Origin of the sequence: Prosthecodimorpha hirschii (assembly GCF_001305515.1) — a bacterium.
GTDB classification, from domain to species: domain Bacteria; phylum Pseudomonadota; class Alphaproteobacteria; order Rhizobiales; family Ancalomicrobiaceae; genus Prosthecodimorpha; species Prosthecodimorpha hirschii.
The window spans coordinates 5470208-5526764 of sequence record NZ_LJYW01000001.1 but is presented as its reverse complement, the minus strand read 5'-3'; the positions used below and the strand labels follow the sequence as shown (position 1 = coordinate 5526764).

The window sequence follows — 56557 nt, the reverse complement described above, 5'->3', positions numbered from 1 at the left end:
CGGCAGGCCGAGCAGGTAGCCGATGACCACGAAGATCACCACGCCGACGGCGCCGATCGTGATGTACTGCCGCTTCAGGTAGGCCTGCGCGCCTTCAGCGATCGCTCCGGCGATCTCCTGCATGCGCGCCGATCCGGCGTCGGAGGCGATCACCGATTTGATCGCCCAGACGCCATAGGCGATCGAGAGCAGGCCGCAGAGTATGACAAGTAGAATTGACATGACGCCTCCAGTAGGACCACCGCGGGGCGACGATCTGCGCGATCGCCCGGGGCACGCGGCAACGGTTCCGATTCCTCGCTCGGATGTCGTTCTTCGTTCTTGCTGTCAGAGGAAGGGCGCCCCACCGCCGCCCCCCAAAAAAGCGCCCTACGGTAGCTTCGCGCCACGGCGCGTCAAGGTGTCGTATGGCCTGAAAAATATGCGCGAAAATCGCTACGCACGGTCCCGGATGGCGGCGGTCCGCAACACGGGAGAAGGGGCGAAAACGGGCATGGCGTCGCGGGTTGGGCGGCGAGGCCTCCGGGCCCGGCCGGCATGCGGCGGGCGGCGTCACTGCGCGAGGCGGCCGATTTCAACGGACCGGGCTACCCGGCCGCTTCCCAGAGGGCGGCCCGGGCGGCGCGTGATTCGGACCGGCGGCCGCGCGATCGGCCGTGGCCGGCATCGCGGACCGTCGGCGCCGGACTGTCCGTCTCCCCTGTCCGGCGTGCCTGTCACGGTGACAGGTGCACACAGGCGCACCGATGGCATCATCGCGAGAGCGCCGAAGCCACCGGATATCTGATCAAGAACGCTATCGTCACGCCGGCGGGCGCAGCAACTTCGAGCAGACCTCTTCGCCCTGCGGGCCGGCATTCTCCATCACGGTGCCGAATTCGATCAGCCCCCGGCCCGAAACCTTGATGTTGACGACGCAGGAGGTGCGCGACGAGGTGTCGATCTGCGACAGCAGGCCGGACGCCTTCTGGAAGCCGAACAGCTTGGCGGCCTGGCCGAGATCGACGCCGGCCTGCTCCTTCTTGAAGGTGAAGACCATCATGCGCGCGCCGCCGCTCAGCGGCTGGATGCTGGTCGGCGCGCCCCAGAACACGATCAGATCGTCGCCCTTGCGCCCCTTCCATGCGGCGAGAGCGCGTTCTGCCGGCCCGAGCGCGACGGTGCTGACCGCCGGGGCCGGCTTCGGCGCAGGGTTGACCGGCTTCGGCGCGGCAAGCCCGGTTGCGGCCGGCTTGGGCGGCGGTGGCGGCGCGACCTGCGAATCCGGCTTCAGGCCGGACTGGGCTGCAGCGAACGTGGGCACCAAGGCAAGACCGAGAACCGCGAGAAGGCTCGAACCGAGACGGCGAGGCATGGACGTCATGATTGCGTCTCCAAAGGATACACGCAATCCAGAATAGGCTGTCGTATCGGCAGGTCAATCAAATCATGTAGCAACAATTATATACAACTAGAAGTGTCTATACCCTTCCGCCCCGATGGAGATCGGGCGATCGTCCAGGCCGACGATCGTGACGGTCTCTGCCTCCTGCACGGCTCCGCACGCGCCCGCGTCCTGCGATCCGGTGGGCGGCGTCCCGACGTTCCCGATCGCCGTTACGGCCACCGCGCCTGCGGCCGCCGCATGTTCGAAGGCGGTCGCGGCCTCGGGCGGGACGGCCGCCAGGATCTCGTAGTCGTCGCCGCCGGCCAGGATGCTGCGGAGCAGTTCGGGAGCGCGATTAAGCGCGCGGCGCGCAGCCGGCGACAGCGGAACCGCCTCGGCGTCGATCCGGATCGAAACGCCGGAGCTGCGGCCCATGCGGCCGGCATCGATGACGAGACCGTCGGAGAGGTCCATCGCACCGCCGGCATGGGCGAGGATGGCCGGCGCCAGCGCCACCCGCGGCTCGGGCAGAAGGTAGCGGGCGAGGAGATGGTCGCGCTCGTCCGCCGTCAGCCCCCAGGCGGCGGCGCGATCGGGATCGAGCCGGAGCATCAGGCCGAGCGCTGCATCGCCGAGCGTTCCGGAGACGTAGAGCCGGTCGCCGGGCCGGGCGCCGCCGCGCCGGACCATCCGGCCCTGCGGCACGGCGCCGATCGCCGTGATCGAGATCACCAGCCCGTCGGGCGACCGGATGGTATCCCCGCCCCACAGCGCGACGCCGAAGCGGGCCTGGTCGGCGCCGAGGCCGGCCGCGAAGGCCTCCATCTGCTCGACCCGCCAGTCGGACGGCAGCGCCAGCGACAGGAGATAGCCGAGCGGCCGCGCGCCCTTGGCGGCGAGGTCGGAGAGATTGACGCGCAACGCCTTGGCGGCGACCGCGTCCCAGGGATCGTCGGCAAAGAAATGGATGCCGGCGGCGACCGCATCGGTCTTCAGGACCAGATCGGCGCCCGGCGGCGGCGTCAGGCTGGCGCAGTCGTCACCGAGCCGGAAGCTCGCCGGATCGGTCGCGAGCGGCCGGAACCAGCGGGCGATCAACGCGTCCTCGGACGGGCGCACCGGTTCGGCCATGTCCCCTCCCCGGGCTGACGCCGCGCTCCGCGTCAGGCGAACTCGGCCGGACGCAGGTCGCGCGCGAGCTTGTCGAGCACGCCGTTGACGAGGCGCGGCTCGTCCTCGACGAAGAAGGCCTTGGCCACGTCGAGATATTCGGAAATGATCACCTTGGCGGGCACGTCCTTGCGGGCGATCAGTTCGAAGGTGCCGGCGCGCAGGATGGCGCGCAGCGTCACGTCGATGCGCTTCAGCGGCCACCCCTCGACCAGCGCCTTGTGGACGAGCGGGTCGATGTCGCGCTGCACCCGGACGACCCCGGTGACGATGTCGCGGAAATAGGCCGGATCGGCCTCGCGGAAGGTCAGCCCGTCGATTTCCTTGCCGAGCCGGAACGCCTCGAACTCGGCGAGCACATCCCCCAGTTCGACCCCGGCGATGTCCATCTGGTAGAGCGCCTGCACGGCGGCGAGCCGGGCCGCACCGCGCTTGTTGGCCGGGCGGACGGGCGCCTGCGCGTCCTTGTCTGCGTTCACAGTCCGAATCTCCGTTTGAGCGCGATCATCGCCAGACAGGCCGTGGCGGCGCCGCCGCCCTTGTCCAGCCGATCCGCCTTGGCCCGTTCCCAGGCCTGCGCTTCGTTTTCAACCGTCAGAATGCCGTTGCCGAGAGCGATCGACCGCGCCGTGGTCAGGTCCATCAGGGCGCGGGCCGATTCGTTCGACACGATCTCGTAGTGGGTGGTCTCGCCGCGGATGACCGTGCCGAGCGCGACGAAGCCGTCGAACGGCCCCGTGTCCGGCGCGGTCGCCCCGCGCGCCGCCGCCTCGACGGCATAGGCGATCACGGCGGGGATCTCCAGCGCGCCCGGGACCGTGATGGTCTCATGGGCGACGCCGGCAGCGTCGAGCGCGGCGCGCGCGCCTTCCAGGAGGGCGTCGGCGAGATCGTCGTAGAAGCGCGCCTCCACGATCAGGACGCGGGCGCCCTTCACGGCGGCCGGATCATAGGCGGCGGTATGACTCTTGGTGCTCATCGGCGATCCTTCGGACGGCGGCGGAACGGCGTCAAGCCCGCGCCGCGACCGTGGGGAAAGAAGTGCGGGCGGTGGCCGCATCGGCCTCGGCGAGCCGGGCGACGTAGCGGGCCATCAGATCGACCTCGATATTGACGTGGTCGCCGGCCTGGCGGGTACCCCAGGTGGTGACCGCGATGGTGTGGGGGATCAGCATGACGGAGAAGCGGTCGCCCTCGACCGCGTTGACGGTGAGCGAGGTGCCGTCGAGCGCGACCGAGCCCTTGCGGGCGACGAAGCGGGCGAGTTCGGCCGGCACCTTGAAGGTGAACACGGCCATGTCGCCCTCCGCCTGCCGCTCGACGATCTCGGCCAGGCCGTCGACATGGCCGGTGACCATGTGGCCGCCCATCTCCTGGCCGAGCGTCAGCGAGCGTTCGAGATTGATCCGGGTGCCGACCGTCCAGTCGGCCATGGTGGTGACCGCCAGGGTCTCGGACGAAGCGTCGACATCGAACCAAGCCCCTGCCCCGTCGCGGCCCCGTTCGACCACGGTCAGGCAGATGCCCGAACAGGCGATCGAGGCGCCGAGATCGATGCCGTCCGGCGCATAGCCGGTGCCGATGCGCAACCGCACGCCGGCCTCGAGCGGATCGCGCTGCCGGACGGTGCCGATATCGGTGACGATGCCGGTGAACATGGCTTCTCCTTCAGCGGCCGAGGCGGCGATAGGTGACGAGGCGATCCTCGCCGATGCGGCGTCGATCGATCGGCTGATAGCGGCCGTCGCGGCCGGATTCGACCCCGTCCAGGGAAGCCGGCGCGGCGACGCCGCCCGCCCCGATCACCGCGCGCGAGCGGAACAGCGCGACCTCGTCGACGAGATCGGCGCTCAGCAAGGCCTCGGCCAGATCCGAACCGCCTTCGACCAGCACGGACGGGATGCCCTTCCAGGACAGGCTGGTCAGTCCCTTGACGAGATCGACATGCCCGTCGGGCGCCATCGGCACCATGACGATGTCGACGCCGGCCGCACGCAGCGCCTCGATGCGGCTGCGCGGCGCCTTCTCGGTGGTCAGCAGATGCACCGGCACCCGGCCGGCGGATCGAACCAGCCGGCTGTCGAGCGGCAGCCGCGCATGGCTGTCGACCACGATCCGGGCCGGCGAGGCGCCCTCCATGCCGGGCAGCCGGACGGTCAGATCCGGATCGTCGACCAGCGCGGTGCCGATCCCGACCATGACGGCATCGACCTCCGAGCGCAGCACCTGCGCATAGGCGCGCGACGCGTCGCCCGATACCGGCACCTTGGCGACCCCGCGCCGGCCGATCATGCCGTCGGCGGAAACCGCGAGCTTGAGGATCATGCGCGGCCGGCCGCGCCGCATGCGCGTGAAATGATTGGCGAGGCCGCGCTCGGCCTCGGCCGCGCCGACGCCGACCACCACCTCGACCCCGGCGGCACGCAACATGGCATGGCCACGGCCGGCGACCCGGCTGTCGGGATCCTCCTGGGCGGTAACCACGCGGGCGATGCCGGCCTCCAGGATCGCCTCGGCGCAGCCCGGGGTCGGCTTGCCGTGCTGCGAACAGGGTTCGAGCGTGACGTAGAGGGTGGCGCCGCGCGCCCGTTCGCCGGCCTCTGCCAGCGCGATCCGTTCGGCATGCGGCCGCCCACCATGGGCGGTGGTGCCGCGGCCGACCACCTCCGGCCCATCCGGCCCGGTGCGCACCACCACGGCGCCGACCGAGGGGTTCGGTCGGGTCAGCCCGAGATGGCGACGCCCCATGCGCACGGCGGCATCCATGAAGCGGCGGTCGAGGTCTGAGACCCGTCCCGCGGACATGTGGTCGGTCTGGCTCAATCCGGCACCGGTGGCGCGCTCGACGGCGTGAACCCGACCGGACCGATCACTTGTCGCGATCGGTCTCGTCCTGGCTCAGCTCGCCGAGTACGGTTTCGAAATCCTTGGCCTCGCGGAAGTCCCTGTAGACCGAGGCGAAGCGGACATAAGCGACGTCATCCAGGCTTTTCAAGCCTTCCATGAGCAACTCTCCGATCTGCTGGGAGGGTATCTCGGGTTCGCCGAGGCTCTCCAGCTGACGGACGATGCCGTTGACCATGCGTTCGATCCGCTCCGGATCGACCGGCCGCTTGCGCAGCGCGACCTGCACCGAGCGCATCAGCTTGTCGCGATCGAAGGGAACGCGGCGGCCGGACTTCTTGACGATGATCAGTTCGCGCAGTTGCACCCGCTCGAAGGTGGTGAAGCGGCCGCCGCAGGACGAGCAGACCCGCCGGCGCCGGATCGCAGCCCCGTCCTCGGTCGGGCGCGAGTCCTTCACCTGGGTATCCTCGCCTCCGCAATAGGGGCAGCGCATCGCTCGGCTCCGGTTCGATTCGGGTGTCGTCCCGGCGCGAGGTGTACGCGGATTCGCGGGGCAGCGGAAATCCCGCACCGGACGAGGCTCATTTCCGGACGAAGGTCACCAGGCGGGTGGTCGTGCCGACATTGTTGGTGGTGTTGGTGAAGGTCAGCGTCGCCTTGTAGGTGCCGTTGTTGAGCTTCGCGGCGACGGCCTCGTTGACCGAGATCGTGATCGCGGCTGCCGGGTCGGTCGCGGTGCCGGCGGTCGCGCTGACCTTCAGCCATTTCGGGATTCCGGCGCCGCCGGCCGTGATCGTGTAGCCGACATCGCCGTTGGCCCCGAGCACCGTGTAGCTCTTCGCCGTCATCGAATAGTCGGCGCTGGTCAGGCGGGTGACGGTCCATCCGTCGGTCGGCGAGACGACCAGCGTGGCCGGATCGGTGACGGGCGGAATGGTCGCCGCCGGGGAGACCGTGGTCAGGATGGTCTTCGCGGAATCGATCCGGATGCGCGGCGCGGTGACGCCCGATGCGGTGATGGCGCGGCCGGAATTCTCCAGCGCGGCTTCGATGGCATCGACCGTGGCGCCCGGCACGGCGCTGCGCAAGGCCGCGAAGGCGCCGGCGACATGCGGCGCGGCCATCGAGGTGCCCGACGCCTTGCCGTATCCGGAGAGGATCGAGGACTGGATGTCGACCCCGGTCGCATAGAGATCGACCATGTCGCCGACATTGCTGAAGCTCGCCAGCCCGTCCTTCTTGGTCGTGGCGCCGACGGTGATCGCGGTCGAAATGCAACCCGGCGCGCTGACGCCGGTTGTGAAGCCGTTGTTGCCGGCCGCGATCACGGTCGCGATGCCGTTGGCGCGGAGCGTATCGATCGCCGTCTTCACGGCGGGCAGATCGCTGTCGCAATTCGCATGTGCGACGCTGTCGCCGATGCTCATGTTGACGGCGGCGATCTTCACCGTGTCGTAGCCGTCGCGCACGTTGTTGACCCAGTCGAGGGCGGCGACGATGTCGCTGAACCAGGCGCCGAGCGAATTGCCGGACCGGCTGAAGACCTGGACCGGGACCAGCCGGGCGAAATGGGCGACGCCGTCGCGCGAGCCGGTCTTGCCGCCGAGCCCGACCGCAATGCCGGAGACGTGGGTGCCGTGGAAGCAGGCCGAACTGACCGAAGCCGCGCAGGTCTCCGCCGCGCCGATCCCGGTCTGCGTGTACTGGCCATTGGGGCACAGCGTGGTCGCCACGCCGCCGCCGCCGGAGAAGCAGGCCTGGTCGATGATCTTCGGGGCGAAGAACGGATGGCTGGTCTTCACCCCGGTGTCGAGAACGGCGACAGCCTGGTTGGAGCCCGTCGCGCCGAGCGTCCAGGCCGCGCGCGCGCCGGTCAGCTGGGTCGAGGTGTCGAGCAGCGGCTGGACGGCCTCGTCCGGCTGGATGGCCGCGACGGTCGCGTCGGCCGCGAGGCGTTCGAGTTCGGCCGGGTTGGCTTCGAGCGCGACCAGCGGCAGCGTCGCGTAGCGGCGCACCTTTCGGGTCGGTTCGTCGGCGCTGCGCAGACCGAGGATTCCGGCAAGCACGCGGTTCTGGCCGTCCGCGATGCGGGTCTTGCGATCGCGCCGGTCGGCCGCGTCGGGGGCAGGATCGGTCAGAACGACGATGTAGCGCAGGCGTGTCGCGGGCGCGGCCGCGTCGAGCGAGAAGGTGCCGATGCCCTTGCCGAACTTCGCCTTCAGCCGGGCCGACGGCTGATGGGCTTCGGCGGCAACCGATCCGGCCAGGACGAGCCCGCAGACGGCAAGGATGCGCAATAGAGGCCCGGACTGCATGGCTGGCTCCAACACGGTCGACACGACATATGGCAAACGTAAGCGGCAGCCGTTAACCGTCGGTTTGCCGTCGACGATAGTCATGTCGCGACCGGGCCGCGAAATGTTAGTTTGAGGCGAAAGGGTTCGGCGCCGGCCGGGTGCGAATCGGATGGCGCGGGCGGATCGACCGCGATCGACCGTGGCATCCGACGGATGGTTCCGCGGGATCGGATGCGGGCCAGGCTCGGCGCCCCGGCCCGATGACCTCCGACGCTCAGCGGCGGACGGCAAGATGGGGATGACGGAGGCGCATGGCCGAGATCGGGCTGAGATTGATCGGTGTGTTCTATCTGGCGGCGGCCCTCTATGTCGGACGGACCCTGATCAACGGCCGCATCCTGACGGCGATGCTCGAAGCCCTCGCCCAGGGACCTGCGGCCCGGGCAACACGGTGGCGCGACCATTGGCTCGCCGCCGGAACCATCCCGGTCGGGCTCGGCGGCATGATGCTCGCCGTTCTCTCCTGGCTGGCGCTGCCGCTGTTTCTGATCGGTCTCGCCCAGCAGGTGCTCTATCTGGGTCTCGTCGCGCCGCGCTGGCTCGACCCGCATGACGAGCCCGCACCGGCCGAACGGGCGGCCACGCGCAATGCCGCCGTCGTCTATTCGGTCGCGACCGCCCTGGTGGCCATGGCCGCCGCGGATGGCCGGCTCCTGCCCCTCGGCGCCTTCGATCCCGGGCTCGTCGCCGCGATCGCGACGCTCGCCGCCGCCCTGGTCGCGGGGTTCGCGTTCCTCTATCTGCGCGCAGGCCGACTGACCGGCGACGGCGGCGCCGACGACGACATCGAGCTGCCGGATGAGCCGGCCGGGTCCGCACGGGTCTATGCGCCGTCCGCGCCGGACATGCCGCCCTCCTATAGCGTGATGGCGGATTTCGGCTGCCATCCGGTCTGGTCGATTCGCCCGCCTGACTACGGCTCCGTCGACCCCGCCGATCTCGATATCTCGCGGCAGTTGGAGGCCGATCTCGCCCGCTGGGCGGACGAGTTCGAGCAGTCGCTCGATCCGGACATCCCCGACGAATCGCGCTGGACGGCCGAGGCCCATGCCGAGCACGAGGCGCGGGGGCGGGATCTTGCCGAGCGCCTCGCCGCCGAGTTCGCCGCCTCGGGTCGCGCCGGCTGGCAGGTCTTCGCCTTCTCGACCACCGCCGGCCATGTCCGGGTCGCGCCCTCGGGCGAGGCCCGGCCCCACGACACCCTGCCGTAAAGGGCATCGGGCGCGACCGGCATCGCCTCCGACCGGCCCCTTCCCAGACCCCAAAATGGAAACGGGGGCCGCAAGGCCCCCGTCCCGAAACGTCACATCGGCGTTTCGATCAGCGATAGATCGGGAAACGACGGCAGAGCGCGGTCGCCTGCTCCTTGACGCGGTTCTCGATCTGCGCGTCGCCGGCCTCGCCGTTCTTCTGCAGGCCGTCGATGACCGCGGCGATCATCTTGCCGACCTCGCGGAACTCGGCCGGGCCGAAGCCGCGGGTGGTGCCGGCCGGGGTGCCGAGACGCACGCCGGAGGTGACCATCGGCTTGGCCGGATCGAACGGAATGCCGTTCTTGTTGCAGGTGATGTGGGCGCGCTTCAGAGCCTTCTCGGTGACGTTGCCGAAGGTGTTCTTCGGCCTGAGGTCGACCAGCATCAGATGCGTGTCGGTGCCGCCGGAGACGAGCGCGAGGCCCTCCTCGACCAGGCTCGCCGCGAGCGCCTTGGCGTTCTCGACCACCTGGCCCGCATAGGCCTTGAATTCCGGACGCAGCGCCTCGCCGAAGGCGACCGCCTTGGCGGCGATGACATGCATCAGCGGACCGCCCTGCAGGCCCGGGAAGACGGCCGAGTTGAACTTCTTGCCGAGTTCCGCGTCGCGGCTGAGGATCATGCCGCCGCGCGGACCGCGCAGGGTCTTGTGCGTGGTGGTGGTCACCACATGGGCGTGGTCGAGCGGGTTGGGATGCACGCCGCCGGCGACGAGACCGGCGAAATGGGCCATGTCGACCATCAAGATCGCGCCGACTTCATCGGCGATCTCGCGGAAGGTCTTGAAGTCGATGATGCGCGGATAGCCCGAGCCGCCGGCAATGATCAGCTTCGGCCGATGGGTCCGGGCGAGATCGCGGACCTCGTCCATGTCGATGCGCTGGTCGTCCTGGCGGACCTTGTAGCCGATCGGCTTGAACCACTTGCCCGACTGGTTGACCGGCGAGCCGTGCGTCAGGTGACCGCCGCAGGCGAGATCCAAGCCCATATAGGTGTCGCCGGGCTGCAGCAGGGCGAAGAACACCGCCTGGTTGGCATTGGCGCCCGAATGCGGCTGCACGTTGGCATATTCGGCGCCGAAGATCTTCTTGGCGCGGTCGATCGCCAGCTGCTCGGCCACGTCGACGAACTCGCAGCCGCCGTAGTAGCGCTTGCCCGGATAGCCCTCGGCATATTTGTTGGTCATGACCGAACCCTGGGCCTCGAGCACCGCCTTGGAGACGATGTTCTCGGAGGCGATCAGTTCGATCTCGTCGGCCTGGCGGCCGAGCTCGTCCTGGATCGACTGGAAGATTTCGGGATCGGAAGTGGCCAGGCTCTCCGTGAAGAATCCCGGGTAGAGCGGCTTCGTCTGGGCAACGTCGGACATCGACATGGGGGCCTCTCGGAGCGTGTCCCTTTGTTCCGGCGCCGGGCTTTCCTGACGCCGAGCGCGCGACAGCCGGGGCTGCGGCGCTGCGTTCTCATCCGGCGATGCGGCGGCCGGAGCCGTGCCTCGCCTGCGGATCGATCGCGCCGATGGCCGGACGGAATCCCGTCCGAACCGGCCCTGAACGCGCCGCGATGGATCTCCGGCTAACCTACCGGAGCAGGCCCGGAATCCCATCCGCCGCGTCGTGCGGCGCTTGGACGCTCCGACCGCACCGGGACTTATCGGGCTATGACGGCAGCGAATAGCACGCCGGTTTTCCAGGCGGAAGCGGCGCCGTCGCGATTCCCGCGGCCATCTGCCCTCATTTGCGTCACGGGTCTTTTTCCAAACGCTTCATCAATTTGCGCAAAGCCACCCGCTCGAGGTCATGGCGCGGCACGCCGACCGCCCCGACGATCGAGACCTCGACCCCGCTCGCCGCGTCGATGGCGGCCACGCGCACCTGAGCGCCGATCACGGTGAACTCGAAATAGACGGTGTTGCGGCCGCCACCCCTGTCGGTCATCCGTGCAACCTCGCCGTGCGGCAGCGGTCCAAAAGCAAAGAGCCGGCCCGCGTCGCCGCGGCCGGCCCTTCGGCATCTCGTCGGGACCCGTGCCCGTTACTGCATGATGCCCGGCACATAGGCGAGTTCGCCGATGCCGTCGCGGGCATAGATGTCGTCGCGGAAATGCACGACGCCCTCGCGGGTCGCCCAGGCGGTGACGTAGTTGGTGTAGACCTGCACGGCGCCCTTGACCTTGGCGTCGATGCGCTGGCCGGTGCGGATCGCGTCGTCGATCTGCTGCGGCCCCCAGTTCGGCGTGTCGCGCAGGATCCAGGCGACCAGTTCGCGGACGTTCTGGATGCGCATGCAGCCGGACGAGTAGAACCGGTTGTTGTCGCCGAACAGATCCTTGAAGGGCGTGTCGTGCATGTACACGTCATGGCTGTTCGGGAAGGAGATCTTCACCGTCGCCATGGCGTTGATGTCGCCCGGATCCTGGCGGAAGGCCAGGTTGGCGGCCTGATCGGTATCCCAGTTGATCGCTTCCGGCGGAATCTCGCGACCCTTGTTGTCGTAGATGCGGATCCGGTTCTTGGTCAGATACTCGGGATCGGCGCGCATCTTCGGGATCAGATCCTTGCGGATGATCGACACCGGGACGTGCCAGAACGGATTGAAGTTGATCTCGCTGACCTTCGAGGTCAGCACCGGGGTCTGACGATCGACCTTACCGACGACCGCATTGTGGCGGGCGACGACGCGGCCGCTCTCGACGGCTTCCAGTTCGGCCGCCGGGATGTTCACGAAGATGAAGCGGTCGCCGAGATTGCCCGACATCGAGCGGACGCGCACCAGATTGGTCTCGAGCTGGCGCAGGCGGATGTCGGCCGGCACGTTCATCACGTCGAAGACCGGCTTGTCGACCAAGCCGTTCGGCTTCAGGCCGTGGCGGACCTGGAAGCGGCGCACGGCGGCGTCGACGTAGGAATCGAAGGTGTCGCCGTAGCCGAACTGGCTCGGGGCCAGATCGCCGGTCACCGCGAGGCGCTGGCGCAGCACCATGACGGCTTCCGACCGGGTACCGATGCGCAGGCGCTGCTGGTCCGGAACGCGCGGCCAGCCGCCATTGCCGGCGATCGCCTGATACTGCGGCAGCGCGGCCTCGATATTGGCGGCCGTCTCCGGCGACAGGAGCGGAACGTCGGATTTCAGCTGCGCCACCGGCGTGGAGGCGCCGGCGTCGAACTTGTCCTGCCATTCGCGCACGGTCTGGGCGCGCATCAGCACGTCGATCGGCGACTCGCCGGCGCTCTCGGCGAGCGCGGGCACGGCACGCAGACCGGCAAGAGCGGCGATGCCGGTCAGCAGGCCGCGTCGGGTGAGCCGCAATCCGTGATCGGGCTTCGGACGTACAAGCACTTCGAACGCTCCATCGGGTTCAGCCAAATCGGCCGGTCGCCATCGGTCGTCATACGACATCAGGATACGGACAAAGATCCGTTAATCGGGCCTTTCCGCCTATGACAGCAAACCAACGGAAAAGCGAGGGCGAGGATGCATCACGGCCAAGCGTTCGGATGGGACTCCGTGCTGATCGCGACGCTGCTCCTCGGCCTCGTGATTTTCAGTGTTTTGTGGCTGATTCATGGTCCCCGGCGCGATGCCGGCATCGTCGACTGGTGGTGGGCGGGCGGCTTTGCGGCGACGGCCTGGCTGGAATGGGTCGCGAGCGGGCGCGCCGGCGGCCTACAATTGTTCGTGACCGTCGCCGTCACCATCTGGGCGGTCCGGCTGACCGTCCATCTGGTGGTCCGTCATCGCCGGCGCGGCGGGATCGAGGATCCGCGCTATGCAGCCATGCGCGCCCGGGGCGGGCCGAACTGGCCGCGCACGAATCTGATCACCGTCTTCTGGCTGCAGGCGGTCGTGCAATGGGCGCTCGCCGCGCCGATCCATGCCGCGCTGTTGCACCCGGAGCCGGACCCTCTGTCGCCGGCCGCGCTATGGCTGGCCTCGGCGGGCTGCGCCCTGTTCGTCATCGGCTTCGTGATCGAATGGGTCGCCGATGCGCAGTTGAGCGCCGACAAGGCGGACCCGGCACGACGCAGCCGGCTGGTCACCACGGGGCTCTGGGCCTGGAGCCGGCATCCGAACTATTTCGGCGAGGCGGTGCTGTGGTGGGGGCTCGGCCTGGTCGGAGCGGCGGCCTCGGGGCTCTGGTGGGTGCTCGTGGCGCCGGCCGCCCTGACGGTGCTGCTCTTGAAGGTGTCGGGCATCCCGCCGCTCGAGGCCGTCCTGGCCACCCGTCCCGGCTGGACCGACTACGCGGCCCGCACCAGCGCCTTCCTGCCGCGCCCGCCACGCCCGGTGAGACCCGGTTGAGCCCGGCTCGTGCGGACCGGGAACGCCCCGGCCGACAGGGTTGCGACGAAAAAACGGCTCCGCGCGGGGGGCCGCGCGAAGCCAGTCTGGGTGCCTCGGACATGTCGGGTCGATCGACCCGATCAACGGCGCGGGGGTGTGCACCGTAGCGTCATCCGGCAAGCCGGACGGCGCCTCCTCGGTGCAGGGACAACGCCACAAGGACGCTCGGGTTCCGGATCAAGTCGGCTGTTGCCGACTTTGGAGTCCTCCGGAGGGAGCGCTTCCGCTCAGAGCCGGTGGAGAATCCGGTCGGTCCAGAAGCGCGGCCCAAGTCGGCTGTTGCCGACTTGGGAATCTCTCGGAGGGAGCGCTTCCTCTCAGAGCCGGTAGAGAATCTGGTCGGTCCAGAAGCGCGGCCCAAGTCGGCTGTTGCCGACTTGGGAATCTCTCGGAGGGAGCGCTTCCGCTCAGAGCCGGTAGAGAATCCGGTCGGTCCAGAAGCGCGGCCCAGGTCGGCTGTTGCCGACCTGGGAATCTCTCGGAGGGAGCGCTTCCGCTCAGAGCCGGTAGAGAATCTGATCCGTCCAAAAGCGCTCCAGCCGATGCAGCGACTTGTTGAGGAGCTTGAACTCGCCCGGACCGATGCCGCCGACCTGCTCGATCGAACGGATGTGGCGCTCGTAGAGCTTGTCGATCACCTTGGCGACCGTCTGCCCCTTGTCGGTCAGGCTGACGCGGACGGAGCGGCGGTCGATCCGCGAGCGCTCGTGCTTGACGTAGCCGCCCTCGACCAGCTTCTTCAGATTATACGAGACGTTCGATCCGAGATAATAGCCGCGGGTGCGCAGTTCACCGGCGGTCAGTTCGGACTCGCCGATATTGAACAGGAGAAGGGCCTGCACGGAATTGACGTCATCGCGACCCATGCGGTCGAACTCGTCCTTGATGACATCGAGCAGCCGCCTGTGCAGACGCTCGACGAGCGTCAGCGCCTCAAGGTAGAGCGGCTTCAGAGCCACGTCTTCCTCTGCATGCGCCAGCGCGTCTACCGCTCTTTTTGCATTGAGCATGGGAAATCGCCTCGCTGATGGTCTTTATTGCCGGCCGGTTCTCCGACCTTTGATGCTCAGACACTAGCGCTCTGAATCTAAAATCGCCTTAAGTCGTAGTCTAAAATTTCGGTAAAATGGAAGCACTGGGCATCGTACTAAATATCTTCTGAAAGTAACTATTCAAACTTGGTCTTTCTGGCTGATTCTCTCGACATTCGGCGAGATGCCGTTTGGGAAGGCATTAACGCTGGAGCCCTGCATCCGTCCCGCTGCGACGCCCCGGAAGCCCCCGAACCGCCCGTCGCAGAGCGTCGCAAGCGCCCGGCACGGACACCAACCGGACACCATACTCACTGTTCCGGCATACTCACTGTTCCGGCGTCGGGCCGACAGCCGAACGGGGCCGATGCGGTGCATCGACCCCGTTCAGGTCACCTTGCAAGACATTGATCTCAAAAGCCCCTTCGGGCCGGACCCGCGCCCGCACGGGCGGCGCGGCCGTCGGGCGCCCTGCCGGCAGGCGTCAAGCGCCTTGCAGCATGCGCACGATGCCGGAGAAGTCGACGCCGGCATGGCCGCCCTGGACATAGAGGCGGTAGAGCTGGGCCGCCTCCGCACCGAGCGGGGTGACGGCGCCGGCGGCGCCCGCCACGTCCTGCGCCAGCTTGAGGTCCTTCAGCATCATGGCGGCGGTGAAGCCGGGCGCGTAGCCGCGATTGGCCGGGCTGGTCGGCACCGGTCCCGGGACCGGGCAATAGGTGGTCAGCGACCAGCACTGGCCGGACGACTTCGAGGCGATGTCGAACAGCTTCTGGTGGTCGAGGCCGAGCTTGTCGGCCAGCGCGAAGGCCTCGCTGACCGCGATCATCGAAATGCCGAGGATCATGTTGTTGCAGATCTTCGCCGCCTGGCCGTTGCCGGCGCCGCCGGCATGGACGATCGTCTTGCCCATGCATTCGAGGATCGGCCGTGCCCGCTCGAAGGCCTCGTCGGCGCCGCCGACCATGAAGGTCAGCGTGCCGGCCGCCGCGCCGCCGGTGCCGCCCGAGACCGGCGCGTCGACCATGGCCATGCCGGCCTTGGCGGCCGCGGCGGCGACCTGGCGGGCCGCCTCTACATGGATGGTCGAACTGTCGATGAACAGCGTGCCCGGCGCGGCCCGCTCGATCACGCCGCCCGGCCCGGTATAGACCGCGATCACATGCGCGCCTTCCGGCAGCATCGAGACGACCGCATCGACGTCCGCCGCGGCCTCGCCGGCCGAGCCGACCACCGTGCCGCCGATCTCGGCGAAGCGCGCTGCCGAGGCCTCGGAAAGGTCGTAGCCCTTCACGGTATGGCCGGCCTTGACCAGATTGGCCGCCATGGGGCCGCCCATATTGCCGAGACCGATGAATCCGATGCGTGCCATGACGTGTTTCCCCCGTCCGCCCGTCAGCCGAGCGTGTTCATGGTTTGCCGCCGACGCTGGCGGCTGAGATGGTCCTCAAGCCGTTCCTCGCGCCAGGCGAGGAAGGCGAGGACCACGTAGACGACGACGGCGCCGACCTCGATCGCGGTCAGGACCGTGTTGCCGCCGTGCAGGTCCGAATAGGCCGTGTGCAGGGTGACCCGGATGGCGGTATTCACGCACCACAGAACGACGCCCCAGGCGGTCGCCATCCAGAGCCCGACGGACGCCACCAGATCGATCGCCGCGAAGACCGCGATGGCGTTCTTCACCGGCACGCGCTGGTCCATGAACGGCGTCGAGCCGAGATCGGTCGCGCCGATCACATAGGCCCAGCTCAGGATGCCGTAGCCGAGGATCGACAGGGCGAGCGCGCGCATGAAGAAGAGGCGTGCGCGGCGCCAGTTCAGGCGCGGCGGTTCGACCGACGCGGCCGGCGGCTTGTTCGTCGTCTGCTGGACCTGAGCCATGGTCTATCCGAATGTCAGGTCGCCCCCCGCGGGGGCAACGAAATGGGCCTCGATGTCGACGATGTCGATCTCTTCCGGATCGGCGGGTCGCCAGCGCGGCGCATTGTCCTTGTCGATGATCACCGACCGGACGCCCTCATAGAAGTCGTCGCCCTTCAGAATGCGCGAAACGATGCGGAATTCGAGGCGCATGCAATCCTCGAAATCGCGAGTCGCGCCCATCTGCATCTGGCGCAGCGCGATTTCGAGCGAGGTCGGCGATTTCGAGCGGATGTCGCGCGCGGTCGCGGCGGCCCAGTCGCCCGGGCTGGCGTCGAGCGCGGCCAGGATCTCGCCGACCGTCGGCCGGGCAAAGATGCGATCGATCTCGGGCATCAGGGCGGCCACCGGCGCCGGGCCGGGATCGGCGTCGAAGGCGGTCAGCAGCGGCAGCGGATCGGCCACTTCGGCGAGGTCGGCGGCGAGTTCGGCCAGCCGGGCGCGCGGCACGCAGTGGGTCAGGATGCCGGCGAAGCGGGCGTCGGCCTGACGCAACCGGCCGCCGGTCAGGGCGAGCCAGGTGCCGAGCCGGCCGGGACAGCGCGGCAGGATGTAGGTGCCGCCGACATCGGGGAAGAAGCCGATGCCGACCTCCGGCATGGCGAAGGCGGTCTTCTCGCTGCCGACCCGGTAGCGCCCATTGACCGCGATGCCGACGCCGCCGCCCATCACGATACCGTCGATCAGCGCGGTGATCGGCTTCGGATAGGCCCGGATCACGGCATTCAGCCGGTATTCGTCGCGGAAGAACTCGATCTGGGTCGGATCGCCGGCCCGGCCGAGGTCGTAGATGTGGCGGATGTCGCCGCCGGCCGAGAAGGCCTTCTCGCCGGCCGCCGTGAAGACCACATGGGCGATCGTCGGATCGTCGCGCCAGGCGTCGAGCGTCGCGCGGATCCCCCGGACCATGCCGTGGGTCAGCGCGTTGAGGGCCTGCGGGCGGTCGAGCTTGATGAAGCCGGCCTTGCCGCGTCGTTCGATGGCGAGATCGGTCGGTTCGGTATCGGTCGCGTCGGTCATGGTGGCGGTTCTAGCGTCCGATCAGGTCGCGCGCCACGATCAGGCGCATGATCTCGTTGGTGCCCTCCAGAATCTGGTGGACGCGCAGGTCGCGCAGATAGCGCTCGATACCGTAGTCGCGCAGGTAGCCGTAGCCGCCATGCAGCTGCAGCGCCTGGTTGACCACCTCGAAGCCGACATCGGTGGCGAAGCGCTTGGCCATCGCGGCCTGCCGCGTCGCCGCCGGATCCTTGGCGTCGAGCAGCACGGCGGCCTTGTGGACCATCAGCCGCGCCGCCTCCAGTTCGGTCGCCATGTCGGCGAGGCGGAACTGCAGGGCCTGGAACTCGGCCAGCTTGCGGCCGAACTGGCTGCGCTCCTTGGCGTAGCGCAAGGCCCGGTCGAGGCATTCCTGCGCGCCGCCGAGCGAGCAGGCGGCGATGTTGATGCGGCCGCCGTCGAGCCCGGCCATGGCGATGCGGAAGCCCTCGCCCTCCGCGCCGACCCGGTTGGCGACCGGCACGCGCGCGCCGTCGAAATTGACCATCGAGGTCGGCTGCGACTTCCAGCCGAGCTTCTTCTCCTGCGCCCCGAACGAGACGCCGGGCGTGTCCTTCGGGATCGCCAGGCAGGTGATCCCGCGCGGCCCATCCCCGCCGGTGCGCACCATGGTGACGTAGAGATCCGAGGCGCCGCCGCCGGAGATGAAGGCCTTGGAGCCGGTCACGACATAGTGGTCGCCGTCGAGCTCCGCGCGGGTGCGCAGCGAGGCGGCGTCAGAGCCGGCACTGGGCTCGGTCAGGCAATAGCTTGCGAACTGCTCCATGGCGGCCAGCCCGGGCACCAGCCGGTGGCGCTGCTCCTCGCCGCCGAAGCGGTCGATCATCCAGGCGGCCATGTTGTGGATCGAGATATAGGCCGTGGTCGACGGGCAGGCGCGCGCCAGCTCCTCGAAGATCACCGCCGCATCGAGCCGCCCGAGACCGGACCCGCCGACATCGTCGCGGATATAGATGCCGCCGAAGCCGAGCGCGGCCGCCTTGCGCAGGGTCTCGACCGGAAAGATCGAGCCCTCGTCCCATCGGTCGGCATGCGGCGCCATCTCGGCACTCGCGAAGTCGGCCGCCATATCCCGGATGGCGCCGGTCTCTTCGGAAAAGGCGAAGTCCAAGGGTCTCTCCCGGTCCCGACGCGTCTCGTGATCGCGGCCGAAGCTATGGACCCGGCCGGCGAGCGTCAATTGCCCGAGGGGACGGGGCTGGTGGGGACGGGGCTGGTGGGGGATATGGGCATCCGAAGTGGAGCGCCGCGCGCCAGGGCGCGGATTGACAGCCCCCTGTCGGGCGGGCGCCGATCCGATCAAAGGTCGAGCAGATTCTGCCATTGCCGCGCGCCGTGGACGACGCGCACGATCTCGGCATCGTGGCCGGCCACGCGATAGAGAATGAGATAGCGACCGGCCGGAAAGGTCCGCAAATCGGGCCTGATCTCCGGACGGGCAATGCCGCTTCCCGGCATGTCGCCGAGATTGCGGCAATGTCTCAGGATGTCATCGTACCAGCGCAGTGCGGCGGAGGCGTTGTCGCGGGCGATGAAGAGGACGACCGCTTCGATGTCGGCCTCCGCCTGCGGTGTCAGCCGGAAGGCCATCAGGCATCCCGGGATGTGCGCTGCGCCTCGAGCGCCTGCCGGATCCGGGCGAACGCCGCCTCGCCATCGGTCGCTTCGCCGCTGGCGAGCCCCGCGTCCCACAAGCGGCCCAGTTCGGCGACGGCCTCCGCCCGGTGCCTGCGGCGCCCCTGCCACTCGCGCAAGGCTTCCCGCATCACCTCGCTGGTCGAGGCGTATTCGCCGGATTCGACGACCTGCCGGACGGCCGCGACCATCTCGGGGGTCAGCGCCACGCTGATCTTCTCGACATTGGCCATGGGGCGTCTCTGCTCCATTTCGACGGTAGGCAAGCTTACCACCAACCGAACGCCTTCGGCCAGCCCGGATGGCCCCCGCAACGATTGCCGTCCCCTGCCCCGTCCCGGCATATCTGATCGTCGCCGCGCCTGCGCCCGATCGGGGTTCCCAAGGCGCGGGCGCCGGGCCACTCTGTCGGCCCCGCTTGGCCCAACCCCGGATTCCCCATGCAAGATTTCGTCGTCCGCGCCCTGGTCATGGGCGTCTTCGCCACGGCCGTGCTCGATCTCTGGGCCCTGCTCCTGAACCGGCTGTTCGGCTTCGGCCTGCCCAACTGGGCGCTGGTCGGGCGCTGGTTCGCGCATCTGCCGCGCGGGCGCTTCGTGCATGCCGACATCGCCGCCGCGCCCGGCTTCGCCAACGAACTGGCGATCGGCTGGATCATGCACTACGCGGTCGGCATCGCCTTCGCGGTCGCGACGCTGCTGCTCGCCGGCCCGGGCTTCGCCAAGGCGCCGACGCCCTTCTGGCCGCTCGTCGTCGGCTGGGTCACGATCCTGTGCGGCTGGCTGATCCTGCAGCCGGGCATGGGCGGCGGCATCGCGGCCTCGAAGCGTGCGAACCGGACCCAGATCCGGATCCTCAACATCCTCGGCCATACCGTGTTCGGCCTCGCCCTGTGGGCGGCGGCACTGGCCTTGGCGCGCGGGTAGCGTCAATCGCACCGCGCCATGATGGCCGGATTGTCATCCCCGTGACAGTGCGATCCGGCGGTTCGGCTAGAGTTTCCGCCATGAAGCCGGCCAATCGATCGGCTGGACACTCGGGGATGCGACCATGGCGAACGGTCTCGAACGATACGGCAATGTGCGCGGCGGCGGCTTCGTCGAGCTCCGGCCCGACGCCAACAGCGTCCAGGGCGAAACCCGCATCAAGCAGAAGGGCGACCGGCCCTTCTTCGGCAAGTTCGTGACCGCCTTCAAGTCGCTGTCGAGCCGGCATTCGACCACCGAGAAGCAGGCCAACCGCGCCGTCCGGCAGGACCTGCTCGACAATCTCGCCAAGGCGGACCGCGGCGTCGCCGCCCGCTATGCCGACCGGCTGGTCGGCGGGAACAAGGAGTCCAAGCCGCTGAGCGCCCGGCTGGTCCGCCAGATCATGGCCGAGGTCGGCCAGAACAAGGACAACTGGAACGCCGCCGCCAAGACCGAAGGACCCGGACGCAAGAAGGCGGTCGCCGAACAGCGCGACGGCATGGTCCAGGGCCGGTTCGACTGGCTGGCGACGGTCGCGACCCGCTTCCCCGGCCGCGTCGACGATTTCCGCGAAACGCTGGCGGAAGCGGTCGAGTCCGCCATGAAGACCGGCAAGATGACCCGGGACGAGGCGATCACCCACGTCGCCAAGAACCTCGCCGACCGCCTGCAGGACGAGCCGCCGCTGCCCGGCTTCGTGACCTTCGCGGGCGACAAGCCGACCGTGCCGGAGATCGAGGCCTCGATCCGCGGCAACCTCGCCGCCTATGAGAAGACCCTGCCGCAGTTCCCGGTCGACATCGCCCCGACCCAGGATCCGCTGGTCCTGGTCCTGCACGATCCGGAGGCCAAGCCCGAAAAGTCGATCCTCAAGCAGACCGGCCCGATCACGCCCGGCGAGATCCCGAACAAGAGCATCGCCGAATATACCCAGTTCCGTTCCGACGCCGAGAACGCGATCCTGGACGGGCTCGACGACCCGACCAAGCCGCTCGTCATTCCGGGCATCAGCGGCATCCTGCCGTCGATCGAGGACATGGCGCCGCAGAGCCTGAAGGACGCGATCGACCATCACAACCGCATGGTCGGCGACGACGGCGACACGATCTCGCTGTCCGATCTCCTCGGCCATCCGGGCATGGACATCTACGGGCGCTGCTTCAACCGCCTGAAGGAGTTGCACGAAAAGGCCGGCAACGACGACATCCCGTCGCGCGAGGAGGTCGAGAAGCTGATCAGCGGGGCGGTCCAGAAGGAACTGGACAACGGGCCGGTCAAGGGCATCGCGACCCATATCCTGGCCAATCCGAATCTGTCGCCGAAGGAACGCCAGGTTCTCCTCGCCGAGGTCATGGACCGCAACTCGAAGCTCTACCAGCACGGTCACAATATCGGACCGATCCCGATCGGCAAATATGTCCAGAACTATCTCGATCAGGCGGTGCGCGACTGACCACCACCCGACGCATCGGCGATGGGCGCCGCGGCGGGTTTCCCCCGGTGCCGGGTTTCCCCCGGTGCCGGGTTTCCCCCGGAGCCAAATCGGACTAGGGTCGCGGGCATCGCAAAACGGTGCCCGCGCACGCGGATCGGACGACGCTCGGCGGGCGATCGCCATTGACGTTCGGATCGTGCCACGCGGGCGCCCAGCCCGAGCCGAAACGCCGCCATGAACTACGAACAGCCCCGCCGCACCGCCGTCGACATGGAACCGATCCTGGCCGGCCGCCGCATGCGGCGCAATCGCCGGACCGACTGGTCGCGTCGGCTGGTGCGCGAAACCCACCTCACCGTCGACGACCTGATCTGGCCGATCTTCGTGGTCGACGGCGAGGGCCGGCGCGACGCGGTCGCCTCCATGCCGGGCGTGTTCCGGCATTCGGTCGATCTGGCCGTCGCCGAGGCCGAGAGGGCCGCCCGGCTCGGCATCCCGGTGCTGGCGCTCTTTCCCTATACCGATCCGGACCTGCGCGACGAAAGCGGGTCCGAGGCCCTCAACCCGGAAAACCTGATCTGCCGGGCGCTGCGCGCCATCAAGGCGGCGGTGCCGTCGATCGGCCTGATGACCGATGTGGCGCTCGATCCCTACACCAGCCACGGCCATGACGGCCTGCTCGACGGCGACACGATCCTCAACGACGAAACCGTCGCCCAGCTGGTGCACCAGTCGATCGTCCAGGCCGAGGCCGGCGCCGACATCATCGGCCCGTCCGACATGATGGACGGCCGCATCGGCGCGATCCGCGCCGGGCTCGATCGGGCCGGCCACATGGACGTGCAGATCATGGCCTATACGGCCAAATATGCCTCCGCCTTCTATGGACCGTTCCGCGACGCGGTCGGCACCAACAAGACGCTGCGCGGCGACAAGCGCACCTACCAGATGGATCCGGGCAATTCCGACGAGGCGATCCGCGAGGCCGAACTCGACCTCGCCGAGGGCGCCGACATGATCATGGTCAAGCCGGGCATGCCCTATCTCGACATCGTGCGGCGCCTGTCGGAGACCTTCGCGGTGCCGACCTTCGCCTACCAGGTCTCCGGCGAATACGCGATGATCCAAGCCGCCGCGATGAACGGCTGGCTCGATTTCGACCGGGCCATGATGGAGAGCCTGGCCGCCTTCAAGCGCGCCGGCGCCGACGGCATCCTGACCTATTTCGCGCCGGTGGTCGCCGAAAGGCTGAAGGCCGGGGCGTGAATATCGGCGGCTTCGCAGTCCGGGCCGCCGTCGTCCTGGTCCTGCCGGTATGGATCGGGGTCGCGGCCTGCGCCGATGTCGAGGCGGTGCAGCGGCGCACCTGCGAAAGCCTGCTGCCGGTGATCGAGCCGGCCGGCACGCGCATCACCATCCAGAAGACCGAACCCGATCCGCGCCGCGCCGGCAACGTGCGGGTCTTCTATCATGCCGAACGCCCCGACCCGGACGCGGTCTCGCCCGACCCGGTCGACGCCGCCATCACCTGCGCCTTCGGCGGCAGCGGCTTCGAGGCCGGCAAGGCGGACCTGATCGGCCTGGAGACGCCGGATGGCGTCCTCTCCGAAATCCGCCTGCAGATGCTGAAACGTTTCTGGCTGTCCGACCTCGGCGCCGTCTCCGAGGCCATGCGCCAGGTCGAATGGGCACCCGAGGCGCGTCCGGCCGGCCTCCTGGCGGTCTCGGGCGCGCACGGCTTCCTGCTGCAGCAACTGGTCAATGCCGGTGCGCCGTCGGCGCTCTACGCGCTGCTGGCACTGGCCTATTCCCTGGTCTACGGCCTCCTCGGCCGCATCAATCTCGCCTTCGGCGATCTCGCCATGCTGGGTGCCTATGCGACCGTGCTCGGCATCGCCGGCGGCCTGACGCTCGGCGCCGGCGCCCCGGGCCTGCTCCTGCCCTTCGCGCTCCTGTTCGCGATATCCGTCACGGCGGCCTGGAGCGGCGCGATCGGGCTCGGCATCTTCCGCCCGCTGGCCGCGCGCGGCGCGCAGCCGCTCCTGGTGGCGACCATCGGGGTCTCGCTGGCCCTGCAGGAATTCGTCGGCCGCGTCCAGGGCGTCAAGGAACGCTGGCTGCCGCCGATCCTGAACGAGCCGCATCTCCTGTTCGGCGGCGCCTACGAGGTGGTGGTCACCACCATGCAGATGCTGGTCGTCGGCGGCGTTTCGGTCGCGGTCTTGCTGGTGCTCGTTGGCATGCGTCGGTCGCGCTTCGGACGCGACTGGCGGGCGATGGCCGACGACGCCGCCATGGCGGCCCTGCTCGGCGTCGATCAGGATCGGACCCTGACCGCCACATTCCAACTGGCCGGCGCACTCGCGGCGGTCGCCGGCGTGGTCATCACCACGCTCTACGGCGGAACCAGCTTTCATATGGGCACGATCATCGGCCTCAAGGCCCTGGTCGCCGCGATCGTCGGCGGCATCGGCTCGCTGCCCGGCGCCGTCCTCGGCGGCCTGCTGATCGGCCTCGCCGAGACGCTCTGGTCGGCCTACCATCCGATCGTGTGGCGCGACGCCGTGATCATGATGCTGCTGGTCGTGTTCCTGGTGCTCCGCCCCGAGGGCCTGTTCGGCACCCGTGCGGCGCTCGAGGAAAAGAGCGCAAGGCCGTGATCGATATCCGGACGATTGTCTCGACCGGTAGGAAGACCCTGTCTATTAAGACCGTGATTTGGCGCCCTTCACTTGGTTCCAACAGAAGCCGAACGGCGGACTCATGCTAGTGTCCTTCCACAAGGCGTAGGCAGGCGATGAGAAGCAGGCAAGGTTCCGAAGGACCCGAGCGGACCGACACGATCGTGGCAGCCGATGGCACCGTGCTGACGCGCGGCAGTCGGCCGTTTCTTGTCACGCATTTCCATCTCACCGAGGAAGTCATGCTTCCGGGCTTCTATCCGGAAGGCGGCGGCGAGAGCATCCACGAAGACACCGATTTCGACGTCGTCGAAGCCGCCCTGTGGGCACTCCGTCGGCGATACGCCAACCTGCCGGACCAGGACCCCACGATCCGACACGCCCCGCGGCCGGCTGGTTCCGCGCCGGGCATGGCGGCAAGGGGACGCCCGAACCGCCTCGGCAAGTTGATCCGGCATCCGAAAACCGGTGCCTACATCTCTGGCAAGATTGCCAGATCGATTCGTCCCTCCCGGTGGCGCGGCGGCGAAGGCCGGCGTCAGGGATAGCGGAGCCCCCATGCATCGCCCCACACTCGAAGACATCCAGGATGCCCAGCGGCTGATCGAGGGGGCGGTGATGCGCACGCCCTATCTGCCGGCGCCGCGGCTGTCCGACCTGACCGGCGCCCGGGTCTCGGTCAAATACGAGAACCTGCAGGTCACCAACGCCTTCAAGGAACGCGGTGCGCTGGTCAAGCTCCTGTCGCTGAGCGCCGAGGAGCGCCGGCGCGGCGTGATCGCCATGTCGGCCGGCAACCATGCCCAGGCGGTCGCCTATCACGCGACCCGGCTCGGCATTCCGTCGACCATCGTGATGCCGAAGACGACGCCGCATGTGAAGGTGACGGCGACGCGCGGCTTCGGCGCCCGGGTGGTGCTGAAGGGCGAGACGGTCGCCGACGCGCAAGAAGAGGCCGAGCGAATCGCAGCCGAGACCGGGGTCGTCTGGGTCCACCCCTATGACGATTTCGATGTCGTGCGCGGGCAAGGCACGATCGCGCTCGAAATGCTCGCCGACGATCCGGATATCGACATCCTGGTGGTGCCGGTCGGCGGCGGCGGGCTCGTCTCCGGCATGGCGATCGCCGCCAAGGCGCTGAAGCCCTCGATCGAGATCGTCGGCGTCGAGACGCAGCTCTATCCGGCCATGTGGTGCGCGCTGAAGGGTCTGCCGATCAAGGTCGGCGGCACGACCCTTGCCGAAGGCATCGCCGTGCGCAATGTCGGCGCGCTGACGCTCGACATCTGCCGCGACCTGCTCGACGAGGTCGTGCTGGTCGACGAGGTCCATATCGAGCGGGCCGTGAACGCCTATCTGACGCTGCAGAAGACCATGGCGGAGGGGGCGGCCGGCGCCGGCCTTGCCGCGCTGATGACCACGCCGGAGCGGTTCCAGGGCCGCAATGTCGGGCTCGTCTTGTGCGGCGGCAATATCGACCCGCGCATCCTGGCCTCGATCATGGTCCGCGAGCTCGCCCGCGAGGAGCGGATCGTCGGCATCCGGCTGATCATCCCGGACCGGCCGGGCGTGCTCGGCGAGATCGCCACCATCATCGGCGACATGGGCGGCAACATCCTGGCGGTCGAACACCACCGCACCATCCTGAAAGTGCCGGCCAAGGGCGCGACGCTCGATGTCGCCTTCGAAACCCGCGACGGCGGCCACGCCAACGAGATCATCGCGGCGCTCGAATCGCGGGCCTTCGTGGTCGAGCGGCGCGAGGCCCCCGACGAATTCTGAGATCTCCGGGAATTGGCGCCGCCGCGGCCACTTTCTCGCCGGCCGCGGATCTGTATGATTGTCACGAATGGAGCCGCTTCGGATCGTCCCCTGCGGCCTTCGGAAGGTCCGCCGTCCGTCCTATGACGCAGCATCCCGTCGACGCCCCGCAATTCTATCTGACCGCGCCCGCGAGCTGCCCCTATCTGGCCGGCCGCCAGGAGCGCAAGGTGTTCACCCATCTGGTGGGCGAGCGGGCCGCACAGCTCAACGACGTGCTGACCCAGGGCGGCTTCCGGCGCAGCCAGAACATCGCCTACCGTCCGGCCTGCGAGGCCTGCCGCGCCTGCGTCTCGGTGCGCATCGCGGTCGACGAATTCGATTGGCTGAAGAGCTTCAAGCGCACCCTGCGCACCAACGAGGACCTGTTCGGCGCCGAGCAGCCCGCCGCGCCGACATCCGAGCAATATTCCCTGTTCCGCCGCTATCTGGACGCGCGCCACGGCGACGGCGGCATGGCCGACATGACCGTGCTCGACTACGCCATGATGATCGAGGACACCCATGTCGACACCATGGTGGTCGAGTATCGCCGCCGCGGCGTCGACACCGCCATCACGGGACGCGGGACGGGACCGCTGCTCGGCACGGCCCTGACCGACATCCTCTCCGACGGCCTGTCGATGGTCTATTCCTTCTACGATCCGGAGCCCGGCTGGCGCGGCCTCGGCACCTACATGATCCTCGACCATGTCCGCCGCGCCATCGCCCATGGCCTGCAATATGTCTATCTCGGCTATTGGGTCGCCGGCTCGCGCAAGATGGACTACAAGCGCCGCTTCCAGCCGCTCGAATATCTGAGCCCGCAGGGCTGGAACCGGAAGCCCGAATAGGCCGCTCGGAGGCTTCGGTCAGGCCGACTATGCCTGCGGCCCGCTTCGGGACCTGTTCCCTGGACACCGCGACGGGTCGCACGAGGGTGCCGGGCCGCGCACGGGTGCCCGGCCATGCGCATCGGACGGCCCCTCCCCGACGCGCCCGCGCCGAACGGCCAACCCGCTGGAAACGTTTCAGGACGCCTTGGACGGTATGAAGCGGGAGAAGAAGCCCGTGGACCCTGCGCTGCGCGCATCGTCATGGCGCCGCACCGACCGATCCCCGCTCATGGCCAGGGCTTTCAGGTCGGCGACCACGTCCGGCGACGAGCGGGCGACGAACTTGCGGCCGTCGTGCAGCACGACGACAAAGACGCGCTCGTGGCGGAAGCTCTGATCGAGCAGCTTGTCCAGGTTCTGCCCGACCCGGCGCAGCCAGCGATCCAGATAGGCCGATACATTGCCTTCGCTATGCTCGGCACAGCCCGCGACCGCATTCTGCAGTGCAATATCTTCTACGTCGCCATTGGTGCAGGTCAAACGCAAGATCGGACGACCCGTCGCGCTGCGACGAATACGTACCACCCCTGGCGCAAAGTCGCCCAATACGATCTCAATGGCAGACATCGGAATGCCCTCAACGTCGCGCTGAATACGCTGCGCGGTTCCGATCTTACAAAGGTACGACGAGTTTCGGATTCGCGATTCGTTGAATGAGGATATCCACAAGCTAATTTACTTTACAATGCGGCAGGTGCCGGAGCGGTAACGGTTTATCAAGGACTCCACAGACCTTTCCGCAATACCGGGTGCTGTCCCTTCGGTACGACTTGCGAGAAACCAAGGATAACCGCCAGGGCATCGATCTCCGGCACGCCGTTCCAACCCAAAAGACAATCACATTCCAAATTTACAATAAAAAGAAACGCGCAAAAATCCCTGCCTTGCACGACATGTACTTGACTGCGCTGAGGCCGATCGATTCGCTTACTGGTCGCGGACCGACAAACGGCCACGAATTCAGGCGTTGTCGAACCGATTGGTGGCCGGGAAGCCGCGCGGCGGCAGGCGGCCGGCATCGGCACGGTTGCCGAGCCAATCCTTCAGATCGTCGAGCGAGCGCGTGAAGCTCGATCCGCCCGAACTGGTCCAGACCAGCCCCTCGGCGCCGTTGAAGCATTTGAGATCGGCGAGGCCGCCATCCTTGAAGCGCTGCAGCCGCACGCCGGAGCCGCGCGCCATCTCGGCGACCTGCTCGATCGGGAACACCAGGAACTTGCGATTGTCGCCGATCGCCGCGACATGGGTCGCGCCCGGCGGCACGGTTCGCACCAGGCGCACTTCGTCCTTGGCCGCGACATTGACCACCTGACGGCCCTTGCGGGTCTGCGCCACCACCTCGGCCTCGGGCACGATGAAGCCCTTGCCCTCGCGCGTGGCGACCAGCAGGCGGCGGTCCGGGCGATGGACGAACACGTCGAGCACGTCCTGGTCCTCGTCGAGATCGACCTGGATGCGGATCGGCTCGCCATGGCCGCGGCCGCCCGGCAGCTTGGAGGCATCGAGCGTGAAGACGCGGCCGGCCGTGGAGAAGATCACGATCTTGTCGGTGGTCTCCGCCTTGAAGGCGACCCGGAGCTTGTCGCCCTGCTTGAAGTCGAGCCGCGCGAAATCGTCGAGATGGCCCTTCAGCGCGCGGATCCAGCCCTTCTCGGAGACCACCACGGTGATCGGCTCGCGCTCGATCATCGCCTCCTTGATATCCTCCTGGGCGTGGCCGGGCGCATCCGCGAAGGTCGAGCGGCGCTTGCCGAGCTTGGTCTCCGGCCCGAAGGTCGCGGCGACCTCGCGGATCTGCAGCGCGACCACCTTCCACTGCTTGTCGACCGAGGCCAGCAGGTCGCGGATCTGTCCGGCCTCGATGGTCAGCGCCTCGTGCTCCTTGCGGATCTCGAATTCCTCGAGCTTGCGCAGGTTCCTGAGCCGCATGTCGAGGATGGCGTTGGCCTGCACGTCGTTGAGGTCGAAGCGGGCCATCAACACCTGCTTCGGCTCGTCCTCCTCGCGGATGATGCGGATCACCTCGTCGAGATTGAGATAGGCGATCAGCAGCCCGCCGAGGATTTCGAGCCGCTTCTCGATCACGCCGAGCCGGTGGCGCGAGCGGCGCAGCAGCACCTCGCGGCGATGGTCGAGCCACTCGACCAGCACGTCCTTGAGGCCCATCACCTTCGGCACGATGCCGCCCGACAGGACGTTCATGTTGAGCGGAATGCGGCTTTCGAGCTCGGACAGCTTGAAGACCGATTCCATCATCAGGCCGGGTTCGACATTGCGGCTCTTCGGCACGAAGACGACGCGCACGTCCTCGGCGGATTCGTCGCGCACGTCGTCGACCAGCGGCAGCTTGCGCTCGTTGATCAGGTCGGCCAGCTTCTCGATCAGCCGGCTCTTGGCGACCTGGTAGGGAATTTCGGTGACCACCACCACCCAGGTGCCGCGGCCCTGGTCCTCGGTGTGCCAGCGTGCCCGCACCCGGAAGGCGCCGCGGCCGGTGCGATAGCTCTCCAGGATCGAGGCGCGGCTTTCGACGATGATGCCGCCGGTCGGGAAATCCGGCCCGGGCACGATCTCGACGAGCTCCTCGACGGCGGTGTCCGGCGCCTCGATCAGCTTCAGGGCGGCACGGCAGAGTTCGTGCGCATTGTGCGGCGGGATCGAGGTCGCCATGCCGACGGCGATGCCGGCCGAGCCGTTGGCGAGCAGGTTCGGGAAGGCGCCGGGCAGCACGACCGGCTCCTCCTCGGAGCCGTCATAGGTCGGTCGGAAATCGACCGCGTCCTCGTCGATGCCTTCGAGCAGCAGCGCGGCGACCTCGGTCAGCCGCGCCTCGGTGTAGCGCATGGCGGCCGGGTTATCGCCGTCGATATTGCCGAAATTGCCCTGCCCGTCGACCAGCGGATAGCGCTGCGCGAAATCCTGCGCGAGCCGCACCATGGCGTCGTAGACCGACTGGTCGCCGTGCGGATGGAATTTGCCGATCACGTCGCCGACGACGCGGGCGCATTTCTTGAAGGCCGAGCCGGGATCGAGCCGCAAGGCCCGCATGGCATAGAGCAGGCGCCGGTGCACCGGCTTTAGCCCGTCGCGCACGTCCGGCAGCGCACGATGCATGATGGTCGACAGGGCATAGGCGAGATAGCGCTCTTCCAGCGCGTCGCGCAGATTGACCGGCAGCACCTCGCCGCCCGGCCCGCTCTCGTCGCCGCCATCGGACGGCGGAATCACCCTGTTTCCCATATGTTCCCGTTACGCCATCTCCCCCCGAAGGGCAAGCCTGGACGCCCCGCCGTCAACCGCCGCCGGCGTCCCGCTGGATCAGCGCCAGCAGCCGGTCGCGCGTCTCAGGCAGGTCCCGCCCCCGCTCCTGCGCGGCGTGGCGGGCGAGAAAGTGGCCGGTCAGCCGGAAGCCGGCGGCGAGATCGGCGCCGTCCGGGGGCGGATGATTGGAGCCGTCGGCGGGCGCCAGGAAGGCGGGCAGCGGCAATAGCCGGTCGGCGAAGGGGGCGCCGGCCTCCCGGCTGGCCGCCCGCCCGGTTTTCGGGCTGACCCAGGCGAGATCGCGCGTCGCCCCGGTCAGGGCGCAGGTCGAGAGATCGAGCCCGATGCCGAGCCCTTCGAGCAGCATGAGTTCGAAGCGCACGACGAGTTCGCCCGTCTCGACCGGATCGCCGATGCGGTCGAGCACCTCGTCGAGCGCGGCATAGAGGTCGGGATGCGGGTCGCGTTCCGAGACGAGACGCAGCAGCGCCGCGAGGGTCTGCGCCGCCAGGAGCGCGATCGGGCTCTCCATGTAGCCGGCGGCGCGGAAGCCGATCGGCTCGACCGCATAGATGCCGAGATGCTCGTCGAGCCGGGCGCGCCAGACGAGGCGCAGGCGGTTGCCGGTCTGCAGCGCCGCGGCGAGCTTCTGCGAGCGCGCGCCGCGTACCAGGCCGAGATGCCGCCCGCGTTCGCGCGTCATCGCCTCCAGCACGGCGTGGGATTCGCCCTGCCGGCGCAGGCCGAGCACGATCGCCTCGTCGGTCCACTCCATGACGGCAATCTATCCGGTCGACACGCCCGGCATAAGGCCGGCGGCGGACACGAAACGGTGCCCCGTTGCCGTCGCGCCATCGATCACGGTCGTGGTCACGGGCGCGGCCCCTGCCCGGCCACGGCGTCGATCAGGTCGAGCCAGGGCCTGACCCCGATCCGGGCACGGTCGTAGCGCGCCGCGACGGTCTCGCGCGCCGCGCGGCGCAGGGGTGCGAAATCCGCCGGCCGCCGGCAGGCCGCCGCCATGGCCTCGGCCAGGCCTGCGCGATCGAAGAAGTCGACCAGCAGGCCGTTGCGGCCGTGCTCGACCACCTCCTCGACCGGGGCGGTCGCGGAGCCGATCACCAGGGCTTCCACCGCCATCGCCTCGAACAGCGACCAGGAGGCGACGAACGGATAGGTCAGATAGACATGGGCCGCCGCCGCCCGGATCGCATCGAGCATCCGGCCATGCGGCAGGTGACCGACGAAATGCACCCGGCGCGGATCGACCCGGTCGGCGATCTCGGCCCAGAAGATGTCGCGCCAGGTCCGGCCTTCAGGCGGCGGCGTGCCGTAGCCCTTGCCTTCGGCCGAGCCGATCAGCACCACCTCGGCCTCCGGCACCGCCGCCAGGAAATCAGGCAGCGCGCGGAAGAAGACATGCGCGCCGCGCAGCGGCTCGAAGCGGCGGTTGACGAAGGTGACGAAGGGGCGCGTGCGGTCGAGGATGCGGCCGTCCGGCAGCGCGAAGCGGGCGGCGGGATCGGGCCGGATCGCGGCGAGATCGACGCCCTCGTGGATGACCTGGGCGTCGCGCGCGAGCCGCTCCGGCAGCATGGACGCCTGGAACCGGCTCGGCGCCACGATCGCGTCGGCTTCCGTCAGCGCCAGCAGCATCGAGGCATTCTTGGCGTGGACGCGGCAGAGCTCGTCCACGGTCTCCTTGGCGAATTCCGGATCGAAGCCGACATCGCCGCCACGGCTGCGATAATAGAACTCGGCATATTCGATGCGCCGCGCCGCGGGGAAGATCTCGCCCAGGAACAGCGTCTCGCCCCAGCCCGGATGGCCGACGATGACATCCGGCGCGAAACCCTTGGCCTTCAGCGCCTCCGCGGCCCGCGCCGCCGCCCGCCCGCGCAGGAAATCCGCCTCGGCCCGGACGGCCGGCTCGAAGATGCCCTTCGTGGTTCCGCGCTTCAGCCCCCAGCGCATGATCGGCACGCCCGGCACGCCCGCCGCCCCATCCTGCGCGATCGCCGCCACCCAGTCCCCGCGCGCGCGCAGGGCCTCGGCCAGAAAACCGAACTGGCCGGGGAAATTGTTGTGCACGAGAAGGACGGAGAGCGGCATGGAAGCGCGAGCCTAGCCGATCCGGACCGCCGCCGTCACTCGGTCGGGAAATCGAGCCCCATTTCGCGGTAGCGTTCCGGGTCGTCGGACCAGTTCTCGCGCACCTTCACGAACAGAAACAGGTGCACCGGCTTTTCGGCGATCTCGGCGATTTCCTCGCGCGCGGCCATCGAGATGGCCTTGATGGTCTGGCCCTTCTCGCCGAGCACGATGCGCTTCTGGCTTTCGCGCGCGACGTAGATGACCTGCTCGATGCGGATCGAGCCGTTGCGCATCTCCTTCCACTGCTCGGTCTCCACGGTCGATTCGTAGGGCAGTTCGTCGTGGAGACGCAGGAAGACCTTCTCGCGGGTGACCTCGGCGGCGAGCTGGCGCAGCGGCAGGTCGGAGATCTGGTCCTCCGGATAGAGCCAGGGACCTGTCGGCACGTGCCGGGCGAACCAGGCCAGAACGTCCTCGACGCCGTCGCCGTTCATCGCCGAGACCATGAACACGGCCTCGAAAGCGGCCTTGGCGCTGGCCTGCGCGGCGAGCGCCAGAAGCGCGTCGCGCCTGAGCAGGTCGATCTTGTTGAGGATCAGGACCTTCGGCTGGCGCACCTCGGCGAGGCGCTCGAGCACCGCCAGCGCGCCGTCGTCGAGGCCCTTCTTGGCGTCGATCAGCAGCGCGACCAGATCGGCGTCGGCCGCCCCGCCCCAGGCGGAGGTGACCATGGCGCGGTCGAGCCGGCGGCGCGGCCGGAAGATGCCGGGCGTATCGACGAAGATGACCTGCGCCCCGTCCTTCATGGCGATGCCGCGGATCAGATTGCGGGTCGTCTGCACCTTGTGGGTGACGATCGAGACCTTGGCGCCGACGAGCTGGTTGAGCAGGGTCGACTTGCCGGCATTGGGCGCGCCGATCAGCGCGACGAAGCCGGCCCGCGTCGAAGCGGCCGCCGCCTCGGCCCGGCGCAGCGCCGCCTTGGCCTTCTTGTTGAGCGGTATCGGCTCGAAATCGTCGTCGGCGGAGATGTCTTCGGGCTCGTCGGCCATGGGTCGTGTCCGTTCCGGATCTGATGAGGCGCCGGTCCGGCGGATCATATCGCGATCGGACGGCGCGGTCGTGTGGGGAATGTCGGGGATAGTCAGCGTTCGGACGCCGCGACGATCGGGCCGTCTTCCGACCACAGACCCTCGCGCACCAGGATGGCGGTGGCGGCGTTCTGCTCCGCCTCGCGCTTGGAACGCCCGCGGCCTTCGGCGCCGTCGAGACCGGCGAGATCGACCGCAATGGTGAATTCGGGATCGTGATCGGGTCCGCTGCGGCCGACCTCGCGATAGACCGGTGCCGGCAGCCCGCGGCCCTGGACCCATTCCTGCAGCGTCGTCTTGGCATCGCGCAGCGGCCCGCGCGCGGACATCATCATGTCGCGCCAGTGCCGCTCGACGAAGGCGCAGGCCGGCTCGAAGCCGCCGTCGAGATAGATAGCGGCGATCAGCGCCTCGGTCACGTCGCCGAGGATGGCGGTCCGGTTGCGGCCGCCGGTCTGGGCCTCGCCGGCGCCGAGCCGCATGACGGCGCCGAGTTCGAGCCGGCGGCCGATCTCCGCGCAGGTCTCCCGCTTGACCAGTGCATTCAGGCGGCGGGCAAGCTCGCCCTCCTCCGCGCGCGGATAGGTCTCGTAGGCCATCGCGGCGACCGACAGGGCCAGCACCCGGTCGCCGAGGAATTCGAGCCGCTGGTAGCTGTCGGCCGGGTTGGAGGTTGCGCTGGTATGGGTCAGGGCGCGCGTCAGCAGCTTGCGATCGGCAAAGCCGTAGCCGATGCGCGCCTCCAGAGCCGCCAGCGGGTCCATCCCCTGCGCCATCAGAGCGTGCCGAGCAGGCGGTTCCAGCGGATCGACCAGGGCCAGTTCCAGAACTGCCAGGCGACGCCGTCGATCGAGAAGAAGATGATCTCGGCGCGGCCGATCAGGTTCTCGAACGGCACCGGGCCGACATCGCGCGTGAAGCGGCTGTCGGTGGAATTGTCGCGGTTGTCGCCCATCATGAAATAGTGGCCGGCCGGGACGACATATTCTTCCGTATTGTCGGCGCTGCCGTCCTGATACATGTCGAGAACGGTGTAGCTGACGCCGTTCGGCAGGGTCTCGCGGTAGCGTCGGATATGGAACGAGGTGCCGAACGCATCGGTCTCGACGAAATCCGCGACCGGCGTGCGCGGCACGGCCTCGCCGTTGATGTACAGGATCGAGTGCTTCACCTGGATGCGGTCGCCGGGCAGGCCGATCAGCCGCTTGATGAAGTCGGTCCCCTCCTCCTTCGGATTGCGGAACACGATCACGTCGCCGCGCTTCGGCTCGCTCGCCCAGATGCGGCCGGAGAAATTCGCGATCGGCGTCTGGAACCCGTTCAGCGGATTGCCGCCGAAGGAGAATTTTCCGTAGCCATAGGAGAATTTCGAAACGAACAGATAGTCGCCGACCAGGAGCGTCGATTTCATCGAGCCCGACGGGATGCTGAACGGCTGGTAGAGGAAGGTGCGCACGAGCAGCGCGAGGATGAGCGCGTGGATGACGACCTTGATGGTCTCGCCGACGCCGCCAGCCTGCTGGTCTTTTCCTGTTGTGGTCACGCTCATGCGCCCTTTTTCCAACCTCGCCCGTACCGGCCACGTGATAGCCGGTCATGCCAGCCCCCGCAACCGCCCCCGGATGCCTCATATTTCGGGCGGAACGGCCGGGCAGTCACATTCCCGTGGTCCCGCGCGCTCATCCGGCCGCCTTCGGCCAGCCCAGCGGCACCGCCGAGATGACCACGAAAGCCTGCGCCAGCGGATAGTCGTCCGTGATGGTCAGATCGATGCGGGCCTCGAAGCCGTCCGGCGTCAGGGCCGCCAGCCGCTCCGCCGCGCTGCCGCCGAGCAGGATGGTGGGCTTGCCGGATGGCAGATTGACGACACCCATCTCGCGCCAGTTGACGCCCATGCGGATGCCGGTGCCGAGCGCCTTGGAACAGGCCTCCTTGGCGGCGAAACGCTTGGCATAGGAGGCGGCACGCTGGTCGCGCCGGTCGGATTTGGCGCGCTCGACATCGGTGAAGACGCGATGGGTGAAGCGCTCGCCGAAGCGGGCGAGCGTCTTCTCGATGCGGCGGATGTCGATCAGGTCGGACCCGATACCGATGATCATGAAACCCTCACGACGCGGCGACGATCCCGCGGGCGACATCCATATGGTGGCGCATGGTCCGGATCGAGGCCTCGAAGCCGATGAAGATCGCCTCGCCCACGAGGAAGTGACCGATATTCAGCTCCTTCACCTCCGGCAGCGCCGCGATCGGCCCGACGGTGTCGTAGGCGAGGCCGTGGCCGGCATGGACCTCCAGGCCGAGTTCGGCGCCGTGCCGCGCGGCCGCGGCGATGCGGGCGAGTTCCCGATCGCGCTCGGCGAAATGGCCGTCATTGTGCAGGTCGCAGTAGCGGCCGGTATGGATCTCGACCACCGGCGCGCCGAGCCGGACGGCGGCCTCGAACTGGCGCGGATCGGCCTCGATGAACAGCGAGACGCGGATGCCGGCCTCGGCCAGCCGGGCGACGATCGGCTGCAGATGCGCCTCCTGGCCGGCGGCATCGAGCCCGCCCTCGGTGGTCCGCTCCTCGCGCCGCTCCGGCACGATGCAGGCGGCATGCGGACGATGGCGCAGCGCGATCGCGGCCATCTCGTCGGTGGCGGCCATTTCCAGGTTGAGCGGCAGGTCGATCTCGGCCATCAGCCGCTCGATGTCGGTATCCCGGATGTGGCGGCGGTCCTCGCGCAGATGCGCGGTGATGCCGTCCGCGCCGGCGGCGGCCGCGAGATGCGCGGCGCGCAGCGGATCGGGATGCAGGCCCCCGCGTGCGTTGCGGATGGTCGCCACGTGGTCGATGTTGATGCCGAGCCTCAGAGAGCCGGGCCGTCCGTCGCGCTGCATGCCAATGCCTCCCGTCCGCGCCGCGTCGCGATCCGGCGCGCCTTGTGCTTCTCCTGATAGGCACGCACGGAGGAGAGGACAACGCCGTAGACGGCAAGGCTGGTGAGACTTCCCGCCACGGCAAGCCCGAGCGCCGCCGGCAGGGCGAGGTCGGCGAGCCGTTCGAGCGCGATCGGCCCCAGTCCCGGCCGGCCGAGCAGCCACAGACCGAGCTCGACAGAGCCGACGAAGATCAGCGGATAGACCAGCGGGTTGCCGACATGGCTGCCGACGATGGCGGCCATCGGGTTGACGCGCAGCAGCGAGGCAAGACCGGCCGACAGCACCACGCGGCCGCCGAGAAACGGCGTGAAACTGACGAAGCAGCCGATCGCCGTGCCGGCCGCCACCGAGCGCGCCGAGCCCGGCAGATGCAGGAGCCGGGTCCAATACCAGCGCGCCAGCCCGAGCCAGCGGCCGGGCCGGCGCAGGATCCGCCAGCTTCGCTTGAATTCCTTGCCGATCGCCCTGCGCAGGTTCATGGCCGCATCCTGCCGGACGTCCGGCCCCTAGGGAAAGCCCGGATCACGCCCATCGGCGCGGATCCCTGCGGCAGAGTGAACGGGACACCGGGGGCGTGCGCGAAGGAGGGACGCCGAGCCCCGGATCGTCCCAGCCGCAAGGTATGCAACCGCCAGCACCCTGCCCCCTGCAGCGCTCGGCCCGCCGGAGCCCTGCCCGCCAACGCCCGGCCTGCAGGCGCCCGGCCCCTGCAGCGCAGCGGCCGAGGCCATGGCCCATCGACGCGTCGAGACGGGTCGGCCGCCGCCCGAAGCCGGACTGCGGCCCGCGTCGGCTCTCAGGCCAGATTGCGGCTGCCAGGCTTAACCGCCGGCAGGGCGGCGAGTTCGGGCGGCAGCTGGTCGGCCGGATAGGCCGGCACCTTGAAGCCGGCGAGCGCGATCAGCGGCACGCCGACCTCGGCCTCGCCGTCGGAGCGGTCGATCAGGCAGGCGCAGGCGACCACCTTGGCGCCGAGCGCCTCCAAGGCCGCGATCGTCTCGCGCGAGGAGAGCCCGGTCGTCACGATGTCCTCGACCACCACCACGCGCGCGCCCGGCGGCAGTTCGAAGCGCCGGAGCCGCATCTCGCCGCCCTCGCGCTCGACCCAGACCGCCGGCACGCCGAGATGACGCGCCGTCTCGTAGCCCGGCACGATGCCGCCGAGCGCCGGCGACACGACATAGTCGACCCCGCCGGGGACGGCGGCGCGGATCTTCTCGGCCAGCGCCTTGCAGACGATCTCGGTCTTGTCCGGATACTGGAACACCCGCGCCTTCTGGATGAAGACCGGCGAGCGCAGCCCCGACGACAGAATGAAATGCCCCTCCAGGATCGCCCCGCAGGAGCGGAACACATCGAGCACGTCGTCACGGGTCATGGGCGGGGTCTCCGGCAGGTTTAGGCCGGGGGCCGGGTATAGGGGGCAGTGGCGCGGATGTCGAGGGAGAAGCCTGAGAGCCCGTCTGCGCACGCGGCGTTCGGCATTTCCAGGGGATCAGGATTTGATTCACGATCGGGATGTGGACACCCGGGGCGGGATGGCCACAATCGCCAGGAAGACGAAACGCGATCCCTCCGATCCGACAGACGCGGAGTGGGAGCGGATCGCGCTGCTGATGCCGAGGTCGAGTCAGACCGGACGTCCGCGCGGGACAGCCGCCCTGTCACGGCACCGCATGCCAAAACAAGGGGTTACGACGCCGACACGGAAAATGTCGGGTGCAAATCGCCCGTCGTGGCTTCTTCCGACGCACATCAACCGATGGCTCGCCTGAATTGAAAAATAGAATCAGGAGTGGTTGCCATGCCAAACATTCGATATTCGAAAAACGAACATGCCGCTCTCATTCATTCTTTTGAGCTCTACATCGGAGCTACCCTTCCGGATGACTATAAAACTTTTTTGATCGAAGAGAGGTTTGCAGAATACAGTCCAGGGATATTCGAGTTCGCAGAAGGCAACATGCCTATCGATACAACGATTCGCTTCTTTTATAATATGAACCCAGAAGACGAATATAGAAGCATATATCCGCAGACGGATTTATTCAAGGATCACTTCCCTGATCGCACAATTATTCCAATTGTGACCGATGACGGAGGGGGTAGATTCGTCATGGAACATCAGGATGGAATATGGACGGGCGTTTTCTTCACGGATTTCTGGAGCGGCTACAATGATTATTTGAAGGTCGCTGACAGTTTTACAGAATTCCTCAATGGAATTCGCCTCGCGGATTGACTCCATTGCCTGGACCCCTCGGTAATTGGCGGCGATGATGGCGTCGCAATCGGACCGACAGACGAATGGCTTTGCGTCCGATTGTGTCCGCGGATCAAGCGATTGACGGCCGTCCGGAGGTCGGCGACGGGTCGGAACACGCCGTGCGCCTAGAGAGCTTCAGGCCACGGGCGTGAGGTGTGCCATACGGCAAGGATCACGATCGCGTCCGGCCGGCACTCATAGGCAACGAATTATGGCAGGCCGACAGCGACCAGCTCCCGCGATGCGGCCGGGCCGACCAGCGTGAGGCATAGGCTCAAGTTGCTGAACGCGGGTGCGGATCATGTGCCGCACGCGGCGAGCGCTGGCCACACTGTCTTGGGCAATCCAATCCGCAATATTCGAGAGGTCCCGCGCGGCGGGATCCGCTCAGCGCATCTTCACGGCTCGACGCCATATTTTTCGAATATCGCCTGCATTTCAGCATCCGAGGCAAACTCGCCGCGATCGGCCGCTTTGATTCCGGCCGTGATCTTGGCGACCACCCAATCATTGTGGGCCTGCATCGCCGCGATGGCGCGCGCGATCAACACGTCGCGCGGCTCCCCGTTCGACGGAACCAGTATGTCCAAGGTCGTCGCTGTCCGGTCGTCGCGTTCGACCGGGATCGTCTTGCTCATCGTCATCGGCCTCCCATCTTCAATGACGAGACGGCCATCCTTCCCTCACCCGTTCACCCGCTCCACGCTCGAGATGATCGGCTTGGAGCGGAGCTGATTGGTGATGCGGGTCAGGTGCTTCAGGTCCCAGACTTCCAGGTCGATCAGGATCTCGTGGAAATCCGCGCCCTTGCGGATCATCTTGATGTTGTCGATGTTGCCGTCGTTGTCGGCGATGACCTGGGCGATCTGGGCGAGCGAGCCGGGTTCGTTGAGCGAGGTCAGCGCGATGCGGGCCGGGAAGCGGACCGGATCGTTGGGGTCGATGTCCCAGCGCACGTCGAGCCAGCGATCGGGCTGGTCGTCGAATTCCTTCAGGTCCGGCGACTGGATCGGATAGATGGTGATGCCCTGGCCGGGCGTCAGGATGCCGACGATGCGGTCGCCCGGCACCGCGCCGCCATTGGGGGCGAAGATCACCGGCAGGTCGCCGGCGAGGCCGCGGATCGGGATCGAGCGTTCCGCATCCGGCGCCGAGGCCGCGCCCGGCACGCGGAACTTCATCTTGCCGCCGGCACCGACGCCGAACCAGCCCTCGCCGGCGCCGGCTTTCGGATTGGAGCTGGCGCGCTCGTCCTGATAGTCGGGATAGACCGCCTTCAGCACCGCCTCGGAGGTCAGTTCGCCGCGCCCGACCGCCGCGATGATGTCCTGGATCGAGGAATGGCCGAGCCGGTGAATGACCGGCTCCAGCGCCGTCTCCGCGAAGGTTCGCCCGGCGCGGTCGAAGCTACGCGCCAGGATCTGGCGGCCGAGCCCGCCGAACTGCTTGCGCACCGCCTCGCGGGTGGCGCGCCGGATCGCCGCCCGGGCCTTGCCGGTGACGGCGATCTGCTCCCAGGCCGGCGGCGGCACCTGCGCCTTGGAGCGGATGATGTCGACCTCGTCGCCATTCGAGAGCTCGGTCATCAGCGGCATGATGCGGCCGTTGACCTTGGCGCCGACGCAGGTGTTGCCGACATCGGTGTGGACCGCATAGGCGAAGTCGATCGGCGTCGCGCCGCGCGGCAGGGCGATGATCTTGCCCTTCGGGGTGAAGCAGAAGACCTGGTCGTGGAACAGCTCGAGCTTGGTGTTCTCGAGGAATTCCTCCGGGTTCAGGTTCGGGTCGTTCAGCCGCTCGATCGTATCGCGCAACCACGCATAGGCGCCGGACGCCTCGGTCAGCCGGGCGATGTTGCGCCCGCCGGAGATGCGGTCGCCATCCTTGTAGAGCGCATGGGCGGCGATGCCGTATTCGGCGATCCGGTGCATCTCCTCGGTGCGGATCTGCAGCTCGACGCGCTGGCGGCCCGGCCCGACCACGGTGGTGTGGATCGAGCGATAGTCGTTCTGCTTCGGCGTCGAGACGTAATCCTTGAAACGACCCGGCACCATCGGCCAGGTCGAATGCACGATGCCGAGCGTGTGGTAGCATTCGTCCAGGCTCGGCACGAGCACGCGAAAGCCGTAGACGTCGGAAAGCTGCTCGAAGGAAACACCCTTGCGCTGCATCTTCACGAAGATCGAATAGGGCCGCTTCATCCGCCCCTTGACCTTGGCGACGATCGCCGAGGCGCCGAGCTTTTCGGTCAGCGCCTGCTCGATGACCGAGGCGAGGTCGCGGTTGCGTTCGCTGAGCGCCTCCAGACGGGCCTGGATGGTCTTGTAGGCCTCCGGGTTCATGTAGCGAAAGGCGAGATCTTCCAGCTCCTCGCGCATGCCCTGCATGCCGAGCCGCCCGGCCAGCGGCGCGTAGATCTCCATCGTCTCTTCGGAGATGCGGAAGCGCTTCGCCTCGGGCACGAAATGCAGCGTGCGCATGTTGTGCAGCCGGTCGGCGAGCTTGACGATCAGCACGCGGACATCGTCGGCGACGGCGAGCAGCAGGCGGCGGAAATTCTCGGCCTGCTCGGTCTTCTTCGAGACGAAATCGAGCTTCTTGAGCTTGGTCAGGCTCTCGACGAGGCTGCCGATCTCCTCGCCGAACAGGGCGTCGATCTCCGAGCGCGTCGCATCGGTGTCCTCGATCGTGTCGTGCAGCAGGGCGACCGCGATCGAGGCGTCGTCGAAGCGCAGGTCGGTCAGGATGGCGGCGACTTCGAGCGGATGCGAGAAGTAGGGGTCGCCGGACGCGCGCTTCTGCGCCCCATGCTTCATCATTCCATAGACATAGGCCTTGTCGAGCAGCGCCTCGTCCGCATTCGGATTGTAGCGCTTGACCCGCTCGACCAGTTCGTATTGCCGCATCATCGCGTTTCAGATCCGCTCAAGCTGCCGGTTCGTCGCGCCATTCCTGAAGGCGCGCCTGGCCCGTTCTTCTCTTCGTCATTCGGCACCATGCCCCCGCGTGACCGGGGACCCGGCGAGGGAACCAGCACCGGCGGTTCGATCAAAACGGATAGACCCCATCCGTTTCGTCAATCTGAACCACCAATCCCCTGATGACGTGGCAAGCCCCGGACACCGGCACAGGACGCAGATGTCGGAGCCGGACCAACAGGCCTTGCGGCCCAATCCGGAAGTTCCCGGCCCGTTGCTGGCGCGGGCGGACCGGCGACGGGAGGTTCGTGGTGAGATCGGACCGAAGCGGCCGATGGACCATCATGCCATAGGAATTGCGGCGGAAAACCCAATTCCTCCATCGATTTCGCGCGTCTGTTGCGCGCAGCGTCGCAGCGGCGGCAGCGGACGTTCCCCAGGGCGACCGGACGGCACCGAAATGGGCCGGTCTCGCGACCGGATCGAAACGAAAGGGCCGGTCTTGCGACCGGACGAAAACGAAAGGACCGGTCTTGCGACCGGATGAAAACGAAAGGGCCGGTCTCGCGACCGGATGAAAACGAAAAGGGCCGGTCTCGCGACCGGATGAGAACGAAAAGGGCCGGTCTTGCGACCGGCCCGGGCATTCCGCATGACGGTGGAGGCAGGACGATCAGTCCTCCTCCTCCTTGTCCGGGGGAACGAGGCCTTCGAGGCCGCGCAGCAGTTCTTCTTCCGACATCCGGTCGAACTGCGGCTCGGCATCGTCGTCGCCCGACGAGGCCGACGCGATGAGCGGCACGGCTTCGGGTTCCGGCTCGTCGACCTCGACGAACTTCTGAAGGGAGTGGATGAACTCCTCCTTCAGATCCTCCGGGCTGACCTTCTCTTCCGCGATCTCGCGCAGGGCGACGACCGGGTTCTTGTCGTTGTCGCGATCGATCGTGATCGGCGAGCCGGAGGAGATCGTCCGGGCCCGATGGCTGGCCAGAAGGACGAGCTCGAACCGGTTCTCCACCTTGTCGATGCAGTCCTCGACGGTGACACGCGCCATAATTCATACTCCAAGGGAATCGAGCGGACAAATAGGGGAACGGCGGCCGGAAAGCAACCATTTCCTGGGATCGGCGCCTTGGCCGACGCCGCCGGACAGGGCTTTGCGGCCGCCCCCGTCAGAATGTCCCTTGAATCGTCATGCGGTTCACCTCGGCGCGGTCAATTGCCCGATCGGACTGAAGTCAGGTGCACGTCAGACGAATAGAAGGAACACCAGATTGCCGACGATTGCGCAACCAAGCCACGAGCAATACCGCGACGGAAACGTTTCCAGTTTACAATTCATGGCATACCGTTCACGGAACACCTGCAAGGGACCACGGTTGGGCTAACAAATGTTCCCGAAAACCTCGGTATTTTCGAATTTTTGTTGTAAATTTTGATCGGCTATGCCATTGCGGCGTCATAGTGCGCCCGCGCCTTATGAGCGGGACATAAAAACCCATCGTTTGGCATGTTTCAGAAGCCGTCGCTGGGTCCCCTGAATCAGAATTCAGAAAAGAAGCAGACAGTATGGCTGACATGCGAGAAAAGATCGCACTGTTTATCGACGGTGCCAATTTGTATGCAACATCGAAGTCGCTCGGTTTCGATATCGACTACAAGCGACTTCTTCAGGAATTCCATGGACGCGGCTACCTTCTTCGCGCCTATTATTACACCGCACTCATCGAAGATCAAGAATACTCCTCCATTCGCCCGCTGATCGACTGGCTGGATTACAACGGCTACAAGGTCGTGACCAAGCCGACCAAGGAATTTTACGATTCCTCGGGCCGCCGGAAAATCAAGGCGAACATGGATATCGAACTGGCCGTCGACGCCATGGAGATCTCCGACGCCGTCGACCACATCATCCTGTTCTCCGGCGACGGCGACTTCCGGCGTCTGGTCGAAGCGCTGCAGCGCAAGGGCAAGAAGGTTTCGGTGGTCTCGACGCTGCAGACGCAGCCGCCGATGATCGCCGACGACCTGCGCCGCCAGGCCGACCATTTCGTCGAACTGGGGACCCTGCAGGGCCGCATCGGCCGCGACCCGGCGGAGCGCGCTGCGCGCATGGCCGAGCGCGAGGCCCAGCGTCGTCAGCAGACGCCGGAATTCGAAGACGATTTCGACGACGTCTGATCCGATCCCGGCGCGCGCCGCAAGACGCGCACCGGGCCATGCCGTCGCGGGCGGCCCCATCGTGGACGGATCGCCGGCAGGACACCCGCCCTGCCCTCGCGCTTTGCCGTTCCGGCCGTCGCTCCGGGCCGGCAACGGCTTTCGCCACACGGCTTTTGCCACCCGGGCCTTCGGCGAGCGATCCTCCGGGCCCGTTCGGGAAGCCTCCCCGTGCTGACTCGCCGGCCGTCGCCGCAGCCGGTCTTGGTCCCGGTCGATCTTCATCCCAGTCGATCTTCGCCCCAATCGGCGGTCGCGGGATCCCGGGATCGCTCGTCCCGCGCAGGCCGGACGCGGTCCGTTCGAAACGCCATCGCCGAAACGCCATGCCCGAAGCACAATCCCTCGATCCGCCGCACGACTGCCCGGTCTGCCCGCGCCTGGCCGGCTTTCGGGCCGACTGGGGCCAGCGCGAACCGGATTGGTTCAACGGGCCGGTCCCGGTCTTCGGCGGTTCAGATGCTCGCCTGCTCGTGGTCGGCCTCGCGCCCGGACTGCGCGGTGCGAACCGCACCGGCCGGCCGTTCACCGGCGATTTCGCCGGCGACCTCCTCTACGAGACCCTGATCGCCTTCGGCTTCGCGCGCGGCCGCTATCAGGCCCGGCCGGACGACGGTCTCACGCTGGTCGGCACCGCCATCGTCAATGCCGTGCGCTGCGTGCCGCCGGAAAACAAGCCGACCCCGCAGGAGATCGGCAACTGCCGCCCCTACCTCAAGGCGGCGATCGCCCATCTGCCGAAACTCGATGCCGTGGTGGCGCTCGGCAAGATCGCCCATGACAGCGTCACGCGGGCCTTCGGCCTGCCCGCCGCCCGGCTCGCCTTCGGCCACGGCGCGCGTCACGTCCTGCCGACGGGCATCACCCTTTTCGACAGCTACCATTGCTCGCGCTACAACACGAATACCGGCGTGCTGACGCCCGAGATGTTCCGGGCGGTGTTCTCGTCGGTGGCGGACCATCTCGGGTCACGGTCCTAGCCGAAGAGACAGGGCGCAGCCGCCCGGATCACCGGATTTGGTCTGACGCCGGACCCGCCAACTGCCGCGCCCGTCCGAAGCCGGACCGGTCTTGCGTGGATCTCAGTGCCCTGCACCGCCGCCGGCCTTGGCCGCGGCGGCGGTCTGCGCATCGTCGTCAGTCGCGCTGCTTGAGCAGGCGCCCCTGTTCGCGCTTCCAGTCGCGTTCCTTCTCGGATTCGCGCTTGTCATGCGCCTTCTTGCCGCGGCCGATGGCCAGCTTGACCTTGGCGCGACCCTTTTCGTTGAAATAGATCTCGAGCGGCACCAGCGTCATGCCTTCGCGCTCGACCGCCGCGGCGAGCTTGCCGATCTCGCGCCGGTGCATCAGCAGCTGGCGCGGCCGCCGGGTCTCATGGTTGAACCGGTTCGCCTGCAGGTATTCCGGAATATAGGCATTGTAGAGCTGCAGGCTGCCGCCCTTGGCGGCCGCATAGGCATCGGTGATGTTCGACTTGCCGCCGCGCAGGGACTTGACCTCGGTGCCGGTCAGGGCGATGCCGGCCTCGAACACGTCCAGGATTTCATAGGAGTACCGGGCTTTCCGGTTCTCGGCGGCGATCTTTCGATCGCCGCCCTTGTCGGCGGACATCGTATGCTCCTCGTCAGTTCAGGATGCCCGCATGGCGCATGGCCGCCTCGACCTCGGCCCGCGGACCGTCCGACATGGCGACGAGCGGCAGGCGCAATTCGTTCTGCATGCGGCCGAGCCGCGACAGGGCGAATTTCGGTCCGGCCGGATTGGGCTCCAGGAACAGCGCCCGATGCAGCGGCATCAAACGGTCCTGATAGGCCAGCGCCGTGCGGTAGTCGCCGCGCATGCAGGCCTCCTGGAACTCCGCACAGAGCTTCGGCGCCACATTGGCGGTCACCGAGATGCAGCCGGCGCCGCCATGCGCCATGTAGCCGAGCGCGGTGCCGTCCTCGCCGGACAGCATCAGCCAGTCCGACCCGATCGTCATCCGCTCCAGCGAAGGCCGGTTCAGGTTCATGGTGGCGTCCTTGACGCCGACCACGTTCTTGCACTCGCGCTTGATGCGCGCCAGCGTCTCGACCGAGATGTCGATCACGCTGCGCGGCGGGATGTTGTAGACGATGATCGGGATGCCGACCGCCGCGTCGATGGCCCGGAAATGCTGGAACACGCCTTCCTGGCTCGGCTTGTTGTAATAGGGCGCCACGACGAGCAGCCCCTGGGCGCCGGCCTTTTCGGCGTGCCGGGCGAGGTCGATCGCCTCGGCGGTATTGTTCGAGCCGGCACCGGCGATCACCGGAACGCGGCCGGCCGCGACCTCGATGACCAGTTCGACGACGCGCTTGTGTTCAGCGTGAGACAGCGTCGGGCTCTCGCCCGTCGTGCCGCAGGGCACCAGGCCGTGGCTGCCCTCGCGGATCTGCCACTCGACGAAATCGCCCAGGGCTTTCTCGTCGACCGCGCCGTTGCGGAAGGGCGTGACGAGGGCGGGGAGCGATCCCTTGAACATCCTGATGGTCCTCCGGACGCCGGACAGCGGCATCCTGCTGGCGTTATGGTTGGCGCGGTCGTGTTTTCGACGTATTGGGTCTTCAAGACGGCTGAAGTCCGGCTCGAAGCTGCGGGTGAACCCGGCGCGGGCCGCGACAATAGTGGCTGCGGCAGGCGTCGGCAAGCCGAGAGGATGGCGCGGGGGAGTCTCAGGAAACGGCAGGCGGTCAACCCTTTGTTCACCCTCCTCCGACAAGGTCGGCAAGTCCGGCCGGGGCGATCGATGGAGGGCGTCCGGGTGCAGAACGTTTGTCAGTAGGAGTTGAGAGTATGCTCGGACCGATTCGGCGCCGGCTCGCCGCCATGGCCTTTGCCAGCGCGATCGCCATTCTCGCCGCAACCGGCCAGTCCCATGCCGGAGACGCGGAGCTTGCGCGCGCCATCGAGCTTGCGAGCCGCGGCGACGTGTCCGGCGTCAACGGCATGCGCTCGCAGCTCGACGTCGTCGAGGCCAAGATCGCCGACTGGCTGATCATCCGCCTGGGCACCCCGGAAATCTCCTCGCAGTCGATCACCCAGTTCGCCCTGGCCAACCCGCATTGGCCGGACCCGGAGATGTTCCGCCGCCGGGCCGAGCAGGCGCTGGAGCGCGAGAAGCCGCCGGCCGACATCATCATCCAGGCCTTCCAGGGCAGCCGGCCCTACTCCAACCGCGGCCGGATGATGCTGGCGCGCGCGCTCCTCGAAAAGGGCCGCACGCAGGATGCCGCCGCCTGGATCCGCCTCGCCTGGCGCGACGAATCCCTGTCGGAGCAGGACGAGGCGGCGATCATGGCCGAGTTCGGCTCCCTGCTGCCGGCGTCCGAACACCGCGCCCGGCTGGAGCTCGCGCTGCTCAAGGGCCGCAGCTCCGATGCCGTGCGCATCGCCCGTCGCATGAATCCGGCCTACCAGAAGCTCGCCGCCGCCCGCCTGGCCGTGGAGCGCAAGGCCGGCAATGCCGGCAAGCTGCTCGACCAGGTCCCGTCGGAGATCAAGAACGAGACCGCCTATCTGTTCGGCCGCGCGCAATGGGCCCGGCGCAGCGAGCGCTGGCAGGAGGCCGCCGAACTGCTGCTCCGCGCGCCGCGCGATCCCAAGCAGATGGTCGTGCCGGACGAATGGTGGGAGGAGAAGCGCATCGTCTCGCGCAAGATCCTCGATGCCGGCGACCCCAAGACCGCCTACCGGATCGTCGCCGGGCATACCGGTTCGAGCCCGGCCGTCCAGGCCGATGCGGATTTCCACACCGGCTGGCTCGCCCTGCGCTATCTGAAGGAGCCGCGCACGGCGATGAGCTATTTCGCGCGCGTCGCGGAAGCCTCGTCGAAGCCGGTCACCCAGGCCCGCGCCTATTACTGGCTCGGCCGCGCTTCGGAGGCCGGCGCCGGTGGCACCGCCCGCGACTACTACGCCAAGGCGGCGCAATACGGCTTCACCTTCTATGGTCAGCTGGCCCGCGCCAAGCTCGGCATGGCCGATCTCGGCCTGCAGCGCACCATCGTGCCGAGCGGCGCCGACAAGGCGGCGGCCGAGCGCGACGACCGCTTCGCCGCTCTGATCAAGCTGCAGCGCGTCGGCCGCAAGGATCTGGCCGCGGCCTTCTACCGGCATCTGGCCGACACGCTGCCGACCCCCGGCCAGGTCGCGATTCTGATCAACATCGCCGAGGGTCAGGGCTGGGTGAACTACGCGGTCATGGCCGGCAAGGCCGCCGCACAGCGCGGCCTCGACATGGAGGTGCTCGCCTTCCCGCTGAAGGGTCTGCCGGCTGACATCGACACCAGCGGGCTTGAGAAGGCGCTGGCCTTCTCGATCACCCGGCAGGAGAGCGAGTTCAACCAGTCGGTCGTCTCGAGCGCCGGCGCGACCGGCATCTTCCAGGTGATGCCGGTGACCGGCCGCGAGGCGGCCAAGAAGCTCGGCATCGGCTTCGATGCCAACATGTGGCGCAACGACGTGCGCTACAACGTTCGCCTCGGCGCGGCCTATGTGAACAATCTGGTCTCGAACTACGACGGCAACTACGTCATGGCGATCGCCGGCTACAATGCCGGCCCGGGCCGCATCCGCGAATGGGTGCAGGCCTATGGCGATCCGCGCGATCCGGCGGTCGACCCGATCGACTGGATGGAACGCATCCCCTTCTCCGAGACGCGCAACTACGTGCACCGCGTCCTGGAGAATCTGCAGGTCTACCGCTTCCGCATGGAGGGCCAGCGGCTGCAGATCGCCGACGATCTGCGCCGCGGCGTCGGGGCGCGCGGCGCCACCGTCACCGGCTCGATCGGCGCGGCGGCGACCGGAAACTGACCGCCATGGGCCGGCCGCCGGCCCGAGTACAGAGTCGGCGATCCCGGTCTTGCCCGTTTGAGGCAGGACCGGCGAAACCCGTCCGGCAGCCGGCCCGCCGGGAACGCCCTCGGCGCGACGCTACATCCGGCGAGACGCCGGACCGGACTTGATCGGCGGACGCCGAGCGCCGATGCTGATGTCGCCGGCCGGATCAGGCCCCGCCCCGAGGGTCCCGCCGGCTTGCATCGTTGGCGGAGGGTTCCTGAGCGTGACCGACAGCCCGACCGGCCTCGACCGCGCCATGACCGAACCGTCCCTCCCCGAGGGCGTGGCCTACGGCCCGCGGCGGACGGATGCGCTCGGAACCGCCTGTCGACCCTTCCGCTATTTCAGTGCCGACGGACTGGTCCTCGCCGGCCGCGACCACGGTCCGGGCGACCCGGCCCTCACGCCCCTCCTCTGCCTGCCCGGCCTGACGCGCAACGGCCGCGATTTCGAGCCGGTGGCGGCACGGTTCGCCGCAACCCGGCGGGTCGTCTCGCTGGACTTGCGCGGACGCGGTGCCTCCGAGGCTTCGCCGGACGGGTCCGGATACGATCCGATGACCGAGGCCGCCGACGTGATCGCCGGGCTGGACCGTCTCGGAATCGACCGGGCCGCTTTCCTGGGCACGTCGCGCGGCGGCATCGTCACCATGGTGGTGTCCGTCTTGCGGCCCGAGCGTGTGGCGGCGGCAATCCTGAACGACATCGGCGCAAGCATCGAGATCGACGGCCTGATCCGGATCCGGAACTATCTTGCCGGTGCCGGTTCCAACGGCCCTGCCGACTGGCCGGCCGCCGTCCAGGCGACGAAAGCCGCGGTCGGGCTTGCCTTTCCGGACCTTGATGCGGCGGCCTGGGAGCGATTTGCCCGCCGCATCTGGCGCGATCGCGGCGGGCGCCCGGTCATCGACTACGATCCGGCCGTCGCGCGCAGCCTGGACGCCCTGACGCCGGACATGCCGCCGATCGATCTCGGCGGCCCCTTCGCCGGTCTGGCCGGCAAGCCGGTCATGACCATCCGGGGCGAATTGTCGAATATTCTGTCGGCCGCGACCGTCACCGACATGGCCGCGCGACACCCCGGAATGGTGACCGTGACCGTCCCGCGCCAAGGCCACGCCCCGCTTCTGGAGGATGCGCCGACGCTCGACGCCATCGCGGCCTTTCTCGACGGCTTGCCCGACTGACCGGATTCATTTTTCGAGTCAATCGCTTGCGCCGAAGCAATCCCGACACCGACACCGACACCGACACTGACCCTGACCTCGGCATCGACACGGATCATCGGTGCCGGTGACGGCGGCGGAGCCGTGCCGGCGCCGCATGTCAGGACGCCCCGACCCTGCCGCATCGGCGGCTGGCACGCTCTCGTCTCGGACCGGCTGCCGCAACCGGTGGGTCCGGCGATGCCCCTGCCCGCGGGAGCACCCGCCTGCCCGCAGGAGCATCCGTCTGTCGTGACATCCGTTTTCCGGGCGATCCAAGGGGCACAACAAGAAAACCCGGCGGTTGCCCGCCGGGTTCTCGTGTCCGTCAGAGGACATTCTGATCCTTGGAAGGATCAGAAGTTCCGCTGGAAGCGGAGCAGACCGACGAGGGCGTCGGTGTCGCCGCCGTTCTTGAAGTCGATCTTGCGGTATTCGAGTTCGCCGCCGATCGTCATGCCCGGAACGATCGTGTAGACCGTGTTGATCTGAGCATCGATCTGCTTGTAGTCCAGGAAGTTGGCCACAGGCGTCTCGACGTTCAGGTACGAACCGTTGACGGCGGTGGACAGCTTCGGGGTCCAGTAGTGGACGAGGCCACCAGCCACCGACCAGGCAGTGCCCTGGCGGAAGTTGCTCGGGCCGGTCTGGAAGAAGTCCCAGGCGCCCATCGAGAGGTCAGCACCGGCGTAGGCGGTGGCGCCCTTCGAGTAGACGGCCTGCAGGTTGACGGTGTCGCCGGCGGCGAGCATCGGCAGGTTGACGGTCACGCCAGCGCCGACCGCATAGCCCCACTTCTCGTTGTTGGTGATCGACGAGACGTTCTGGTGGGCCGCAGCCATCAGCTGGGCGGAGCCCCAGGCCTGGGCGATGCGCACGTTGCCGACCACGTCGAGCATCTTCACGCCGCCGTAGGTGGTGTTGGCAGCCGAGAAGGTGAACGGAGCGGCGAAGATCGAGCCGAGGCGGCGGCTGTTCGAGCCGGTGGTCGGGTCTTCCAGCGAGAGGCTGGCGGACACGCCGTTGCCGAACGAGAAGGTGTAGGCGAGCAGGTTGACCTTCGTGTCCGAATGAGCGGCTTCGAAGAACGAACCATAGGTCGTGCCGGTGTAGAAGTCGAAGAACGACTGGGCGCGACCGGCGGTCAGGCCACCGAACTGGATGTAGGCGTTCCAGAGGGTGACCGACGGGGAGGACGAGCCCGAGTCGACGGTCCACCAGGCTTCGGTGAACGAACGCAGCAAACCGAACTCGGTGTTGGTGCGGGCGTCGAGGGTCACCTGAGCGCGAACGCGGGTGGTGAAGTCATGAGCGGTCGGGTTGTTGACGCCGCGGTTGACGCCCGACAGAGCCGCGAAGGCGTTGTCGAAGTCGTAGGCGCGATACTCGGCGCGGACGTAGCCGCCGATCTTGAGGCAGGTCTGGCTGCCCGGGATGTAGAAGAAGCCGGCGCCGTAGGCGTCGCAAACCTTGACGTAGTCGACCGCGGCCGGAGCCGGACGGCCCAGGTCGGCCGCCGAGGCGGCACCGGTGGCGGCGAACATGGCGGCAGCCATGGTGGCGAGCTTGAACTTCATGTGGTGAACCCCCTGTTGGTTCGTGTCTGCCGGTGACCAATCCTGACCCGATTGGAGGTTCACGTGGACCCTCGCGTCACCGATCGACACGACATTACGCACCGGCCGGATATTTTGAAGATGCAATGTCTTGGAATTCCGGCTCATAGACGCATTCAGAATTGTCAGTAGCCGCAAAAACACAGTAATAAATCATATATTTGAATTTCTCTATGTTATGCCTTCAAGCGGCATGTGGGCCCTTCCGACACGATCCGGATCCCGCGTCTGTCATATAAGTCATTGCATAATTATCATTTTCTCGATTGGACATCAGGCGCGGCAGCTATCCGTTCCCTGCTCAACGGCCTGAACCGCTTGCCGCCCCGAAGGAAGGGCGCCTGGCGACCGGCTGAAGCCCGAAAAGCTGCGGATCGGCCTCGACACAGCTCAAGAGCGCATTCGGCGAGGCGTTCAACGCGGGCATGCGGAGTTGGGCGTCCGAATCGACTCGGAACCGCCAACTGGGATCGGCGATCCGCTGTCGCCCCATGTCCCGACCCAATCGCGATGTTGGACAGCCCCCCAAAAACCCCACGGCATGCCGAATCCGCCGTTGCCCAATCGTCGCGAACCGCAAGTGGCGCCGGACGGGGCGATCGACAGCGAACTCGCCGGCCCCGCCGGCCCGAACGAGCCGAACGAGCCGAACGAGCCGCGACGGCGGCGATCGCCCGGTCCCGCACCGTCGGTTCGAGGTCGCGGAAGCGACCGTCTCCGTTCCGCGCGGCGAGCCGTGCCGCGACATGGCGACATGCCGGCGCATCGAGGTCACCGGAGCACGTCAAGCAGACCTCACACTTAAGACAAAAACCCGGCGGTTGCCCGCCGGGTTCTCGTATCCGTCAGAGGACATTCCGATCCTTGGAAGGATCAGAAGTTCCGCTGGAAGCGGAGCAGGCCGACCAAGGCGTCGGTGTCGCCGCCCTTGGTGAAGTCGATCTTGCGGTATTCGAGTTCGCCGCCGATCGTCATGCCCGGAACGATCGTGTAGACCGTGTTGATCTGAGCATCGATCTGCTTGTAGTCCAGGAAGGACGTGGTCGCGGTGTCGACCTTCAGGTACGAACCGTTGACCGCGGTGGACAGCTTCGGGGTCCAGTAGTGAACGACGCCGCCGGCGACCGACCAGGCGGTGCTCTGAGCGAGCTTGTTGCCACCGGTCTGGACGAAGTCCAGGGCGCCCATCGAGAGGTCGGCGCCGGCATAGGCAACCGCGCCCTTCGAGTAGACGGCCTGCAGGTTGATGGTGTCGCCAGCGGCGATCATCGGCAAGTTGACGGTCACGCCGCCGCCGACCGCATAGCCCCACTTGGTGGTGTTGGTGACGCTCGACACGTCCTCATGAGCAGCGGCCATGAGCTGGGCAGAACCCCAGGCCTGGGCGATGCGCACGTTGCCCACCACGTCGAGCATCTTCACGCCGCCGTAAGCGGACGTGACGGTGAACGGAGCGGCGAACATGGAGCCGAGGCGACGGCTGTTCGAACCGACGGTCGGGTCTTCCAGCGAGAGGCTGGCGGACACGCCGTTGCCGAACGAGAAGGTGTAGGCGAGCAGGTTGACCTTCGTGTCCGAATGAGCGGCTTCGAAGAACGAACCATAGGTCGTGCCGGTGTAGAAGTCGAAGAACGACTGGGCGCGACCGGCGGTCAGGCCACCGAACTGGATGTAGGCGTTCCAGAGGGTGACGGTCGGGGAGGACGAGCCCGAGTCAACGGTCCACCAGGCTTCGGTGAACGAACGCAGCAGACCGAACTCGGTGTTGGTGCGGGCGTCGAGGGTCACCTGAGCGCGAACGCGGGTGGTGAAGTCATGCGAAGCCGGGTTGTTGTTGACGCCGCGATTGACGCCCGACAGAGCCGCGAAGCCGTCGTCGAAGTCGTAAGCGCGATACTCGGCGCGGACGTAGCCGCCGATCTTGAGGCAGGTCTGGCTGCCCGGGATGTAGAAGAAGCCGGCGCCGTAGGCGTCGCAAACCTTGACGTAGTCGACCGCGGCCGGGGCCGGACGGCCCAGGTCGGCCGCCGAGGCGGCACCGGTGGCGGCGAACATGGCGGCAGCCATGGTGGCGAGCTTGAACTTCATGTGGTGAACCCCCTGTTGGTTCGTGTCTGCCGGTGACCAATCCTGACCCGATTGGAGGTTCACGTGGACCCTCGCGTCACCGATCGACACGACATTACGCACCGGCGCTCGAATTTGAAGTCTAATCAGCCCCCAAAACCTGTCGGCGGGCCGCTATCGCTTGAAACGTTGCAGCCAAAGCACGCTAATTATTCTGATAGATGAATTTTACAGAACGGCGATATTGCTCAATATTCATTTTTCGAGATATTTCGAACATTTCATATTGTAATTCGAGCAAGTTCAAAAACGCCCACGATTCAGCCGTTTTGGAGAGGGCGGATCGAATCCGTCCGGCAGCGGCCCGGAACCTGGGCGCGCATGAGAGCGCCCCTTCACCCGTTGAGAGGCCGCCGGAACGATATCCCATGCACCGGCAGCCCCATCCGACGGCAGTGGCCTGGAGCGGGCAGAATCGGAGAGCGCAACCCGTCTCCGCCGTTCGAATCGTCTGCAATACCGGTCAGTTGACGGGCGATCGGCGATGGCCCCCCTGCCCGGATGGGAATCGCCCGGCGGACGCGGCCGCATCCGGAGCGCCCTCAGGGTCCTTCCGATCCGACCCCGCTCTAGCGGAGGTCGTTGCGCAGGCGCCGGCTGCGCTCCCAGGCGAGAGCGTGGCCGACGATGGTATCGAGATCGTCCCAGCGCGGCGCCCAGCCGAGCACCTGCCGGACCCTCTCGGACCGCGCCACCACCTTCGGGCTGTCGCCGGGGCGCCGCGGCGCATAGCGGACCGGCAGGCTCAGGCCGGCGACGCGCTCCACCGCCTTCAACACCTCCAGAACCGAGAATCCGCGCTCGTAGCCGCAATTGGCCACGAGGCTCGGCCGGCCGGCGCGCAGATGATCGAGGGCGCGGACATGCGCGTCGATCAGATCGGCGACATGGATATAGTCGCGCACGCCGGTGCCGTCGGGCGTGTCGTAGTCGGTCCCGAAGACCTGGATCTCCGGCCGGTCGCCGAGCGCGGTCTCCACCGCCACCTTGATCAGATGCGTCGCGCCGCGGGTCGACTGGCCCGTGCGGCCCTTGGGATCGGCACCGGCGACATTGAAGTAGCGCAGGGCGGCATAGCGGAAGTCGTGAGCGGCCGCGACGTCGGCCAGCATCAGTTCGGTCATCAGCTTCGAGGTGCCGTAGGGCGAGAGCGGCTTCAGCGGCGCATCCTCGCCGACGGGAATCGTCGGCGGATCGCCATAGACGGCCGAGGTCGAGGAGAAGACGAAATGACGGACGCCGTTGCGCACGGCGGCGGCGATCAGAGCGCGGGATTTGACGGTGTTGTTAAGATAGTAGCCGAGCGGGTCGGCGACCGAATCCGGGACCACGACCGAGCCGGCGAAATGGATGATCGCATCGACGCCGTGACGCGCGATCACGTCGTCGAGCAGCGCCTCGTCGCCGATGTCGCCCTCGACGAAGATCGCCTCGGGGGCGACTGCCCAGCGGAAGCCGGTGCTGAGTCGGTCCAGGACCACGACCGGCTCGTCGCGGTCGACCAGTTCCCAGACCATGTGGCTGCCGATATAGCCGGCGCCGCCGGTGACCAGTACCGTCATTCCGCTCTCCGCGTCTCGTCCATGGCGCGCGCTCCCCCGCGGAGGCGCAGCCGGAGCATGTGCGAGAAGGGTTGCGCGTCCGTGAAGAGCCCCGCCGCGCCCGCCATGCGGGTCTCGACCGATCGCGGCCGCGGCCCGATATCGGAGACGTCAGGCCGCGGCCTGGGACCGGCCGAGCCCGTCATAGAGATCGAGGCAACGCTCGAACCAGGCGGCCACCGGGTCGTCCTCGGCGATCAGACGGAAGGACGACACCACGCGCGGCCATTGCAGGGTGCCGAACAGGATATGGTCGGCGTAGTTGGCGCCCGCCCCGCCGACGAAGGGCTGGTGGCGCAGCATCAGGCGCAACGGCAGCAACGATTCGCGAAACCCAGCCAGCCGGTCCTCGCGCCCCGCGACGACCTCCTCGAGCGGCTTGCCGAAGCGCTTCTCGCGCGTGGCCCGAAAATAGCCCCGGTCCTCGGGCCGCAGGATGGCCTCGATGTCGAGCGTGACCATGCGCCCGATCTGCACGAGCAGGCTTGTCGCATAGCCGTCGATCAACCGCGCCGCGGCCCGGCCGCCCGCTCCGCCGAACAGGCTCGGCCGATCGGCGAAAAGGTCTTCGAGATATTCGGCGATCACGAAACTCTCGTGGATCTGCCGTTCGCCGTCGATCAGGACCGGGACGGTGCGATGGCTGCCGTCGCCGATCGCGGCGATCTGCGTGAACCCGGTCGCCACCGTCTCGAACGGCAGCCCCTTGTGGGCCAGCGCCATTTTCACGCGCCAGCAATAGGGACTGAAGCGGCGATCGTCGGCACCGGCGAGATCATAGAGCAGCATGCGGGGATCCGGGTGTGTTGGCCGCGATCGGCGCGACCGCGGCGACGGAGACTGGCATGGCGGGCCGTCGCTGGCCAGACGGCCGGTCCGCCGGTCAGCCAACCGGTCCCGGCAGAGGCGCGAGCCGGCGGATATCGCTGCCAGCTGGCCCGGAGGGGCTCAGGCCCGCGCCAGGCCGGCCTGGATGGTCCCCGGCCCGAACAGGCCGATGCGACGGGAGGCCGGCCGCCGTCGGGCGCCGCCCGGTGCGGGCGCGATCGGGGGACGCGGCGCCTTCATCGCCGGATCGCCGTCCGCTGGGTCGCCATCAGCTTCTCGCCGGCGACGACATAGATCATCACGGCATGCGTGCCGGGCCGGTCGGCGACCTCGAACCGCGCCTTCACGGGCGTCAGCGCCTGACCGCACAGGTCGCCGCTGCGCTTGACCCGCATGGTCACCGGAAGGGTCGCGTCCGGCTCGACCAGACCCGCCGGGGCGCCCTCGGTCGCACCGTCGAAGGTCCAACAGGTCTGCGCGGCGACCCAACCGGTCTCCACCGCCACCTTGCCGCCGGCGACCGCCTTGGCGTGGGTTCCCGGATCGCTGGCCCGCGGCGCATCGAAGGTGGCTATGGCGAGCGCAATGATGCCAAGCAGCACGACGCGGGTGTCGAGGGGACGAAACATGGGCGGTCCTTTCCGGCGGCTTGCAACGACACCGGGCGCACATAGCCTCGCCGACCCGTGCCGCAGCCGATCAGGCCGCCAGACGGTCGGGGAGACGCCGATTCCCGTTGCCGAGGTTCAGGTTGGCGGGTCGATGGGGCGACAATCGGGCTCGAT

The 56557-nt window shown here is 67.7% G+C and carries 54 protein-coding genes and 1 pseudogene (1 of these 55 only partly in view); 14 read left to right on the top strand and 41 right to left on the bottom strand.

What is annotated here, in order from left to right:
- The 9 genes from ABB55_RS24265 to ABB55_RS24225 form a co-directional block, all read right to left on the bottom strand.
- Nucleotides 1-222 carry the 5' end (the start) of a sodium-translocating pyrophosphatase gene (locus ABB55_RS24265; protein ID WP_054361123.1) on the bottom strand. Its footprint begins 1911 nt before the window's first position, so only the first 222 of its 2133 coding nucleotides appear in the window; the start codon lies at nt 220-222; its stop codon lies off the left edge, out of view.
- Nucleotides 223-802: 580 nt separating this feature from the next.
- Entirely contained in the window at nt 803-1363 is a 561-nt protein-coding gene (locus ABB55_RS24260) for a hypothetical protein (RefSeq protein ID WP_054361122.1), read from the bottom strand.
- 87 nt (nt 1364-1450) lie between these two features.
- Nucleotides 1451-2497, bottom strand: coding sequence for a thiamine-phosphate kinase (thiL, locus tag ABB55_RS24255; protein ID WP_054361121.1), 1047 nt, complete (start codon nt 2495-2497; stop codon nt 1451-1453).
- Nucleotides 2498-2529: 32 nt separating this feature from the next.
- Entirely contained in the window at nt 2530-3024 is a 495-nt protein-coding gene (gene nusB, locus ABB55_RS24250; RefSeq protein ID WP_054361120.1) for a transcription antitermination factor NusB, read from the bottom strand.
- Complete coding sequence (gene ribH, locus ABB55_RS24245; RefSeq protein WP_054361119.1) at nt 3012-3515, bottom strand: 6,7-dimethyl-8-ribityllumazine synthase; 504 nt, start codon at nt 3513-3515, stop codon at nt 3012-3014. The genes nusB and ribH overlap by 13 nt, the downstream gene beginning before the upstream one ends.
- Before the next feature lie 31 nt (nt 3516-3546).
- Nucleotides 3547-4194, bottom strand: coding sequence for a riboflavin synthase (locus ABB55_RS24240; RefSeq protein WP_054361118.1), 648 nt, complete (start codon nt 4192-4194; stop codon nt 3547-3549).
- Between the two features lie 10 nt (nt 4195-4204).
- Nucleotides 4205-5341, bottom strand: a complete 1137-nt coding sequence (gene ribD, locus ABB55_RS24235; RefSeq protein WP_054361117.1) for a bifunctional diaminohydroxyphosphoribosylaminopyrimidine deaminase/5-amino-6-(5-phosphoribosylamino)uracil reductase RibD — start codon at nt 5339-5341, stop codon at nt 4205-4207.
- Nucleotides 5342-5405: 64 nt separating this feature from the next.
- Nucleotides 5406-5876 carry a transcriptional regulator NrdR gene (gene nrdR / locus ABB55_RS24230; protein WP_054361116.1) on the bottom strand — a complete coding sequence of 157 codons (471 nt, stop codon included), beginning with the start codon at nt 5874-5876 and terminating at the stop codon, nt 5406-5408.
- 88 nt (nt 5877-5964) lie between these two features.
- Nucleotides 5965-7698 (bottom strand): S8 family peptidase, encoded by a 1734-nt coding sequence (locus tag ABB55_RS24225; RefSeq protein WP_160321311.1) that lies wholly within the window; start codon nt 7696-7698, stop codon nt 5965-5967.
- Between the two features lie 293 nt (nt 7699-7991).
- Between ABB55_RS24225 and ABB55_RS24220 the strand changes: the two genes are divergently transcribed.
- Nucleotides 7992-8951 carry a hypothetical protein gene (locus ABB55_RS24220; RefSeq protein ID WP_054361114.1) on the top strand — a complete coding sequence of 320 codons (960 nt, stop codon included), beginning with the start codon at nt 7992-7994 and terminating at the stop codon, nt 8949-8951.
- Nucleotides 8952-9060: 109 nt separating this feature from the next.
- Here ABB55_RS24220 and glyA read toward each other — a convergent pair whose 3' ends face one another.
- From glyA to ABB55_RS24205, 3 genes are all read right to left on the bottom strand, one after another.
- Nucleotides 9061-10362 (bottom strand): serine hydroxymethyltransferase, encoded by a 1302-nt coding sequence (gene glyA, locus ABB55_RS24215; RefSeq protein WP_244472200.1) that lies wholly within the window; start codon nt 10360-10362, stop codon nt 9061-9063.
- 373 nt (nt 10363-10735) lie between these two features.
- Complete coding sequence (locus ABB55_RS24210) at nt 10736-10930, bottom strand: DUF6898 family protein (protein WP_054361112.1); 195 nt, start codon at nt 10928-10930, stop codon at nt 10736-10738.
- 96 nt (nt 10931-11026) lie between these two features.
- On the bottom strand, nt 11027-12331 hold the full coding sequence (locus ABB55_RS24205; protein WP_244472113.1) for a L,D-transpeptidase family protein: 1305 nt from the start codon (nt 12329-12331) through the stop codon (nt 11027-11029).
- A 168-nt stretch (nt 12332-12499) separates the two neighbouring features.
- Here ABB55_RS24205 and ABB55_RS24200 point away from each other — a divergent pair, with 168 nt between their 5' ends.
- The gene (locus ABB55_RS24200) at nt 12500-13294 is read left to right on the top strand and encodes a DUF1295 domain-containing protein (RefSeq protein ID WP_160321310.1); all 795 of its coding nucleotides are present in this window, start codon (nt 12500-12502) and stop codon (nt 13292-13294) included.
- 539 nt (nt 13295-13833) lie between these two features.
- Here the strand turns inward: ABB55_RS24200 and ldtR are convergent.
- The 7 genes from ldtR to ABB55_RS24165 all read right to left on the bottom strand — a co-directional run bounded on the left by ldtR (nt 13834) and on the right by ABB55_RS24165 (nt 19214).
- Complete coding sequence (ldtR, locus tag ABB55_RS24195) at nt 13834-14346, bottom strand: transcriptional regulator LdtR (RefSeq protein WP_054361109.1); 513 nt, start codon at nt 14344-14346, stop codon at nt 13834-13836.
- A 505-nt stretch (nt 14347-14851) separates the two neighbouring features.
- The gene (gene mmsB, locus ABB55_RS24190) at nt 14852-15739 is read right to left on the bottom strand and encodes a 3-hydroxyisobutyrate dehydrogenase (protein WP_054361108.1); all 888 of its coding nucleotides are present in this window, start codon (nt 15737-15739) and stop codon (nt 14852-14854) included.
- Between the two features lie 23 nt (nt 15740-15762).
- Nucleotides 15763-16248: a DUF6163 family protein gene (locus tag ABB55_RS24185; RefSeq protein WP_054361107.1), complete on the bottom strand. Its 486-nt coding sequence runs from the start codon at nt 16246-16248 to the stop codon at nt 15763-15765.
- A 3-nt stretch (nt 16249-16251) separates the two neighbouring features.
- Complete coding sequence (locus tag ABB55_RS24180; protein WP_054361106.1) at nt 16252-17307, bottom strand: enoyl-CoA hydratase/isomerase family protein; 1056 nt, start codon at nt 17305-17307, stop codon at nt 16252-16254.
- Between the two features lie 10 nt (nt 17308-17317).
- On the bottom strand, nt 17318-18457 hold the full coding sequence (locus tag ABB55_RS24175; protein WP_054361105.1) for an acyl-CoA dehydrogenase family protein: 1140 nt from the start codon (nt 18455-18457) through the stop codon (nt 17318-17320).
- Nucleotides 18458-18645: 188 nt separating this feature from the next.
- Entirely contained in the window at nt 18646-18936 is a 291-nt protein-coding gene (locus tag ABB55_RS24170) for a type II toxin-antitoxin system RelE/ParE family toxin (RefSeq protein WP_054361104.1), read from the bottom strand.
- Nucleotides 18936-19214, bottom strand: a complete 279-nt coding sequence (locus ABB55_RS24165) for a type II toxin-antitoxin system ParD family antitoxin (protein WP_054361103.1) — start codon at nt 19212-19214, stop codon at nt 18936-18938. The genes ABB55_RS24170 and ABB55_RS24165 overlap by 1 nt, the downstream gene beginning before the upstream one ends.
- A 207-nt stretch (nt 19215-19421) precedes the next feature.
- Here ABB55_RS24165 and ABB55_RS24160 point away from each other — a divergent pair, with 207 nt between their 5' ends.
- The 7 genes from ABB55_RS24160 to ABB55_RS24130 all read left to right on the top strand — a co-directional run bounded on the left by ABB55_RS24160 (nt 19422) and on the right by ABB55_RS24130 (nt 26719).
- Nucleotides 19422-19907 (top strand): DUF2938 family protein, encoded by a 486-nt coding sequence (locus ABB55_RS24160; protein WP_054361102.1) that lies wholly within the window; start codon nt 19422-19424, stop codon nt 19905-19907.
- A gap of 124 nt (nt 19908-20031) precedes the next feature.
- Nucleotides 20032-21402 carry a hypothetical protein gene (locus tag ABB55_RS24155; protein ID WP_054361101.1) on the top strand — a complete coding sequence of 457 codons (1371 nt, stop codon included), beginning with the start codon at nt 20032-20034 and terminating at the stop codon, nt 21400-21402.
- A 216-nt stretch (nt 21403-21618) separates the two neighbouring features.
- A complete protein-coding gene (hemB, locus tag ABB55_RS24150) occupies nt 21619-22650 on the top strand; it encodes a porphobilinogen synthase (RefSeq protein ID WP_054361100.1) in 1032 nt (343 codons plus the stop codon).
- Complete coding sequence (locus ABB55_RS24145) at nt 22647-24044, top strand: branched-chain amino acid ABC transporter permease (protein WP_054361099.1); 1398 nt, start codon at nt 22647-22649, stop codon at nt 24042-24044. Before hemB ends, ABB55_RS24145 begins: the two co-directional genes overlap by 4 nt.
- A 185-nt stretch (nt 24045-24229) precedes the next feature.
- Nucleotides 24230-24613: a hypothetical protein gene (locus tag ABB55_RS24140; protein ID WP_054361098.1), complete on the top strand. Its 384-nt coding sequence runs from the start codon at nt 24230-24232 to the stop codon at nt 24611-24613.
- 10 nt (nt 24614-24623) lie between these two features.
- A complete protein-coding gene (locus tag ABB55_RS24135) occupies nt 24624-25847 on the top strand; it encodes a threonine ammonia-lyase (RefSeq protein ID WP_054361097.1) in 1224 nt (407 codons plus the stop codon).
- 122 nt (nt 25848-25969) lie between these two features.
- Nucleotides 25970-26719: an arginyltransferase gene (locus tag ABB55_RS24130; protein ID WP_054361096.1), complete on the top strand. Its 750-nt coding sequence runs from the start codon at nt 25970-25972 to the stop codon at nt 26717-26719.
- 177 nt (nt 26720-26896) lie between these two features.
- On the opposite strand, the gene ABB55_RS24125 is transcribed toward ABB55_RS24130, so the two are convergent.
- From ABB55_RS24125 to pyrE, 11 genes are all read right to left on the bottom strand, one after another.
- Nucleotides 26897-27328, bottom strand: a complete 432-nt coding sequence (locus ABB55_RS24125) for a hypothetical protein (RefSeq protein ID WP_140940170.1) — start codon at nt 27326-27328, stop codon at nt 26897-26899.
- Between the two features lie 393 nt (nt 27329-27721).
- On the bottom strand, nt 27722-30001 hold the full coding sequence (gene parC / locus ABB55_RS24120) for a DNA topoisomerase IV subunit A (RefSeq protein ID WP_054361094.1): 2280 nt from the start codon (nt 29999-30001) through the stop codon (nt 27722-27724).
- A gap of 52 nt (nt 30002-30053) precedes the next feature.
- Nucleotides 30054-30797 carry a DNA repair protein RecO gene (gene recO / locus ABB55_RS24115; protein WP_054361093.1) on the bottom strand — a complete coding sequence of 248 codons (744 nt, stop codon included), beginning with the start codon at nt 30795-30797 and terminating at the stop codon, nt 30054-30056.
- Nucleotides 30798-30892: 95 nt separating this feature from the next.
- Entirely contained in the window at nt 30893-32134 is a 1242-nt protein-coding gene (locus ABB55_RS24110; RefSeq protein WP_054361092.1) for a glycosyltransferase, read from the bottom strand.
- A gap of 35 nt (nt 32135-32169) precedes the next feature.
- Nucleotides 32170-33168, bottom strand: a complete 999-nt coding sequence (era, locus tag ABB55_RS24105; RefSeq protein WP_083463900.1) for a GTPase Era — start codon at nt 33166-33168, stop codon at nt 32170-32172.
- Nucleotides 33169-33260: 92 nt separating this feature from the next.
- Nucleotides 33261-33983, bottom strand: coding sequence for a ribonuclease III (rnc, locus tag ABB55_RS24100; protein WP_054361091.1), 723 nt, complete (start codon nt 33981-33983; stop codon nt 33261-33263).
- Complete coding sequence (gene lepB / locus ABB55_RS24095) at nt 33983-34756, bottom strand: signal peptidase I (RefSeq protein WP_054361090.1); 774 nt, start codon at nt 34754-34756, stop codon at nt 33983-33985. The genes rnc and lepB overlap by 1 nt, the downstream gene beginning before the upstream one ends.
- Nucleotides 34757-34886: 130 nt before the next feature.
- Nucleotides 34887-35306 (bottom strand): holo-ACP synthase, encoded by a 420-nt coding sequence (gene acpS / locus ABB55_RS24090; protein WP_054361089.1) that lies wholly within the window; start codon nt 35304-35306, stop codon nt 34887-34889.
- A 7-nt stretch (nt 35307-35313) separates the two neighbouring features.
- Complete coding sequence (locus tag ABB55_RS24085) at nt 35314-36087, bottom strand: pyridoxine 5'-phosphate synthase (protein WP_054361088.1); 774 nt, start codon at nt 36085-36087, stop codon at nt 35314-35316.
- Nucleotides 36057-36608, bottom strand: coding sequence for a DUF2062 domain-containing protein (locus ABB55_RS24080; RefSeq protein ID WP_054361087.1), 552 nt, complete (start codon nt 36606-36608; stop codon nt 36057-36059). The genes ABB55_RS24085 and ABB55_RS24080 overlap by 31 nt, the downstream gene beginning before the upstream one ends.
- Before the next feature lie 317 nt (nt 36609-36925).
- The gene (gene pyrE / locus ABB55_RS24075) at nt 36926-37507 is read right to left on the bottom strand and encodes an orotate phosphoribosyltransferase (RefSeq protein WP_054361086.1); all 582 of its coding nucleotides are present in this window, start codon (nt 37505-37507) and stop codon (nt 36926-36928) included.
- A 426-nt stretch (nt 37508-37933) separates the two neighbouring features.
- Here pyrE and ABB55_RS29240 point away from each other — a divergent pair, with 426 nt between their 5' ends.
- Nucleotides 37934-38371, top strand: a complete 438-nt coding sequence (locus ABB55_RS29240; protein ID WP_083463898.1) for an SMI1/KNR4 family protein — start codon at nt 37934-37936, stop codon at nt 38369-38371.
- 219 nt (nt 38372-38590) lie between these two features.
- On the opposite strand, the pseudogene ABB55_RS31330 reads toward ABB55_RS29240, so the two are convergent.
- The 4 genes and pseudogenes from ABB55_RS31330 to rpoZ all read right to left on the bottom strand — a co-directional run.
- Nucleotides 38591-38767: pseudogene (locus tag ABB55_RS31330) on the bottom strand (type II toxin-antitoxin system RelE/ParE family toxin); the annotation flags it as partial.
- 26 nt (nt 38768-38793) lie between these two features.
- Nucleotides 38794-39033, bottom strand: a complete 240-nt coding sequence (locus tag ABB55_RS24070; protein WP_152982163.1) for a CopG family transcriptional regulator — start codon at nt 39031-39033, stop codon at nt 38794-38796.
- Nucleotides 39034-39078: 45 nt separating this feature from the next.
- Nucleotides 39079-41304 (bottom strand): RelA/SpoT family protein, encoded by a 2226-nt coding sequence (locus ABB55_RS24065; protein WP_054361084.1) that lies wholly within the window; start codon nt 41302-41304, stop codon nt 39079-39081.
- A gap of 682 nt (nt 41305-41986) precedes the next feature.
- Nucleotides 41987-42367: a DNA-directed RNA polymerase subunit omega gene (gene rpoZ, locus ABB55_RS24060; protein WP_054361083.1), complete on the bottom strand. Its 381-nt coding sequence runs from the start codon at nt 42365-42367 to the stop codon at nt 41987-41989.
- 515 nt (nt 42368-42882) lie between these two features.
- On the opposite strand from rpoZ, the gene ABB55_RS24055 reads away from it, so the two are divergent.
- Nucleotides 42883-43494, top strand: a complete 612-nt coding sequence (locus ABB55_RS24055; protein ID WP_054361082.1) for a LabA-like NYN domain-containing protein — start codon at nt 42883-42885, stop codon at nt 43492-43494.
- A 365-nt stretch (nt 43495-43859) separates the two neighbouring features.
- Entirely contained in the window at nt 43860-44513 is a 654-nt protein-coding gene (locus ABB55_RS24050; RefSeq protein ID WP_054361081.1) for a uracil-DNA glycosylase, read from the top strand.
- A gap of 157 nt (nt 44514-44670) precedes the next feature.
- On the opposite strand, the gene smpB is transcribed toward ABB55_RS24050, so the two are convergent.
- Both smpB and dapA read right to left on the bottom strand, forming a co-directional pair.
- Nucleotides 44671-45144, bottom strand: a complete 474-nt coding sequence (gene smpB, locus ABB55_RS24045; RefSeq protein WP_054361080.1) for an SsrA-binding protein SmpB — start codon at nt 45142-45144, stop codon at nt 44671-44673.
- 13 nt (nt 45145-45157) lie between these two features.
- Nucleotides 45158-46036, bottom strand: coding sequence for a 4-hydroxy-tetrahydrodipicolinate synthase (gene dapA / locus ABB55_RS24040; RefSeq protein ID WP_054361079.1), 879 nt, complete (start codon nt 46034-46036; stop codon nt 45158-45160).
- Between the two features lie 311 nt (nt 46037-46347).
- On the opposite strand from dapA, the gene ABB55_RS24035 reads away from it, so the two are divergent.
- Together ABB55_RS24035 and ABB55_RS24030 are read left to right on the top strand one after the other, a co-directional pair.
- The gene (locus tag ABB55_RS24035; RefSeq protein WP_054361078.1) at nt 46348-48369 is read left to right on the top strand and encodes a lytic transglycosylase domain-containing protein; all 2022 of its coding nucleotides are present in this window, start codon (nt 46348-46350) and stop codon (nt 48367-48369) included.
- 250 nt (nt 48370-48619) lie between these two features.
- The gene (locus ABB55_RS24030; protein WP_054361077.1) at nt 48620-49582 is read left to right on the top strand and encodes an alpha/beta fold hydrolase; all 963 of its coding nucleotides are present in this window, start codon (nt 48620-48622) and stop codon (nt 49580-49582) included.
- A 374-nt stretch (nt 49583-49956) separates the two neighbouring features.
- Here ABB55_RS24030 and ABB55_RS24025 read toward each other — a convergent pair whose 3' ends face one another.
- The 5 genes from ABB55_RS24025 to ABB55_RS24005 form a co-directional block, all read right to left on the bottom strand.
- Complete coding sequence (locus tag ABB55_RS24025) at nt 49957-51177, bottom strand: porin (RefSeq protein ID WP_054361076.1); 1221 nt, start codon at nt 51175-51177, stop codon at nt 49957-49959.
- A gap of 912 nt (nt 51178-52089) precedes the next feature.
- A complete protein-coding gene (locus ABB55_RS24020; protein WP_054361075.1) occupies nt 52090-53304 on the bottom strand; it encodes a porin in 1215 nt (404 codons plus the stop codon).
- 608 nt (nt 53305-53912) lie between these two features.
- A complete protein-coding gene (gene galE / locus ABB55_RS24015) occupies nt 53913-54905 on the bottom strand; it encodes a UDP-glucose 4-epimerase GalE (RefSeq protein WP_054361074.1) in 993 nt (330 codons plus the stop codon).
- A gap of 150 nt (nt 54906-55055) precedes the next feature.
- Nucleotides 55056-55733 (bottom strand): glutathione S-transferase family protein, encoded by a 678-nt coding sequence (locus ABB55_RS24010; protein ID WP_054361073.1) that lies wholly within the window; start codon nt 55731-55733, stop codon nt 55056-55058.
- Between the two features lie 275 nt (nt 55734-56008).
- Entirely contained in the window at nt 56009-56401 is a 393-nt protein-coding gene (locus ABB55_RS24005; protein ID WP_054361072.1) for a hypothetical protein, read from the bottom strand.
- Nucleotides 56402-56557: the final 156 nt, after the last annotated feature.

Bases quoted from the DNA above. Each gene is read 5' to 3' on its own strand.
- ABB55_RS24260 (WP_054361122.1), bottom strand. From the start codon at position 1,363: ATGACGTCCATGCCTCGCCGTCTCGGTTCGAGCCTTCTCGCGGTTCTC.
- thiL (WP_054361121.1), bottom strand. From the start codon at position 2,497: ATGGCCGAACCGGTGCGCCCGTCCGAGGACGCGTTGATCGCCCGCTGG.
- ribH (WP_054361119.1), bottom strand. From the start codon at position 3,515: ATGAGCACCAAGAGTCATACCGCCGCCTATGATCCGGCCGCCGTGAAG.
- ABB55_RS24240 (WP_054361118.1), bottom strand. From the start codon at position 4,194: ATGTTCACCGGCATCGTCACCGATATCGGCACCGTCCGGCAGCGCGAT.
- ribD (WP_054361117.1), bottom strand. From the start codon at position 5,341: ATGTCCGCGGGACGGGTCTCAGACCTCGACCGCCGCTTCATGGATGCC.
- nrdR (WP_054361116.1), bottom strand. From the start codon at position 5,876: ATGCGCTGCCCCTATTGCGGAGGCGAGGATACCCAGGTGAAGGACTCG.
- ABB55_RS24225 (WP_160321311.1), bottom strand. From the start codon at position 7,698: ATGCAGTCCGGGCCTCTATTGCGCATCCTTGCCGTCTGCGGGCTCGTC.
- ABB55_RS24220 (WP_054361114.1), top strand. From the start codon at position 7,992: ATGGCCGAGATCGGGCTGAGATTGATCGGTGTGTTCTATCTGGCGGCG.
- glyA (WP_244472200.1), bottom strand. From the start codon at position 10,362: ATGTCCGACGTTGCCCAGACGAAGCCGCTCTACCCGGGATTCTTCACG.
- ABB55_RS24210 (WP_054361112.1), bottom strand. From the start codon at position 10,930: ATGACCGACAGGGGTGGCGGCCGCAACACCGTCTATTTCGAGTTCACC.
- ldtR (WP_054361109.1), bottom strand. From the start codon at position 14,346: ATGCTCAATGCAAAAAGAGCGGTAGACGCGCTGGCGCATGCAGAGGAA.
- mmsB (WP_054361108.1), bottom strand. From the start codon at position 15,739: ATGGCACGCATCGGATTCATCGGTCTCGGCAATATGGGCGGCCCCATG.
- ABB55_RS24185 (WP_054361107.1), bottom strand. From the start codon at position 16,248: ATGGCTCAGGTCCAGCAGACGACGAACAAGCCGCCGGCCGCGTCGGTC.
- ABB55_RS24180 (WP_054361106.1), bottom strand. From the start codon at position 17,307: ATGACCGACGCGACCGATACCGAACCGACCGATCTCGCCATCGAACGA.
- ABB55_RS24170 (WP_054361104.1), bottom strand. From the start codon at position 18,936: ATGGCCTTCCGGCTGACACCGCAGGCGGAGGCCGACATCGAAGCGGTC.
- ABB55_RS24165 (WP_054361103.1), bottom strand. From the start codon at position 19,214: ATGGCCAATGTCGAGAAGATCAGCGTGGCGCTGACCCCCGAGATGGTC.
- ABB55_RS24160 (WP_054361102.1), top strand. From the start codon at position 19,422: ATGCAAGATTTCGTCGTCCGCGCCCTGGTCATGGGCGTCTTCGCCACG.
- ABB55_RS24155 (WP_054361101.1), top strand. From the start codon at position 20,032: ATGGCGAACGGTCTCGAACGATACGGCAATGTGCGCGGCGGCGGCTTC.
- hemB (WP_054361100.1), top strand. From the start codon at position 21,619: ATGAACTACGAACAGCCCCGCCGCACCGCCGTCGACATGGAACCGATC.
- ABB55_RS24135 (WP_054361097.1), top strand. From the start codon at position 24,624: ATGCATCGCCCCACACTCGAAGACATCCAGGATGCCCAGCGGCTGATC.
- ABB55_RS24130 (WP_054361096.1), top strand. From the start codon at position 25,970: ATGACGCAGCATCCCGTCGACGCCCCGCAATTCTATCTGACCGCGCCC.
- ABB55_RS24125 (WP_140940170.1), bottom strand. From the start codon at position 27,328: ATGTCTGCCATTGAGATCGTATTGGGCGACTTTGCGCCAGGGGTGGTA.
- parC (WP_054361094.1), bottom strand. From the start codon at position 30,001: ATGGGAAACAGGGTGATTCCGCCGTCCGATGGCGGCGACGAGAGCGGG.
- recO (WP_054361093.1), bottom strand. From the start codon at position 30,797: ATGGAGTGGACCGACGAGGCGATCGTGCTCGGCCTGCGCCGGCAGGGC.
- ABB55_RS24110 (WP_054361092.1), bottom strand. From the start codon at position 32,134: ATGCCGCTCTCCGTCCTTCTCGTGCACAACAATTTCCCCGGCCAGTTC.
- era (WP_083463900.1), bottom strand. From the start codon at position 33,168: ATGGCCGACGAGCCCGAAGACATCTCCGCCGACGACGATTTCGAGCCG.
- rnc (WP_054361091.1), bottom strand. From the start codon at position 33,983: ATGGCGCAGGGGATGGACCCGCTGGCGGCTCTGGAGGCGCGCATCGGC.
- lepB (WP_054361090.1), bottom strand. From the start codon at position 34,756: ATGAGCGTGACCACAACAGGAAAAGACCAGCAGGCTGGCGGCGTCGGC.
- acpS (WP_054361089.1), bottom strand. From the start codon at position 35,306: ATGATCATCGGTATCGGGTCCGACCTGATCGACATCCGCCGCATCGAG.
- ABB55_RS24085 (WP_054361088.1), bottom strand. From the start codon at position 36,087: ATGCAGCGCGACGGACGGCCCGGCTCTCTGAGGCTCGGCATCAACATC.
- ABB55_RS24080 (WP_054361087.1), bottom strand. From the start codon at position 36,608: ATGAACCTGCGCAGGGCGATCGGCAAGGAATTCAAGCGAAGCTGGCGG.
- pyrE (WP_054361086.1), bottom strand. From the start codon at position 37,507: ATGACCCGTGACGACGTGCTCGATGTGTTCCGCTCCTGCGGGGCGATC.
- ABB55_RS29240 (WP_083463898.1), top strand. From the start codon at position 37,934: ATGCCAAACATTCGATATTCGAAAAACGAACATGCCGCTCTCATTCAT.
- ABB55_RS24070 (WP_152982163.1), bottom strand. From the start codon at position 39,033: ATGAGCAAGACGATCCCGGTCGAACGCGACGACCGGACAGCGACGACC.
- ABB55_RS24065 (WP_054361084.1), bottom strand. From the start codon at position 41,304: ATGATGCGGCAATACGAACTGGTCGAGCGGGTCAAGCGCTACAATCCG.
- rpoZ (WP_054361083.1), bottom strand. From the start codon at position 42,367: ATGGCGCGTGTCACCGTCGAGGACTGCATCGACAAGGTGGAGAACCGG.
- ABB55_RS24055 (WP_054361082.1), top strand. From the start codon at position 42,883: ATGGCTGACATGCGAGAAAAGATCGCACTGTTTATCGACGGTGCCAAT.
- ABB55_RS24050 (WP_054361081.1), top strand. From the start codon at position 43,860: ATGCCCGAAGCACAATCCCTCGATCCGCCGCACGACTGCCCGGTCTGC.
- smpB (WP_054361080.1), bottom strand. From the start codon at position 45,144: ATGTCCGCCGACAAGGGCGGCGATCGAAAGATCGCCGCCGAGAACCGG.
- dapA (WP_054361079.1), bottom strand. From the start codon at position 46,036: ATGTTCAAGGGATCGCTCCCCGCCCTCGTCACGCCCTTCCGCAACGGC.
- ABB55_RS24035 (WP_054361078.1), top strand. From the start codon at position 46,348: ATGCTCGGACCGATTCGGCGCCGGCTCGCCGCCATGGCCTTTGCCAGC.
- ABB55_RS24025 (WP_054361076.1), bottom strand. From the start codon at position 51,177: ATGAAGTTCAAGCTCGCCACCATGGCTGCCGCCATGTTCGCCGCCACC.
- ABB55_RS24020 (WP_054361075.1), bottom strand. From the start codon at position 53,304: ATGAAGTTCAAGCTCGCCACCATGGCTGCCGCCATGTTCGCCGCCACC.
- galE (WP_054361074.1), bottom strand. From the start codon at position 54,905: ATGACGGTACTGGTCACCGGCGGCGCCGGCTATATCGGCAGCCACATG.
- ABB55_RS24010 (WP_054361073.1), bottom strand. From the start codon at position 55,733: ATGCTGCTCTATGATCTCGCCGGTGCCGACGATCGCCGCTTCAGTCCC.
- ABB55_RS24005 (WP_054361072.1), bottom strand. From the start codon at position 56,401: ATGTTTCGTCCCCTCGACACCCGCGTCGTGCTGCTTGGCATCATTGCG.